This is a genomic window from Mycobacterium ostraviense, assembly GCF_002705925.1.
Lineage (GTDB): Bacteria > Actinomycetota > Actinomycetes > Mycobacteriales > Mycobacteriaceae > Mycobacterium > Mycobacterium ostraviense.
Genome location: NZ_NKRE01000001.1, coordinates 3,363,682 through 3,412,130 on the forward strand (window position 1 = coordinate 3,363,682; position 48,449 = coordinate 3,412,130).

49 protein-coding genes, 1 tRNA gene and 4 pseudogenes (1 of these 54 running past the window's edge) are annotated in these 48,449 nt (G+C 67.8%); 30 read left to right on the forward strand and 24 right to left on the reverse strand.

Annotated elements, in window-relative coordinates; all coding sequences use genetic code 11:
• Positions 1 to 754: the 5' portion of a cutinase family protein gene (locus CDN38_RS15475; protein ID WP_099319037.1), read on the reverse strand. It extends 8 nt beyond the left edge of the window; the window shows 754 of its 762 coding nt (coding positions 1-754); it begins with the start codon at positions 752 to 754; its stop codon lies beyond the left edge, outside the window.
• Positions 755 to 933: 179 nt separating this feature from the next.
• Here CDN38_RS15475 and CDN38_RS15480 point away from each other — a divergent pair, with 179 nt between their 5' ends.
• Positions 934 to 1,881: an esterase family protein gene (locus tag CDN38_RS15480; RefSeq protein ID WP_075510513.1), complete on the forward strand. Its 948-nt coding sequence runs from the start codon at positions 934 to 936 to the stop codon at positions 1,879 to 1,881.
• A gap of 5 nt (positions 1,882 to 1,886) precedes the next feature.
• Here the strand turns inward: CDN38_RS15480 and CDN38_RS15485 are convergent, their stop codons facing one another.
• Positions 1,887 to 2,489 (reverse strand): hypothetical protein, encoded by a 603-nt coding sequence (locus CDN38_RS15485; protein ID WP_233026895.1) that lies wholly within the window; start codon positions 2,487 to 2,489, stop codon positions 1,887 to 1,889.
• A gap of 158 nt (positions 2,490 to 2,647) precedes the next feature.
• Between CDN38_RS15485 and CDN38_RS15490 the strand changes: the two are divergent.
• Positions 2,648 to 3,640 (forward strand): annotated as a pseudogene (locus tag CDN38_RS15490) (acyl-CoA dehydrogenase family protein).
• A gap of 13 nt (positions 3,641 to 3,653) precedes the next feature.
• Positions 3,654 to 4,436: an endonuclease/exonuclease/phosphatase family protein gene (locus tag CDN38_RS15495; RefSeq protein WP_075510512.1), complete on the forward strand. Its 783-nt coding sequence runs from the start codon at positions 3,654 to 3,656 to the stop codon at positions 4,434 to 4,436.
• A 566-nt stretch (positions 4,437 to 5,002) separates the two neighbouring features.
• On the opposite strand, the gene CDN38_RS29490 is transcribed toward CDN38_RS15495, so the two are convergent.
• The gene (locus CDN38_RS29490) at positions 5,003 to 5,173 is read right to left on the reverse strand and encodes a hypothetical protein (protein ID WP_099319038.1); all 171 of its coding nucleotides are present in this window, start codon (positions 5,171 to 5,173) and stop codon (positions 5,003 to 5,005) included.
• Positions 5,174 to 5,239: 66 nt separating this feature from the next.
• Positions 5,240 to 5,779, reverse strand: coding sequence for a cysteine hydrolase family protein (locus CDN38_RS15505; RefSeq protein WP_036410836.1), 540 nt, complete (start codon positions 5,777 to 5,779; stop codon positions 5,240 to 5,242).
• 163 nt (positions 5,780 to 5,942) lie between these two features.
• Between CDN38_RS15505 and CDN38_RS15510 the strand changes: the two genes are divergently transcribed.
• From CDN38_RS15510 to CDN38_RS15535, 6 genes are all read left to right on the forward strand, one after another.
• Entirely contained in the window at positions 5,943 to 6,242 is a 300-nt protein-coding gene (locus CDN38_RS15510; RefSeq protein ID WP_075510511.1) for a hypothetical protein, read from the forward strand.
• Positions 6,243 to 6,404: 162 nt separating this feature from the next.
• Positions 6,405 to 6,707: a DUF4193 domain-containing protein gene (locus CDN38_RS15515; RefSeq protein ID WP_075510510.1), complete on the forward strand. Its 303-nt coding sequence runs from the start codon at positions 6,405 to 6,407 to the stop codon at positions 6,705 to 6,707.
• A 49-nt stretch (positions 6,708 to 6,756) separates the two neighbouring features.
• Positions 6,757 to 8,178 (forward strand): cytochrome P450, encoded by a 1,422-nt coding sequence (locus CDN38_RS15520; protein WP_099319039.1) that lies wholly within the window; start codon positions 6,757 to 6,759, stop codon positions 8,176 to 8,178.
• 28 nt (positions 8,179 to 8,206) lie between these two features.
• A complete protein-coding gene (locus CDN38_RS15525) occupies positions 8,207 to 8,452 on the forward strand; it encodes a hypothetical protein (protein ID WP_075510508.1) in 246 nt (81 codons plus the stop codon).
• A 241-nt stretch (positions 8,453 to 8,693) separates the two neighbouring features.
• The gene (locus CDN38_RS15530) at positions 8,694 to 10,622 is read left to right on the forward strand and encodes a PPE family protein (RefSeq protein ID WP_075510507.1); all 1,929 of its coding nucleotides are present in this window, start codon (positions 8,694 to 8,696) and stop codon (positions 10,620 to 10,622) included.
• Between the two features lie 72 nt (positions 10,623 to 10,694).
• Positions 10,695 to 11,093 (forward strand): SDR family oxidoreductase, encoded by a 399-nt coding sequence (locus tag CDN38_RS15535; protein ID WP_075510506.1) that lies wholly within the window; start codon positions 10,695 to 10,697, stop codon positions 11,091 to 11,093.
• A 14-nt stretch (positions 11,094 to 11,107) separates the two neighbouring features.
• Here CDN38_RS15535 and CDN38_RS15540 read toward each other — a convergent pair.
• The 4 genes from CDN38_RS15540 to ponA2 form a co-directional block, all read right to left on the reverse strand.
• Positions 11,108 to 11,184 (reverse strand) — tRNA-Pro (locus CDN38_RS15540).
• Between the two features lie 17 nt (positions 11,185 to 11,201).
• Positions 11,202 to 12,347 carry an L-cysteine desulfhydrase Cds1 gene (gene cds1 / locus CDN38_RS15545; RefSeq protein ID WP_075510505.1) on the reverse strand — a complete coding sequence of 382 codons (1,146 nt, stop codon included), beginning with the start codon at positions 12,345 to 12,347 and terminating at the stop codon, positions 11,202 to 11,204.
• Positions 12,344 to 13,300 carry a metallophosphoesterase gene (locus tag CDN38_RS15550; protein WP_075510504.1) on the reverse strand — a complete coding sequence of 319 codons (957 nt, stop codon included), beginning with the start codon at positions 13,298 to 13,300 and terminating at the stop codon, positions 12,344 to 12,346. Before CDN38_RS15550 ends, cds1 begins: the two co-directional genes overlap by 4 nt.
• Positions 13,301 to 13,356: 56 nt before the next feature.
• Positions 13,357 to 15,768, reverse strand: coding sequence for a transglycosylase/D,D-transpeptidase PonA2 (gene ponA2 / locus CDN38_RS15555; RefSeq protein ID WP_075510503.1), 2,412 nt, complete (start codon positions 15,766 to 15,768; stop codon positions 13,357 to 13,359).
• A 361-nt stretch (positions 15,769 to 16,129) separates the two neighbouring features.
• Here ponA2 and CDN38_RS15560 point away from each other — a divergent pair, with 361 nt between their 5' ends.
• Positions 16,130 to 16,480 carry a WhiB family transcriptional regulator gene (locus CDN38_RS15560; RefSeq protein WP_075510502.1) on the forward strand — a complete coding sequence of 117 codons (351 nt, stop codon included), beginning with the start codon at positions 16,130 to 16,132 and terminating at the stop codon, positions 16,478 to 16,480.
• 442 nt (positions 16,481 to 16,922) lie between these two features.
• Here CDN38_RS15560 and bagB read toward each other — a convergent pair whose 3' ends face one another.
• Positions 16,923 to 18,083 (reverse strand): ATPase BagB, encoded by a 1,161-nt coding sequence (bagB, locus tag CDN38_RS15565; RefSeq protein ID WP_075510501.1) that lies wholly within the window; start codon positions 18,081 to 18,083, stop codon positions 16,923 to 16,925.
• Entirely contained in the window at positions 18,080 to 19,102 is a 1,023-nt protein-coding gene (bagA, locus tag CDN38_RS15570; protein WP_408633016.1) for an ATPase BagA, read from the reverse strand. Before bagA ends, bagB begins: the two co-directional genes overlap by 4 nt.
• Before the next feature lie 79 nt (positions 19,103 to 19,181).
• Here bagA and sp36 point away from each other — a divergent pair, with 79 nt between their 5' ends.
• Genes sp36 through CDN38_RS15585 form a run of 3 tightly spaced genes read left to right on the forward strand, consistent with a single transcriptional unit; the run spans position 19,182 to position 20,589 of the window.
• Positions 19,182 to 19,343, forward strand: a complete 162-nt coding sequence (sp36, locus tag CDN38_RS15575; RefSeq protein WP_023368608.1) for a Sp36 family protein — start codon at positions 19,182 to 19,184, stop codon at positions 19,341 to 19,343.
• Positions 19,343 to 19,807, forward strand: coding sequence for a RidA family protein (locus CDN38_RS15580; protein WP_099319041.1), 465 nt, complete (start codon positions 19,343 to 19,345; stop codon positions 19,805 to 19,807). Before sp36 ends, CDN38_RS15580 begins: the two co-directional genes overlap by 1 nt.
• Positions 19,804 to 20,589, forward strand: coding sequence for an MBL fold metallo-hydrolase (locus CDN38_RS15585; RefSeq protein ID WP_075510498.1), 786 nt, complete (start codon positions 19,804 to 19,806; stop codon positions 20,587 to 20,589). The genes CDN38_RS15580 and CDN38_RS15585 overlap by 4 nt, the downstream gene beginning before the upstream one ends.
• A gap of 54 nt (positions 20,590 to 20,643) precedes the next feature.
• Here the strand turns inward: CDN38_RS15585 and crp are convergent, their stop codons facing one another.
• Both crp and CDN38_RS15595 read right to left on the reverse strand, forming a co-directional pair.
• Positions 20,644 to 21,318, reverse strand: coding sequence for a cAMP-activated global transcriptional regulator CRP (gene crp / locus CDN38_RS15590; protein WP_036362963.1), 675 nt, complete (start codon positions 21,316 to 21,318; stop codon positions 20,644 to 20,646).
• Between the two features lie 98 nt (positions 21,319 to 21,416).
• Positions 21,417 to 21,764, reverse strand: a complete 348-nt coding sequence (locus CDN38_RS15595; RefSeq protein WP_075510497.1) for a hypothetical protein — start codon at positions 21,762 to 21,764, stop codon at positions 21,417 to 21,419.
• Positions 21,765 to 21,937: 173 nt separating this feature from the next.
• On the opposite strand from CDN38_RS15595, the gene nth reads away from it, so the two are divergent.
• The 4 genes from nth to marP are packed head-to-tail and all read left to right on the forward strand — an operon-like array spanning position 21,938 to position 25,293.
• Positions 21,938 to 22,618 (forward strand): endonuclease III, encoded by a 681-nt coding sequence (nth, locus tag CDN38_RS15600; protein ID WP_142361356.1) that lies wholly within the window; start codon positions 21,938 to 21,940, stop codon positions 22,616 to 22,618.
• Positions 22,615 to 23,265, forward strand: coding sequence for a TlpA family protein disulfide reductase (locus CDN38_RS15605; protein ID WP_408633017.1), 651 nt, complete (start codon positions 22,615 to 22,617; stop codon positions 23,263 to 23,265). The genes nth and CDN38_RS15605 overlap by 4 nt, the downstream gene beginning before the upstream one ends.
• A gap of 55 nt (positions 23,266 to 23,320) precedes the next feature.
• On the forward strand, positions 23,321 to 24,085 hold the full coding sequence (locus CDN38_RS15610; protein WP_075510495.1) for an NUDIX hydrolase: 765 nt from the start codon (positions 23,321 to 23,323) through the stop codon (positions 24,083 to 24,085).
• 14 nt (positions 24,086 to 24,099) lie between these two features.
• Positions 24,100 to 25,293, forward strand: a complete 1,194-nt coding sequence (gene marP / locus CDN38_RS15615; protein WP_099319405.1) for an acid resistance serine protease MarP — start codon at positions 24,100 to 24,102, stop codon at positions 25,291 to 25,293.
• On the opposite strand, the gene CDN38_RS15620 is transcribed toward marP, so the two are convergent.
• Positions 25,286 to 26,245, reverse strand: a complete 960-nt coding sequence (locus CDN38_RS15620) for an alpha/beta fold hydrolase (RefSeq protein ID WP_075510493.1) — start codon at positions 26,243 to 26,245, stop codon at positions 25,286 to 25,288. The genes marP and CDN38_RS15620 overlap by 8 nt on opposite strands.
• Positions 26,246 to 26,767, reverse strand: coding sequence for a phage holin family protein (locus CDN38_RS15625; RefSeq protein ID WP_075510492.1), 522 nt, complete (start codon positions 26,765 to 26,767; stop codon positions 26,246 to 26,248).
• A gap of 261 nt (positions 26,768 to 27,028) precedes the next feature.
• On the opposite strand from CDN38_RS15625, the gene CDN38_RS15630 reads away from it, so the two are divergent.
• The gene (locus CDN38_RS15630; RefSeq protein ID WP_075510491.1) at positions 27,029 to 27,727 is read left to right on the forward strand and encodes a chymotrypsin family serine protease; all 699 of its coding nucleotides are present in this window, start codon (positions 27,029 to 27,031) and stop codon (positions 27,725 to 27,727) included.
• A gap of 1 nt (position 27,728) precedes the next feature.
• Here CDN38_RS15630 and acs read toward each other — a convergent pair whose 3' ends face one another.
• From acs to CDN38_RS15645, 3 genes are all read right to left on the reverse strand, one after another.
• A complete protein-coding gene (acs, locus tag CDN38_RS15635) occupies positions 27,729 to 29,675 on the reverse strand; it encodes an acetate--CoA ligase (protein WP_075510490.1) in 1,947 nt (648 codons plus the stop codon).
• Between the two features lie 62 nt (positions 29,676 to 29,737).
• Entirely contained in the window at positions 29,738 to 30,226 is a 489-nt protein-coding gene (locus tag CDN38_RS15640; protein WP_082277103.1) for a DUF4232 domain-containing protein, read from the reverse strand.
• 98 nt (positions 30,227 to 30,324) lie between these two features.
• Positions 30,325 to 30,759 (reverse strand): hypothetical protein, encoded by a 435-nt coding sequence (locus tag CDN38_RS15645; protein WP_075510488.1) that lies wholly within the window; start codon positions 30,757 to 30,759, stop codon positions 30,325 to 30,327.
• Positions 30,760 to 30,900: 141 nt separating this feature from the next.
• Between CDN38_RS15645 and CDN38_RS15650 the strand changes: the two genes are divergently transcribed.
• The 5 genes from CDN38_RS15650 to CDN38_RS15670 are packed head-to-tail and all read left to right on the forward strand — an operon-like array spanning position 30,901 to position 36,684.
• A complete protein-coding gene (locus CDN38_RS15650; RefSeq protein WP_075510487.1) occupies positions 30,901 to 32,511 on the forward strand; it encodes a peptide ABC transporter substrate-binding protein in 1,611 nt (536 codons plus the stop codon).
• Between the two features lies 1 nt (position 32,512).
• A complete protein-coding gene (locus tag CDN38_RS15655) occupies positions 32,513 to 33,439 on the forward strand; it encodes an ABC transporter permease (RefSeq protein ID WP_075510486.1) in 927 nt (308 codons plus the stop codon).
• Entirely contained in the window at positions 33,432 to 34,295 is an 864-nt protein-coding gene (locus CDN38_RS15660) for an ABC transporter permease (RefSeq protein WP_075510485.1), read from the forward strand. The genes CDN38_RS15655 and CDN38_RS15660 overlap by 8 nt, the downstream gene beginning before the upstream one ends.
• Positions 34,292 to 35,914: a dipeptide ABC transporter ATP-binding protein gene (locus tag CDN38_RS15665; RefSeq protein ID WP_075510530.1), complete on the forward strand. Its 1,623-nt coding sequence runs from the start codon at positions 34,292 to 34,294 to the stop codon at positions 35,912 to 35,914. Before CDN38_RS15660 ends, CDN38_RS15665 begins: the two co-directional genes overlap by 4 nt.
• Before the next feature lie 11 nt (positions 35,915 to 35,925).
• The gene (locus CDN38_RS15670; protein WP_075510484.1) at positions 35,926 to 36,684 is read left to right on the forward strand and encodes a Fic family protein; all 759 of its coding nucleotides are present in this window, start codon (positions 35,926 to 35,928) and stop codon (positions 36,682 to 36,684) included.
• A 475-nt stretch (positions 36,685 to 37,159) separates the two neighbouring features.
• Here CDN38_RS15670 and CDN38_RS15680 read toward each other — a convergent pair whose 3' ends face one another.
• On the reverse strand, positions 37,160 to 38,017 hold the full coding sequence (locus tag CDN38_RS15680) for an HAD-IB family hydrolase (protein ID WP_075510529.1): 858 nt from the start codon (positions 38,015 to 38,017) through the stop codon (positions 37,160 to 37,162).
• A 484-nt stretch (positions 38,018 to 38,501) separates the two neighbouring features.
• Between CDN38_RS15680 and ssd the strand changes: the two genes are divergently transcribed.
• The 7 genes from ssd (at position 38,502) to CDN38_RS15715 (ending at position 42,953) form a co-directional block, all read left to right on the forward strand.
• Positions 38,502 to 39,545 (forward strand): septum site-determining protein Ssd, encoded by a 1,044-nt coding sequence (gene ssd, locus CDN38_RS15685; RefSeq protein WP_075510483.1) that lies wholly within the window; start codon positions 38,502 to 38,504, stop codon positions 39,543 to 39,545.
• Positions 39,542 to 40,708, forward strand: a complete 1,167-nt coding sequence (locus CDN38_RS15690) for a TadA family conjugal transfer-associated ATPase (protein WP_075510482.1) — start codon at positions 39,542 to 39,544, stop codon at positions 40,706 to 40,708. The genes ssd and CDN38_RS15690 overlap by 4 nt, the downstream gene beginning before the upstream one ends.
• A complete protein-coding gene (locus tag CDN38_RS15695; RefSeq protein ID WP_075510481.1) occupies positions 40,705 to 41,502 on the forward strand; it encodes a type II secretion system F family protein in 798 nt (265 codons plus the stop codon). The genes CDN38_RS15690 and CDN38_RS15695 overlap by 4 nt, the downstream gene beginning before the upstream one ends.
• Complete coding sequence (locus CDN38_RS15700) at positions 41,499 to 42,089, forward strand: type II secretion system F family protein (protein WP_075510480.1); 591 nt, start codon at positions 41,499 to 41,501, stop codon at positions 42,087 to 42,089. The genes CDN38_RS15695 and CDN38_RS15700 overlap by 4 nt, the downstream gene beginning before the upstream one ends.
• 57 nt (positions 42,090 to 42,146) lie before the next feature.
• The gene (locus CDN38_RS15705; RefSeq protein WP_099319407.1) at positions 42,147 to 42,314 is read left to right on the forward strand and encodes a DUF4244 domain-containing protein; all 168 of its coding nucleotides are present in this window, start codon (positions 42,147 to 42,149) and stop codon (positions 42,312 to 42,314) included.
• Between the two features lie 74 nt (positions 42,315 to 42,388).
• Complete coding sequence (locus CDN38_RS28985; protein ID WP_082276989.1) at positions 42,389 to 42,637, forward strand: TadE family type IV pilus minor pilin; 249 nt, start codon at positions 42,389 to 42,391, stop codon at positions 42,635 to 42,637.
• A 31-nt stretch (positions 42,638 to 42,668) separates the two neighbouring features.
• On the forward strand, positions 42,669 to 42,953 hold the full coding sequence (locus CDN38_RS15715) for an Rv3654c family TadE-like protein (RefSeq protein WP_233027199.1): 285 nt from the start codon (positions 42,669 to 42,671) through the stop codon (positions 42,951 to 42,953).
• A 2-nt stretch (positions 42,954 to 42,955) separates the two neighbouring features.
• Here the strand turns inward: CDN38_RS15715 and CDN38_RS33025 are convergent.
• The 6 genes and pseudogenes from CDN38_RS33025 to CDN38_RS15740 all read right to left on the reverse strand — a co-directional run.
• A pseudogene (locus CDN38_RS33025) lies at positions 42,956 to 43,649 on the reverse strand (PE domain-containing protein); the annotation flags it as partial.
• Positions 43,650 to 43,822: 173 nt separating this feature from the next.
• Positions 43,823 to 44,860: a PAS domain-containing protein gene (locus tag CDN38_RS15725; protein WP_075509559.1), complete on the reverse strand. Its 1,038-nt coding sequence runs from the start codon at positions 44,858 to 44,860 to the stop codon at positions 43,823 to 43,825.
• Positions 44,861 to 44,987: 127 nt separating this feature from the next.
• Positions 44,988 to 46,307: a PE family protein gene (locus CDN38_RS15730; RefSeq protein ID WP_075509560.1), complete on the reverse strand. Its 1,320-nt coding sequence runs from the start codon at positions 46,305 to 46,307 to the stop codon at positions 44,988 to 44,990.
• 388 nt (positions 46,308 to 46,695) lie between these two features.
• Positions 46,696 to 47,163 (reverse strand): hypothetical protein, encoded by a 468-nt coding sequence (locus CDN38_RS31865; RefSeq protein ID WP_275539814.1) that lies wholly within the window; start codon positions 47,161 to 47,163, stop codon positions 46,696 to 46,698.
• Positions 47,164 to 47,345: 182 nt separating this feature from the next.
• Positions 47,346 to 47,468: pseudogene (locus CDN38_RS31870) on the reverse strand (PE domain-containing protein); the annotation flags it as partial.
• Positions 47,469 to 47,653: 185 nt separating this feature from the next.
• A pseudogene (locus CDN38_RS15740) lies at positions 47,654 to 48,449 on the reverse strand (PE family protein); the annotation flags it as partial.

Here is a 48,449-nt window from a genome sequence, read left to right on the forward strand (position 1 = left end):
CGAAGCCGCCGCCTGGTGACGCGACGGTCATGGGTCCGCCGGGACCTGCGCCCAGGCGGCTGGCGGCGAAGTCGACGCCCTTGCCGATCATGCCGCCGTCGTCGGCGTAGGTGTTGTGCGCGGCGAAGTTCATGCCGTCGGAGCACACCGGGTCTTCGGGGGCGCAGACCTTGATGGTCTTGCCCTGGTAGGCCGGGCCGATGATGACCGGCGGCTCACCGAGGAAGTTCATGGCCCGAACGTTGGGTGGTCCGAACAGCACGACGGCGGCGACGTGGTTGGCGACCTCGGGTGCCAGCGGTTTGGGCACCGTCGCCGGGTTGACCCCGTCCGGCACCGCCGGGGAGGTGACGAACCCCATCACGGCCGCGCCCTGGGAGTAACCGCTGAGCACCATTTTGGTGTTGGGGCAGGCATTGGCGGTGGAGACGACGTGCGCGCCGGCGTCGCGGATGCCGTCGACGCCGGTGTCCCACTGGTCGCTGGCGGGGTAGTTGACCGCATAGACGCCCATCGAGCGTGCGCCCAGGCGGGAGCGCAGGCCGTCGACGAACGCCTGTCCGGTGGGGCCGACACCGGGCGCTTCGCCGGTGCCGCGGGCGAACACGACCTCGACGTCGGGGCACGACTGGGCGGAGGCGGCGGGGATGGCGGTAGTTGGCAGGACAGCAGCGCTGAGGACCCATGCGGCGGCTGCCGCGGGACCGACGAGACGGACAATACGAGAGGCATTCATGCCGCAGGAAGTGCCCACCCGCCCGCATGCCCAAACCCGCGAATTTTTCGGCGGCTCGGCCCGGCCCGGCCGTCGTCATTTCCGGCGGTTGAAGCGGTGCGGCGCGGGGTACCCGCAACCCGGTTTGGTCGGTAGGGCGCGGCTTGGCCCGGCACCTGAGCGAGCGAACACCAATCCTCCGATGAAAGGAGCCGGGAATGGGCACGAATGACAACCGTTGGAAGCGTCGATTAACCGTCGCTGCAATCACGGCCGCCGCGCTGCCGTGGCTGGTGGGTGTGATCGGGGACGAACCGAAGGCGCGGGCGGCCGCGCCCGAATTTCTGCAGGTGCCGTCGGCGAGCATGGGCCACAACATCACCGTGGAGTTCCAATCCGGCGGAGCCCCGGCCGTCTATCTGCTCGATGGTCTGCGCGCCCGCGACGACCGCAGCGGCTGGGACATCGAGACCAACGCCTTCGACGAGTACGCCGGTTCCGGCATATCGGTGGTGGCGCCGGTGGGCGGGCGGTCCAGCTTCTACTCCGACTGGTACGGATCGGCCAATGGCCAGACCTACAAGTGGGAAACCTTTTTGACCAGCGAGTTGCCCGGCTACCTGGCGGGCAGGGGCGTGCGGTCGACCCGCAATGCGGTGGTCGGCGTCTCCATGTCCGGGTCGTCGGCGGTGATCTTGGCGGCCTATCACCCGCAGCAGTTCGCCTACGCCGCCTCGCTGTCGGCCTACATGACGCCCTCCAGCGGAAACGGCCCGACGCTGATCGGATTGGCGATGAACAACGAAGGCGGGTTCAACCCGCAAGATATGTGGGGACCGACGGGCGGCCCCGGGTGGCAGCGCAACGACCCCACCGTCCAGGCCGGACGGCTGGCCGCCAACAACACCCGGCTGTGGGTGTACAGCGGCAACGGCACACCCTCCGAAATCGGCCAGGGCAGCATCCCGGGACAGGTCATCGAACAGGTCGTGCTGCAAAGCAATGTCGCGTTCAAAGATGCCTATACCGCTGCCGGCGGCCACAACGCCGTGTTCAACCTCGACAACAACGGCGTGCACAGCTGGGGCTACTGGGGAGCCCAGCTGGCGGCGATGAAGCCGGACATGCAGCGGACGCTGGGCGCCAGTGGCGGCGGGCAGACGTGACGCTCTCAGCCGCGTAGGCCGAGCCGGCCGGCCAGCATCAGGAATGCGGCCGCGAAATCGTTGTCATCGGTGGCCTTCTCGAGGTGGTCCCAGTCCAGCTGTTCGCGCACCGCGCGGGCGGCCGGGATCAGGTCGGCGAAGTTGCAGTGATGTTCGGTCATGGCGCGCAACTTCTGGGTGAAGACCGTCGTGGGCGGCAATACCGGCATCGAAATGGCAAGCACCACACGCTCTTCGGCGCCATCGAGGTCCGCCTGCCCCACCGGCTCGCCGTTGACCCGGTGCAGCACGTCGACCATCCACTCGCCGTTGCGCGCCTTGAGCAGCCAGTCTTCCGGTGGGCGTTCGACGCAGAACCCGGCGTCGGCGAGCGTGGCGGCCGCGGCAGCCACGTCGGCCTCGGCGACCACGAGGTCGACGTCGTGGCTGGGTTCGGGGGCTCCGTAGGCCCACAATGCGTAGCTGCCGGCCAACGCGAAGCGCGGCCCATTCTTCTTGAGGGCTGACGCGGCATGACGCAAGGCTTCTCGTAAGCCCGGGTAGCCCGCGTCGGCCGGGCATTCATTCGCCACGGCAGTGCCCGGCACCGGGTTGAGCGGCATAGTCATCGTGGGGTACTGCATACCCTGCCGATGTCGTGGGCAACCTTAAAGCCCGTTTAGTCGCTCGTCGAAATCGGGTATCAGCAACGTATGTCACCCATAGCGCCGAGTTGCTACGCACGGGCCGCGGTGGTGACTTTCGTTCGCGACGGGTGGGTGCGCGCGTGACGGCCGGGCTGGTGGAGCATTGGCTGGAGTCGGGGCGGCTGGAGTTACCGCTGCCGGCCTCGGGGCGCACCGCCGAACGCTGGCAACGCCTGGTGCAGCTGGCCGAGGAGGACATCGCGGCGGCCCGCATCGCCGAAGCCCACGTCGACGCCGGCGCCATCCTCAACGAGTTGGGCGGCAAGCCGCCGCAAGCAGGCCAGCTGTGGGGCGTGTGGGTAGCCGAGTCCGCCGACGCGATGCTGCGGGCCAGCCGCATCGCCGGCGACGAGTATGTCCTCAACGGCATCTAGGTGTGGTGTTCGGGCGCCAGTTTTTGCACGCACGCGCTGGTTACCGCCGTGTTGGACGACGGCAAACGGGGCCTGTTCGCGGTGACCGTCACCGACCCCGTCGTCAAACCCTTGCCGAGCACCTGGTGGAACCCCGGGATGGCCGGCAGCGACACCAGATCCGTGCAGTTCAGCGACGTCCACGCGATTGCGGTGGGGGAACCCGACGCCTACCCGAACCGGCCGGGCTTCTGGCACTCCGCGATTGGGGTGGCGGCATGCTGGCTGGGCGGTGCCCGCCGGGTCGCCGACCCGCTGTACTGCTGCGCCGGAAGCGAGTCGGCCGACGCCTACGCCCTGGCGCATCTCGGCGCGGTGGACGCCGCGCTGGCCGCCGGCGAAGCGATACTGGCCAGCGCCGCGGAGCGGATCGACGGCGATCCGTTCGATCGGTGCGGCGCCGCTCAATTGCTGGCCCGTCGTGCTCGGGCAATCGTGGAACACGCGGTTGACGAGGCCATCACCCGGACCGGCCGCGCCCTGGGGCCGGGACCGCTGTGCCAGGACGGCCGCCATGCGCAGCGGGTCGCCGACCTGACCATCTACATCCGACAAAGCCACGCCGAGCGGGACCTGGCCGAACTCGGGCGCCTGGCCGGGCAACACCATTGCGGGCCGCGGCCCCGGGCAAAGCCGCCCGAGCCGCGGCCATGCCGTTAGCCGACCGGTAGTCATGCGGGTGGCGACCTTCAACATCCTGCACGGCCGCACGGTCGGCGACGGGGTGCAGGTGCAGCGGTTGTGCGACTGCGTGCGTTGGCTCGACCCCGACGTGCTGGCGTTGCAGGAAGTGGACTGCGACCAGCCGCGATCGGGCCGGGCCGATCTCACCGCGGCGGCCGCCGAAGCCATGGGCGCGGTGACGCATCGGTTTGTGGCCGCGATCTCGGGCACGCCGGGCGCGACGTGGATGGCCGCCACCGGCGATGAACAACCCGGGACCGCGGCCTACGGCATCGCCCTGCTGTCGCGCTTCCCGGCGGCCAGCTGGCAGGTGGTGCGATTGCCGCGCATCCCGGCGCGCTTCCCGATGTATCTGCCGGGGCCCAACAGAGTGATGATCGTCGACGAGGAGCCGCGGGCGGCCGTCATCGCGCGCCTGCACACCCCGTTGGGTCCGGTCACGGTGGCCAACACCCACTTGTCGTTCGTGCCCGGCTGGAACCGCTGGCAGCTGCGCCGCCTGGTTCACGACGTGCGCGGCTTCCCGGGGCCGCGGCTGCTGACCGGCGACCTCAACCTGACCCCGGCCGCGGTGCGCCGATGGTCGCGGATGCGGCCGTTGGCAACGGCCGCGACATTTCCGGCGTCCGCTCCCGACCGGCAACTCGACCACATCCTGACCGACGATGCCGGTCTTCGCGCCGGCGCGGTGGCGGCCGAGCTGATGCCGATCTCGGATCATCGGGCGCTGCTGGTGGACCTGGATCGGGCCTCGCAAACGGTGCTGATCTAGTCGCCGCGGTCAGCGGGGTCCTGGGCCCGGCAATCCATCCGTCACATGGGCCGCAGGCCTAAGTGGTGCTCAATGTGCCCACCTAGTAGCGACAACCAGGTCCGACGCCGCACCGACGTCGTCGCAGGGTTGCGCACCGGTGTGGCGAGATGGAAATCGCGTGCTGGTGCGGTTGGATCGGCGACTGACGGCGTCGAGTATGCGCTGGCGACGCCGACTGTGCCGTCAGGGCGGGCCGATCGGTGGATGTTCCCGCCTTCCATACACTCTCAAAGCCGTCATTGCACACTCGACACGGCGGCATGTCAGCTCACTCGGTGAGCACCTGAGACATTCCCCAATGCCGGTCATCACAAGGGGTTTGAGCGAAGGCGCGGTATCGGCGTGCCGAAAACAGAGCCAAGGTTTGCGCAGGCAGCCAAGGCTGCGCAACAGGCCATCGTTGACCAGCAGCATTCGTGGTCACCATGAAATACCGAGTGAGCCGGGCAGGACGAGACACCACAACCGGTGATGACTGATGTGGCTGATGAGAAAGTCGACGCCGCGTCTCCAGCGCCGACGGTTCAGTGCTCTCGACTGCGCGCATCCGCGCCGGTTTCCCCGCTGCCGAAGTCGTCGTCGGCGGAACCGCGTCCGACGTAGCTTCCTTCGTCGTCGCGACCGGCTCGCGACTTGGCGACATGCGGGTCGAACTCCACATCGGACTCGGCCTTCTCGGACTGACGTCGTGTCATCTGGCTACCTCTCGGGAATCGCTAGAGCGCCCACATTCCCCGGTTGGGCCGATCGCAAACGCACGTTCAACGCAGGCAGCGCGCCGCGGGTCGCAAGGTCGCGCTCATATTGCGTTCCATCATCTTCAGCGCGGCGGCTCCGAGCTCCTCGTCGATGTGCGCGACGGCATCGGGCGGGACGACGACGTCGTAGTGACGCAGATAGCCGTCGAGCGCGCTATAGAGGATGCACTGCTCGGTGACTTGACCGGCAAGCACGATGCGCCGGGTCTTCAGCCGGTCCAGCAGGTACTCCAGCGCGGTGGCATAGAACACGCTGTGGCGCACCTTGGTGATGATCCGGCAGCCGGCCTTCGGCACCAGCGGCTTGACCAGGTCAGGACGCTCGCCGTCCAGCGCGGCCGAAATGATGGCACGATGGTCGGCGGTGAAGTCGCCGTGGTTGTCGTTGGCATAGATCAGATCGACGCCGCGGTTGCGTTCAGCGTCGCCGACCAGCCCGACCAGCGGATCGATGATGGCCGCGACGTTGGCCGCCAGCTGTTCGGCGTCGGGATGGCGGTAGTCGTTGAACATGTCGATGACCAGCAACGCGGTATCACTCACCGACCAGTGATACCCCGGCACGTGGCCGGCCACTCGGGTTGGGCTGGGTAGCCATTGGCAGTGACCTCACAGGTATCCGGCAGAGCGGTTACTGATTGGACGATGTGAAAATAATTGCCATAGGCTATGGTATGGACCACACCGATAGGGCTGGGGAGTGAGCATGCTTGACACCGGATGTAGCGCCGTTTGTTCTCACCGCACGACGCGGCCAGCGGCCGGCGAGCGCGGCGCCAACGTCTCCGGTTTGGTGGCCGCGGGTGTCTGGGCAGTCGGCCTTGTCGCCGGCCTGGTGCTGCTGGCAACCGGGCATGAGGTGGTGGCCGCGATGATCCTGGTGGCGGCCGTCATGTCGCCCTGGTTCGGGCTGGCGGTTTCACGCAGCCGAATTCCTGCGTCCGGATCCGGGGCGCCCGAAACCATGCCCAACGGCTGGCACGGGATGGAAATCCCGGCCCGCTGAGTCGGCCTCCTTTGGAGAGTTGACTATCGATCGACGCGCCTTGGAAACGTCGGCAATTTCTTTCTGTTGACAGGTGTGGCCGATATCCGAACGGGGTATTGACTCTGCCACGGGGTGACCACAACAGGTGTAACCCGGTCACCGCGCAGGAAGGAACGCACCATGCCGACCGCTAGCGATTACGATGCACGCCGCGTGCCCGACGCCGAGACCGCGGACGGTTCGGTTTTGCGCGAACTGACACCAGCCTTGCCTAAATTGTCCACGGCCGTCGCCGATGACGATCCGAACGAGGCGCCATTGTTCGAACTGCCGGGTGCGGATCTTTCCGGTGAAGAACTGTCGGTAGCGGTGATTCCCCAGCGCGCCGACGAATTCACTTGCTCGCGTTGTTTCCTGGTGCAGCACCGCAGCCGGTTGCGCAGTTCGGCCGGCGAACTTCCGGTGTGCGCCGACTGTGTGTGACCGGCGCGGCTGGCCGGTCTTGACCTAGCCGGCGGCGCGGTGTTGTGTCGTGGGCGTGGCTGCTGATTCGGAGCCAGATTCGACCGGCTCACCGGATGTGATACGCCGGCCACCAGGCCTACCGGCTCCACGCCCGTTTCGTACGGCTTTCGCGACGGCGTATGCGGTTGCCTACCTGGTGGGTGGGGAACGCCGGATGCTGCGGCTGATCCGCCGCTACGGCCCGATTATGACGATGCCGATTCTCACTTTGGGCGACGTAGCGATCGTGTCCGACCCGGCGCTGGTGAAAGAGGTGTTCACCGCTCCAACCGACGTCCTGCTCGGCGGCGAGGGCGTGGGCCCCGCGGCGGCGATCTACGGGTCCGGGTCGATGTTCGTGCAGGAGGAGCCGGAGCATCTGCGGCGCCGCAAACTGCTGACACCGCCGTTACACGGGGCCGCCCTCAGCGGTTACGTGCCGATCATCGAAGACTCCACCCGCGCGGCGATGCGCAGTTGGCCCGTCGACCGTCCGTTCGCGCTGCTGCCGGCGGCGCGGGCGCTGATGCTGGACGTGATCGTCAAGGTGGTTTTCGGTGTGCAGGATCCCGACGAGGTGCGGCGATTGGGCCGGCCGTTCGAACGTCTGCTGAACCTCGGTGTCTCGGAGCAATTGACGGTTCGCTACGCACTTCGGCGCTTGGGCACATTGCGCGTGTGGCCGTCGCGGGCCCGGGCCTTTCGGGAGATCGACGACGTCGTCATGTCGCTGATCGCCCGACGGCGCAACGACCCGGGCTTGACCGAGCAACGCGACATCCTGGCATTGCTCATGTGCGCGCGCGGCGACGATGGTGAACGGTTGTCCGACAACGAGATTCGCGATGATCTGATCACCTTGATGCTGGCCGGCCACGAAACCACCGCGACCACGCTGGCCTGGGTATTCGATCTCTTGCTGCACCATCCCGAGGCGCTGCGGCGCGTGCGGGCCGAAGCCGTCGGCGGTGCGGAAGCGTTCACCACGGCGGTGATCAACGAGACGTTGCGGGTACGGCCGCCCGCGCCCGTCACGGCACGCGTTGCCGCGCAACCATTTCGCATCGGCGACTACCTTGTGGACGCCGGGACCCGCATCGTCGTCCACATCATCGCCATCAACCGCAATCCCGATGTCTATGACCATCCCAACGAGTTCCGGCCCGACCGATTCCTCGGGGTGCACCCACAAACCTACGCCTGGGTGCCGTTCGGTGGGGGCGTGAAACGTTGTCTGGGCGCGGCTTTTTCGATGCGAGAACTGGTCACCGTGTTGCACGTACTGTTGCGTGAGGGCGACTTCAGTGCCGTCGATGACCTGCCCGAGCGCATCGTGCGCCGCTCCATCATGCTGGCGCCCCGCCATGGCACCAGGGTGCGGTTCCGGCCACGGCTCCAAGAATCCGTTGAGAATCTTCCAAGCACCAGCTCGGAAACTCGTCGCCAGTGACACGCAGCGATGAAGGGATGGAGCCGAGATGACGACCACCCGCCCACTGTCGGTTGCCGGCGCCGCGCCAGAGCGTGCCACCAACGGCTATGCGTCGGCGGCGTTCGCGTTCAGCGTCGTAGGGGCGCTGGTGTTGAGCGTCGTTTGCGCCGTCACCGCATTGGTTCAGATCAAGAATCCCGACGAAGGCCGGGGACTGGCGATCGCCGGTCTGGCGATCTCCGCGGGCTGGGTCGCGCTATTGTTCGCGCTGGCCCACGCGCACGTCGTCTAGACCGCAATCTCCAGTGGTGGCGCCGGCAACCTCAGCAAAGCTCCGATATTTCTGTCGCGGTCGACGTAAAATTCCTGGCTATCCGTTGTCTGGTGAGCGCCGGATGACCAGCGGGAGTTGGGAGGCGCTACACGATGATTATTCGTGCGCCGCAATGCAATCGCTACCGATATGTCTGCCCCGTGGCTCATCGTGTTGACGGGCGCGGGCGAGCAGCCTGCGCGGACCGAGGAGGAACGCGATGAATTTCGCTGTGTTGCCGCCTGAGACCAATTCGTTGCGGATGTTCACCGGCGCCGGTTCGGGGCCGATGCTGGCGGCCGCGGTGGCCTGGGATGGATTGGCGCTGGAGTTGGAGTCGGCGGCCGACTCGTTCGGCGCCGTGACCTCGGGACTGGTTGGTCAATTCTGGCAGGGTCCGGCATCGGCGGCGATGACGGCCACGGCTGCGCCGTATGCGGGGTGGTTGACCGCGGCCGCGGCGCGGGCCGCCGGGGCCGCGGCCCAGTCGAGAGCGGTGGCCAGCGCGTTTGACGCCGCACGGGCGGCGACGATCCATCCGTTGCTGGTGGCGGCCAATCGCAAGGCCTTCGTGCAACTGGTGCTGTCGAATCTGTTCGGGCAGAACGCGCCGTCGATTGCTGCTGCTGAGGCGCAATACGAGCAGATGTGGGCCGCCGACGTGGTTGCGATGCTGGGCTATCACGGCGGGGCTTCGGCAGCCGCCGCGCAGTTGCAGTCGTGGCAGGCAGGGCTGCAGCGGATGGTGTCGGGACTGCTCGGCCTGCCCGAGCAGTCGGCCGGCGCGCCGACGGCCAATGCAGCGGCGGCAATCGGAAATACCGGGAATTTGCAGCCGGGCAGCGGAAACCAAGGTGATTCCAACCTGGGCAGCGGAAACAAGGGGAATGCCAACCTGGGCAGCGGAAACGTCGGCAACGCCAACCTGGGCGGCGGGAACGTCGGCAACGCCAACCTGGGCAGCGGAAACATCGGCAGTCTTAACATCGGCAACGGAAACGTCGGTTCGGCAAACTTCGGGGACGGAAACACCGGCAACCGGAACTTTGGCGCCGGAAACAACGGCACCGGCAACGTCGGCGCCGGAAACAGCGGAATCGGCAACGTCGGCGCGGGAAACATCGGCAACGGAAACGTGGGCGGCGGAAACATCGGCCCGGCAAACTTCGGTGGCGGAAACAACGGCAGCACAAATATTGGCAGTGGAAACCTCGGGAACTTCAACCTCGGTAGCGGCAACCTGGGCAGCAACAACGTCGGCTTCGGGAACCTCGGCAACAACAACGTGGGCTTTGGGCTGACCGGCAACAATCAGGTGGGCATCGGTGCGCTGAACTCAGGCAGCAACAATATCGGCTTCGGGAACTCGGGCAACAACAACATTGGCTTTTTCAACTCCGGTAATAACAACGTAGGCTTCTTCAATTCCGGCAACGGAAACTTCGGCTTCGAGAACTCGGGGGCCACCAACTCGGGCTTTTGGAACGCGGGGGGCGCCAATACCGGTTTCGGGAATGCGGGCTTCACCAACACTGGTTTCGGGAATGCGGGCAACACCAATACGGGCTACGGGAACTCGGGCCGTTTCAACACGGGCTATGGAAATGCGGGCGTCTTGAACGCGGGCTTCGGAAACGCCGGCAATGTCAACGCGGGCTGGGGGAATGCTGGCATCCAAAACACCGGCTGGGAGAATTCGGGCGCCGGCAATACTGGTTTCGGGAACGCCGGTTCGACCAACACCGGCTGGGGGAACTCAGGAAATGTCAACACGGGCTTTTTCAACTCGATAAACCTGAGCACGGGTGTCGGAAATCTGGGCACGGTGGGCCCGAACTCAGGCTTCGGACACACCGGCACGAACAACTCGGGCTTTTTCAACACCAGCACCGGCGGCCTCAACTCGGGCTTCTTCAACTCGGGTGTCGGCGGCTTCAATACAGGCATCAATAACTCGGGTGCCTCCAATGTGGGCATCGGTAATTCCGGCTTTGCCAACATCGGTCTCGCCAATACCGGCGACCGCAACGCCGGCGTCGGGAACTCGGCCGCCAATATCGTCGTCGGCGGCTCGGGTGTGGGAAACTCGGCCACGCTCAGCTCCGGAGCCTTCAATACGGGAACTATGCAGTCGGGCTTCTTCCGCTAACTTGTAGACGGGTATGCACGCGGCCCCGGCAGGTATCCGGCGTCCCGGCGGAAATTGGGAGAGGGGGAAGCCATGCAGGCCGTGGTGATCGGTGGCACGGGCAGGGTGGCGGCGGCGTCGCCCAGCACCGGCGTCAACACGCTGACCGGGGCAGGTTTCGACAACGCTCTGAGCGGGGCCGACGTCGTTGTCGACGTGTCGAACTCACCCTCCTTCGGCGACGAAGCGCGCGTCCCGGACGCGCTGCTCCAGCCCATCGCCGCCGCCGACCTCGCGACGGAGGTGGCCGGGATGGCGGAAGGCAAACCGTTGGGTGGCATCGCCAATGTCGGCGGGCCGGAGAAGATCTCGTTCGAGCAGATGGCCCGCGACGTCCTGGCGCGCCGAGGCCAAGCCAAGACCGTCGTCGTCGATCCCGATGTCGGCTACTTCGGAACACCGCTCGCCACGAACAGCCTGGTTACCGCATAGGCGCCGGAACGCCCTGGTCGGGGTGGCGGGATTTGAACCCACGGCCTCTTCGTCCCGAACGAAGCGCGCTACCAAGCTGCGCCACACCCCGCTTGAAGCCACGACAGCCTATCGCACCCGCCCGTCGACTCGCCAAACCGCCGGCTCAGGGTCCCAGGTGCAGGAGCGTTCGAACTCGACCAAGGCCCGGGCCGGACCGCTTGGATCGAGCCCCTGCGCGCCGACCCAGTCGTCGTCGAAGTAGGTGTCGGCGTAGCGGTCGCCGCTGTCGGCGAGCAAGGTGACCACCGAGCCGCTGCGGCCGTCGGCGACCATCTCGGCGAGCAAGCCGAACGCTCCCCACAGGTTGGTGCCCGTGGACGGCCCCACCCGGCGTCCCAGCACGGTACTGACGTGGCGGGCGGCCGCGATCGACGCGGCGTCGGGAACCGACACCATGCGGTCGACCACGCTGGGCAGAAACGACGGCTCGACCCGCGGCCGGCCGATGCCCTCGATCCGCGACGACGCGGACATCACGACGTCGGACCGACCTTGGGCGTAGGCGGGGAAGAACGCCGAATTCTCCGGGTCCACGACGCACAACCGCGTCGCGTGCCGCCGATAGCGGATGTAGCGCCCGATCGTCGCGCACGTCCCGCCGGTCCCGGCGCCGACTACGATCCAGTCCGGGACGGGGTGCTTCTCCTCGAGCATCTGCGCGTAGATCGACTCGGCGATGTTGTTGTTGCCGCGCCAGTCGGTGGCGCGCTCGGCGTTGGTGAACTGGTCCAGGTAATGACCGCCGGTTTCGGCTGCGACGCGTTCCGCCTCGGCGTAGACCTGACTGGAATTCTCCACGAAATGGCAACGGCCGCCTTGCGATTCGATGAGCGCCACCTTGGCGGCGCTGGTCGCCGCCGGCATCACCGCGACGAACGGCAGGCCCAGCAGGGACGCGAAGTAGGCCTCCGATACCGCTGTCGAACCCGACGACGCCTCGACCACCGTCGTGTTCTCCCCGATCCAGCCGTTGCACAGCGCATACAGGAACAACGACCGCGCCAGCCGGTGTTTGAGGCTGCCGGTGATGTGGGTGGTCTCGTCCTTGAGGTACAGCGCGACGTCAGCGTCGGCGCACCAGGCCGACGGCAGGGGGTAACGCAGCAGGTGGGTGTCGGCGCTGCGCCGGGCGTCCGCCTCGATCAGCCGGATCGCATTGTCTGTCCAATCGCGGGACAGGCTGCGGACGGCGATGCGGGTCGGGTCGTTCAACGCACCGAGACGCTGGGCTGCGAACGGCCCAGATTCCTGTTCGAATCCCGGCCGCCCATGGGGCTGGCGATCAACGTCAACAGGGTCGCTTCGGGCCGGCAGCAGAACCGCGCCGGCGCAAACGGTGAGGTCCCGATGCCGGCGGAGACATGCAGCCGCATGTTCGCGCCCCACTGTGATGCACCTCTGGCCCGCGCCCGGTCCAGCCCGCAGTTGGTGACCAGCGCGCCGTAGAACGGCAGGCACAGCTGCCCACCATGGGTGTGGCCGGCCATCACCAGCTGGTAGCCGTCGGCGGCGAAGCGGTCCAGCACCCGAGGCTCCGGCGAATGCGTCAGTCCCAGCCGCAGGTTCGCGACCGGGCTTGCCGGGCCTGCGATCGTGTCATAGCGATCCCGATCGATGTGGGGGTCGTCCACGCCGGCTGCGGCGATGTGCAGCCCCGCCACCTCGAACTCACGACGGGTATGGGTGAGGTCGAGCCAGCCGCGCTCGGTGAACGCCGCCCGCAGATCCTGCCAGGGCAACGGCTCGCCGTGGACGCGGTGCCCCGGGTTGATCAGGTAATTGGCCGGGTTCTTCAGGCGCGGCCCGAAGTAGTCGTTGCTGCCGAAGACGAAGACGCCCGGCCGGTGCATCAGGTCGCCCAGGGCCTGCACCACCGCCGGCACCGCCTTGGGATGGGCCAGATTGTCGCCGGTGTTGACCACCAGGTCGGGCTCCCAGCTGGACAGCTCGCGCAACCAGGCCTGTTTACGGCGCTGGCCGGGCAGCATATGCAGGTCGCTGATATGCAGGACCCGCAGCGGGGTGGAGCCCGGACTCAGCACGGGCATGGTGATCTCGCGCAGTACGAACGCGTTGCGTTCGATGAGCGCGGCGTAACCGATCCCGGCGACGATCGAGCCGAGCGCGACGGCACCGGTGCGTAACAGGACGGGCGAAACAGCCATGCAGGCAGCCTACTGCCGGTCGGCAACTGATCGCTTGTGTCTAGCGCAACACGACCCTACGGAGGCGGCGGCGGAGCCAGCAGTGGAATGGTGATCGGCGGCAGCCCGGGGATCTCGATGACCTGCGAACCGATCGGGACCGGCGGCCCGTCCTCCGGCGGCGGCGGTGGCGGCGGGATGCCGTTACTGATTTGGATCGTGATGATCGAACCCGGAATGGTCTGGCCGCTGGGCGATGTTCCGACCACTTCGCCGTACTTGGCGCTGCTGTTGACGGCGTTGGGCTGGTCGGCGACTTGGAAACCGGCGTCCCGCAGACGCTGGCGCGCCTGGTCCACATCCAGCCCGGCCACGCTCGGCACCCGGGAGGCCGCCGAGCCTTCGACGTACCGCGGATCGGTGGGCGGCAAGTGCACCTCGCCGAAATTGTTGGCGATCGGCTTCATCGCGGTGAACCAGGTCCGGGCCGGCTCGTTCCCGCCGTAGAGGTCACCATTGCTGCAGTGGCGCAGCGGGCCGGAACACAGATCGGTCGGTGACGTCGAGTCGTCGTAGATGTAGTTCGCCGCCGCATAGCGATTGGTGAAGCCGACGAATCCGGAGGACCGGTGTGCTTCGGTGGTGCCGGTCTTTCCCGACATCGGCAGGTCCCAGCCGGCGGCGCCGGCCGAGCCGGCTGCGGTGCCGCTACCCACGGCGTCCTTGCTCATCGCGTTGGCAAGGGTGTTGGCCAGCCCTTCGGGCACCACTTGTTCGCAGGTCTCAGTAGTGACGGAAACCTGGTTGCCGTTGCGGTCGATCAGCTTGTCGATCGGGTTCGGCGGGCACCACACGCCGCCGGAAGCCAGCGTGGCGGCGACGTTGGACAGTTCCAGCGCGTTCACCTCGATCGGACCCAGGGTGAACGACCCGATGTTCTGGCGTTTGACGAAGTCGGCCAGGCTCTCGTTGCTGTCGGGGTTGTAGTCGCGCGCGGTGCCGGGATTGGCATAGGACCGCAGACCGAGCTTGATGGCCATGTCGACCGCGCGGCTCACTCCGACCTGCGAGATCAGCTTGGCGAAGGCGGTGTTGGGGGAGGTGGCCAGCGCGTCGGTCACGTTCATCGATCCGCGGTAATTGCCGGCGTTGATCACGCACCAGGTGTCCTTGGGGCAGCCTTTGGCTCCGCCGCTGCCCAGGCCTTTGGCCTGGAATCGGGGTGGCACGTCGAGTTGGGCGTTGATGCCCATACCCATGTCGAGCGCGGCGGCCGTGGTGAAGATCTTGAAAATGGATCCCGCGCCGTCGCCGACGAGTGAGAACGGCTGGGGCCGCATGGTTTCACCGGCCTCGGTGTCCAGGCCGTACTTGCGGTTGCTGGCCATCGCCAGCACCTTGTGTGAGTCCTTGCCCGGTGCGATGACGCTCATCACGCTGGAGATGCCGGCCAGGCTCGGGGGAGCGAATTTGTCGACCGCCGCCTTGACCGGGACCTGGACGTCGGGGTCCAGCGTGGTGCGGATCAGGTAGCCGCCCTTGGCCAGCTGGTCTTTGCTGATCCCCGCGTGGGACAGGTACTCCTGGACGTAGTCGCAGAAGAAGGCGCGGTCGCCGGCGGCGATGCAGCCGCGGGGCAATTCGTTGGGTTGCGGCAACACTCCCAGCGGCTGCGCCTTGGCGGCACGCAGTGCGTCGGCCTCTTGCGGGATGTTCTCGATCATGGTGTCGAGGACCAGGTTGCGCCGGGCCAGCGCGCCCTCGGGGTTGGTGTAGGGGTTCAGCGCGCTGGTTGACTGCACCATGCCCGCCAGCAGGGCCGCCTGCTGCCAGTTCAAATCCGAGGCGTTGATGCCGAAGTAGGTCTGCGCCGCGTCCTGCACGCCGAACGAGTTGTTGCCGAAGGACACCAGGTTCAGGTAGCGGGTCAGGATCTCGGGTTTGGAGAAGGTCTTGTCCAGGGTGAGCGCCATCCGGATCTCGCGCAGCTTGCGCGCCGGAGTGGTCTCGACGGCTGCCCGCTTCTCGGCGTCGGTTTGGGCGGTGACCAGCAGTTGGTAGTTCTTGACGTACTGCTGCTCGATAGTCGAACCGCCGCGAGTGTCGAGGTCGCCGGAGGCGTAGCCGGCCAGCCCGGTGAGGGTGCCCTGCCAGTCGACGCCGTTGTGCTCGGCGAAGCGCTTGTCCTCGATGGAGACGATCGCCAGCTTCATGGTGTTGGCGATCTTGTCGGAGGGCACCTCGAACCGGCGCTGCGAGTACAGCCACGCGATGGTGTTGCCCTTGGCGTCGACCATCGTTGACACGGCCGGAACCTCCCCCTGAAGGAGTTGAGCCGAGCCGTTCGCCACTACCTCGGAAGCGCGATTGGACATCAGCCCGAGTCCGCCTGCGAAGGGGAACATCAGTGCCGTGGCCACGACGCTGGCCAGCACACAGCAGCCCGCGAGCTTCAGCAGGGTAAGCGCCACCGGGGGGCGATCGGACATGCGTACTACAGTAGCGGCCCCTTGTCACGCCCCCGCGCCGCGAGACTGAAAAAAATTCTTAGGAAAGCGGTGACGGCGGTGCCGTCGGCGCCCCGGCGCTTATTTTGCGCGTGCGTCACAGGTCAGGGACCTAATCGGGGACCGAGGGGGTGCTTTTCCGCCGGCCGATCGGCAGAAGTCGGGACGCGCGTCCCAAAAAAAGCGTTATCGGACTGTTGCGCAATTGCCACCTGACCACCTAACTTATAAGCGCAGTGAGATTCAGGTAACACCGATGTGCACAGTGTGTCTTAGGTCGCAACATCGGCTGGTACCCGAGGAGGGCGGTCGCGATCCGCGGCCGGGAGGAAGGGATCAGCTCGTGTCAGGAACACGTCCGGCCGCTCGAAGGACAAACCTCACGTCGGCGCAAAACCTTCTCCGCAGTACCGATGCGGAGGAACGGATCAACTGGGTATCAAAAGCGCTGTGCCGGGCGACGGACCCGGACGAACTGTTCGTCCGTGGGGCCGCGCAGCGCAAAGCCGCGGTGATCTGCCGTCACTGTCCGGTAATGCAGGAATGCGCAGCCGACGCACTCGACAACAAGGTCGAGTTCGGGGTGTGGGGCGGCATGACCGAGCGTCAGCGCCGGGCGCTGCTCAAGCAGCATCCTGAGGTGGTCTCGTGGTCGGACTACCTCGAGAAGCGCAAGCGTCGCAGCGTCGGTTAAGGCTCTCGGATCGGGGTGCAGGCGAGCCGGTCGGCTCGTCGTTCCTCATTACGATTTTGTTACGGTGGCTGGCCGTCGGCTCTAATTGCCTTGTGTCCAACAGGAACTGGCGTATGCGCAATGGCGCGGTTTTCTCACTGTATCGGTGTTCGTCGCGGTGGGGGCCGGTTTCGCGAATGTTCTGTGAGTCGTGGGCGCCGAGTGTGATTCGACGGCGTTCCAGCGGGTGGCCGGGGTGTTCGCGCGTGCGCTTTCGACGTTGAGTGTGAGTCGTGGGCGTCGAGTGTGTGACTGGGGCGGAAAATTCCGGCGTGGCCGCGCCCTGGCTTCACAGTCGACGCCCTCAGTGCACGCTCGATACCGCCACGCCGGCCTCCCAGCTAGTTGGCGACCCCCAGCGCGGGCCGCTTCGTCGCCGACGGGGGCCTGGTTGGTCGGCTTCTCAGCGGCCCGCAGCGCGGGCCGCTTCGTCGCCGACGGGGGCGATCTGGTCGGCGAGCGCGCGCAGCGCATCCAGGTCGGAGACGTCGAACGGCAGCGACGGGACCCCGACGACAGGCACGTGTGGGTTGGCTCCGGTGAACCGGGACAACAGCCGGATTTCTCGCTTGGCCGTCTGCCCGCGGTCGGCATGGATCCGCAGCACCGCTGCCGCCAGCGACGCCGCCTCCGACTCGCTGTGCTCCTCTTCCAACGTTTCGGTCGCGTCGATTGCACGTTCGACGGGTAACGCGCACAGCATCGGGTGGGTGCGGTTCAACACCAGCCCCGCCAGCGGCATGCCTTCTTCGGTCAGCCGGTCGACGAAGAACGACGCCTCACGCAGCGCATCGGGCTCGGCTGCCGACACCACCAGGAACTGGGTACCGCGCCGTTTCAGCAACGCATAAGTTCGGTCAGCCTTCTCGCGGAAACCTCCGAATGTGGCGTCCAGCGATTGCACGAATGCGGCGGCATCGCTCAGCATCTTCGAACCGAGCACCGTAGACAGCGCCTTCATGGCCAAACCCATAACACCGGTTACCAACCGGCCGATACCTCTGCCCGGAGCAAGCAGCAGCCGCCACAACCGGCTATCCATGAAGCTGCCCAATCGTTTTGGCGCGTCCAGAAAGTCCAGCGCGTTGCGTGATGGGGGGGTGTCCACCACGACCAGATCCCAGCGGTCCTGCGCCAGGAGCTGCCCCAGCTTCTCCATGGCCATGTACTCCTGGGTGCCGGCAAGCGATGTGGCGACGGTCTGGTAGAACTGGTTGTCCAGAATCGATTGTGCCCGTTCGGATCCGGAGTATTGGACCACCATTTCGTCGAACGTGCGCCGCATGTCGAGCATCATCCCGTGCAGCTCACCGGGCACCTCCGGGGCCAGTGGCACCCGTTGCGGGGTGTTACCCAGGTCGTCGATACCCAGCGCCTGAGCCAGCCGCTTGGCCGGGTCGATCGTCAGGACGACGACGGTGCGGCCATATTCGGCGGCGCGCAAGGCAATTGCCGCCGCAGTGGTGGTCTTGCCCACACCACCGGCCCCGCAGCATACGATAACCCGGTTGGACGTGTCGGCCAGGATCGAGGCCATGTCGAGAGGTTTCGGTACGGTGCTCATCGAACCCCCTGCTGTGCAAGCGATTCCGAAAGCTCGTACAAGCTGCCCAAGTCGACACCATCGGAAATCGTGGGTAATTCCAGCCGTGGAACATGCAATGCGTCAAGTTGTTGCGCGGTCTCGGCGCGTGCGCTGATTCGGCTGGCGTGCTGGATCGTCTCGGTCAGCAGACCAGCGAAATCCGTTGTCGCCAGCTCGATTCCGGCCAGTGCCAAACCGGACCGTACCGAGTCGGCATCGACATCGCCCTCGGCGGCCTTCGCTAGGTCCTCGGCGCTCAAGTAGGTCGGAATATTGCGGTTGACGATGACGCTGCCGATCGGCAACTGCATGTCGGCGAGCTCCTCGATCGCTTCCAGGGTTTCCTGCACGGGCAGCGCTTCCAGCAGCGTCACCAGATGGATCGCGGTCTGATCGGAGTGCAGCAACCTCACCACCCCTTCGGCCTGCGAATGCACCGGCCCGCCCTTGGCCAGATCGGAGACCGCCTTGGTGACGTCCAGGAAGCGTGCGATGCGGCCCGTCGGCGGTGCGTCGACCACGATCGCGTCATATACCGGGCTCTTGGTCCCCTTGTTGAGGCGGACCACCGTTTCCTTGATCTTGCCGGTGAGCAGCACATCGCGAAGGCCGGGCGCAATCGTCGTCGCGAACTCGATCGCACCGACGCGCCGCATTGCCCGGCCCGCGATACCCAGGTTGTAGAACATGTCGAGGTATTCCAGGAACGCGGCTTCGATATCGATTGCCAGCGCGTTCACCTGCCCGCCGCGCTCGGCGGTCGCGATCTTGACCTCCTGATAGGGCAGCGGCGGCACATCGAAGAGTTGCGCAATCCCTTGGCGCCCTTCGACTTCGATGATGAGGACCTTGCGGCCTCCGGCTGCCAGAGTCAGCGCCAGCGCGGCCGCGATGGTGGATTTCCCGGTGCCGCCTTTGCCGGTCACAAAGTGCAAGCGGGCCTTCGACAGGCGCGACGGCCAGCCGACGGAAGGACCGTCGTTAGGTGTGTTCGCCACCATCGCATGCTAGCCCTACCGCTTCGCCCGGCCGCCGGGCTGGCCGGAGCTTGTCAACGGCGGCGGATAAGCTGCCGTCATGACCCAACCCTCCGCATGGGAGTACGCGACGGTTCCGCTGCTCACGCACGCCACCAAACAGATCCTCGACCAGTGGGGAGCCGACGGCTGGGAGCTGGTCGCGGTGTTGCCGGGGCCAACCGGCGAGCAGCACGTCGCCTACCTGAAGCGCCCGAAGTAATGGACGCAAAATCCCGGCTCGCGCAACTGGGCATCACGCTTCCGCAGATGGTGGCGCCGCTGGCGGCCTACGTGCCGGCGGTGCGCACCGGCAACCTCGTCTACACCTCGGGGCAATTGCCCTTCGAGGCCGGGAAGCTGGCCTGCACGGGCAAGGTGGGCGCAGACATCACGCCGGAGGAAGCCAAGGCCGCGGCGCGCATGTGTGCGCTCAACGCGCTGGCGGCGGTGGATTCGCTGGTGGGCCTGGACTCGGTGACCCGGGTGGTCAAGGTGGTCGGGTTCGTCGCCTCCGCACCGGGCTTTCACGGTCAGCCCAGCATCATCAACGGAGCCTCGGACCTGCTTGCCGAGGTGTTCGGCGACAACGGCGCGCATGCGCGTTCGGCCGTCGGCGTATCCGAGTTACCGCTGGGCGCACCCGTCGAAGTCGAGCTGATCGTGGAGGTCGGCCAGCGGCCGTGACCGAGCCGCTGACCCATCCCGCCTACGGCCGGCTGCGGCCGGTCACCGACACGGCATCGGTGCTGGTGGCCGACAATCCCGGCCTGATGACGCTGGAGGGCACCAACACCTGGGTGCTGTGCGGACCGGGCAGCGACGAGCTGGTCATCGTCGATCCGGGGCCGGGCGACGACGAGCACCTCGCCCGGGTCGCTGCGCTGGGCCGCATCGCGCTGGTGCTGATCAGCCATCGGCACGGCGACCACACCGACGGCATCGACAAGCTGGTCGAGCTGACCGGGGCACCGGTACGCGCCGCGGACCCGCAATTTCTGCGCGGCGACCAGGTGGTGCTGGGCGATCGGGAAGTGATCGAGGCTGCCGGCCTGGAGATCACGGTACTGACCACCCCGGGGCACACCGCCGACTCGCTGTCGTTCCTCCTCGACGATGCCGTGCTGACGGCCGACAGCGTGCTGGGCCGCGGCACCACCGTTCTCGACAAGGACGACGGCAGCCTGACCGACTACCTGGAATCGCTGCGTCGGCTGCGCGGATTGGGTCAGCGGACCGTCCTGCCCGGGCACGGGCCGGAATTGACTGACGTCGCGGCCGTCGCGCAGGGGTACCTGGCGCACCGGCAGGAGCGGCTGGAGCAGGTGCGCTCGGCACTGCGGGACCTCGGCGATGAAGCCACCACCCGTCAGGTCGTCGAACATGTCTATGTCGACGTCGACGAGAAGCTCTGGGATGCGGCCGAATGGTCGGTGCAGGTGCAGCTGGACTATCTGCGCCGAGACTGAAAATTTGCAGCCAAAGCGCGAGTAGAGGCCTGCAGAATTACAGGCTCGGCGAAGTTAGCGAGCCCGGCGCGCCAGGCGTTCGGAGTCGGAGATCAGCACGCTCTTGCCCTCCAACCGGATCCAGCCGCGGTGCGCGAAGTCGGCCAGCGCCTTGTTCACCGTCTCCCGGGAAGCGCCGACCAGCTGGGCGATCTCCTCCTGAGTGAGGTCGTGGGTGACCCGCATCGCGCCGCCCTCCTGGGTGCCGAAACGCTGGGCGAGCTGCAGCAGCTGCTTGGCCACCCGGCCGGGCACGTCGGTGAAGATGAGGTCGGCCAGGTTGTTGTTGGTGCGCCGCAACCGGCGGGCCAGGACGCGCAGCAGTTGCTCGGCGATTTCCGGACGATCGGCGATCCACGCCCGCAGCGCGTCGCGGTCCATCGATACCGCCCGCACCTCGGTGATGGTGGTCGCGCTGGACGTCCGCGGCCCGGGGTCGAAGATCGACAGCTCGCCGAACATGTCGGACGGCCCCATGATGGTTAGCAGGTTCTCCCGGCCGTCGGGCGAGCGGCGCCCGATCTTCACCTTGCCGGCGACGATGATGTACAGCCGATCGCCCGGCTCACCTTCAGCGAAAACCGTGTGTCCGCGGGGGAAGTCAACGGGCTGCAGCTGCTTGGTCAGTGCCGCGACCGCGCTGGGTTCAACCCCTTGGAAGATTCCTGCCCTTGCCAGGATCTCGTCCACGTTGCCTCTTCAGCTTTCCAACGAAGTGATACGGGCAGGCCGTCCCTCTCGACCAGCGCCGGTGTACAGGTTAGGCCAATCGGTACGACGTGCCAACGCTACACACGATTGACGTGTCGAGTCGCCTTAACCCGGGAATGGCTGTGTCGGGGGGCAGCACGGTACGGATCGGCGTGATGCTTGCCGGTGAGGGTCCTGGTGGCGGGGCCTTCGGTCAGGGCCGGCGCCTGGCGTCGATGCAGATAAGCCAGCGCCTCCGGCATGCCATCACGGGCCAGCCGGTGCACATCGACGGCCTGAGCCTGCTCGAGAAACTCGGCGACATCCGAGGCGGTCACGGTATCGCAGGAAAGCGTCTGTTCCAGCCGACCAAGGCCGAGGGTGGTCAGCATCAGCAACGGCGGAACGCACGCCACCAGCAACCACGACACATGGAGAGTAAACATGGCCTTGAATCAACACGAGGTCTCGATCAGATCACGAAATCAGTACTCTGTCGTAGGTGACTGCGGCAAAGTCGTCCGGGCCGACCCGGCCCAAACCAGCCACGCCCGCCACCGACGTCGCCAAGCGCTGGTCCGGCGAAACCCGCACCGCCTTGGTGCGCCGCGCCCGGCGGATGAATCGTCAACTGGCACAAGCGTTTCCGCGCGTGTACTGCGAATTGGACTTCACCAATCCGCTCGAGCTGGCGGTGGCGACCATCCTCTCGGCGCAAAGCACCGACAAACGGGTGAACCTGACGACGCCGGCGTTGTTCGCGAAATATCGGACGGCGCTCGACTATGCCAAAGCGGACCGCACCGAGCTGGAAAACCTCATTCGTCCCACCGGTTTCTTCCGTAACAAGGCGAACGCGTTGATCGGCCTCGGGCAAGCTCTGGTCGAGCGGTTCGATGGCGAGGTGCCCGCCACCATGGCCGAACTGGTGACGCTGCCGGGAATCGGGCGCAAGACCGCCAACGTCATCCTCGGGAACGCCTTCGGCATCCCTGGGATCACCGTCGACACCCATTTCGGGCGGTTGGTGCGGCGCTGGCGCTGGACCGCCGAAACCGACCCGGTGAAGGTCGAACACGCGGTCGGCGAACTGATCGAACGCAAGGAGTGGACCGTGCTCAGCCACCGGGTGATCTTTCACGGGCGCCGGGTGTGCCATGCCCGCAAGCCCGCGTGCGGTGTCTGCGTGCTCGCCAACGACTGCCCTTCCTTCGGCCTCGGCCCCACCGAACCGCTGCTGGCCGCACCCCTTGTCCAGGGCCCCGAAACCGAGCATCTGCTGGCCCTTGCCGGCCTGTGACATCGCGACTGACCTCGAGATCCCGCTGGACCATCGCGGTCCTGGCGGTGGTCGCCACCCTCATCGTGGCGCTGGTCGCCCAACTGCGCGACGACTCCCCAAGCACCGCGACCCAACAGGCGCCGGCGGCGCGAGATCACCGGGATGCCGACACCGCCGCGGCGCTGGCCGGGCCGCGGCGGCACGCCAACCTGCCGCCCTGCCCGGCCGCCGGTGACGGTCCGGGCTCACCGGCACTCAGCGGCGTGGTGGTGGAATGCGCGGCCGACGGTTCGGCCGTCGACGTGGCCCGGGCGCTGGCCGGACGACGGGTGCTGCTCAATCTATGGGCGTACTGGTGCGCGGAGTGCATAGCCGAACTGCCCGCGATGGCCGAATATCAACAACGGGTCGGGCCCGACGTCATGGTGGTGACGGTGCATCAGGACGAGAACGAGACGGCCGCGTTACTGCGGTTGGCCGATCTGGGTGTTCGGTTGCCGACCCTGCAGGACGGCCGCCGTAGGGTGGCGGCAGCATTGCGGGTGGCGAATGTGATGCCCGCGACGGTGCTGTTGCGGCCGGACGGTAGCGTGGCCCAGACCCTGCCGCGCGCTTTCGCCAGCGCCGAGGAGATAGCGGCCGCGGTCGGAGACAAGGCGTGGTGAGCGGTTGGAGAGAAGGCGGGCAGGTGCACCCGACCAGCCCGACAAGGAGGCGCCGGTGAACGCTGGGGTTGCCCTGACGCCCGAGGTCGGCCCGCCCTGGCTGCGCCCGCTGGTTGACAACGTGGACCGGGTACCCGACGCGGTCCGGCGGCGGCTGCCGGCCGACATGCTGGCCATGGTGACGGCGGCCCGGGCGACCGCATCCCTGCGTCGCAACGAACGCGAAGCGGCCGTTCTGGTGCTGTTCTCCGGTCCCGAGTCCGGGCGGGCCGACGGCGGCGTTCCCGACGACGCCGACCTGCTGCTGACGGTGCGGGCGTCGACCTTGCGTCACCATGCTGGTCAGGCGGCCTTCCCCGGCGGCGCATCCGATCCCGGAGACCAGGGTCCGGTGGCCACCGCCTTCCGGGAAGCCCATGAGGAGACCGGGCTCGACCCGACCAGGCTGCACCCACTGGCCACCATGGAACGCACCTTCATCGCCCCGTCGCGATTCCACGTCGTCCCGGTGCTGGCGTATTCCCCCGATCCCGGACCGGTGCACGTCGTCAACGAGGCGGAAACGGCCATGGTGACCCGGGTTCCGGTGCGCGCCTTCGTCAATCCGGAAAACCGGCTGATGGTGTACCGGCGCGGCCTCAGCCGCCGCTGGGCCGGACCGGGGTTTCTGCTGAACCACATGTTGGTGTGGGGGTTCACCGGCCAGGTGATCTCGGCGGTGCTTGACGTTGCGGGGTGGGCCAGGCCCTGGGACACCCATGATGTCTGGGAACTGGATGACGCGATGGCGCTGGTCGGTGAGCAGGGTGGACTGCGATGAATTCGATGAATGCCATGACTCCGTCCCAGTGGCTGGATATCGCGGTGTTGGCGGTCGCCTTCATCGCGGCGGTCTCGGGTTGGCGCTCCGGTGCGCTGGGCTCGATGCTGTCGTTTGCCGGTGTGCTGCTGGGCGCGATCGCCGGTGTGCTGCTGGCGCCCCACATCGTCGCCCACATCGCTGCCCCCCGGGCCAAGCTGTTCACCGCGCTGTTTCTGATTCTGGGACTGGTCGTGGTCGGCGAAGTCGCGGGTGTGGTGCTGGGACGGGCCGTGCGCGGCGCGATCCGCAACCGGCCGGTCCGGGTGGTCGACTCGGTCATCGGGGTGGCGGTGCAGCTGGTCGTGGTGCTGACCGCGGCGTGGCTGCTGGCGACGCCGCTGACCCAGTCGAAGGATCAGCCGGAGCTGGCGGCGGCGGTTCGCGGGTCGCGGGTGCTCGCCGAGGTCAACGAGGTGGCACCCACCTGGCTCAAGACGGTGCCCAAGCGGCTTTCGGCGCTGCTGAACACCTCGGGCCTGCCGCAGGTGCTGGAGCCGTTCAGCCGCACTCCGGTCATTCCGGTCGCCTCGCCGGATCCCGCGCTGGCCGACAACCCGGTGGTGACGGCCACCGCGCCGAGCGTGCTCAAGATCCGTAGCCTGGCGCCCAGCTGCCAGAAGGTGCTGGAGGGCACCGGCTTCGTGGTTGCACCCGAGCGCGTGATGACCAACGCGCACGTGGTCGCCGGGTCCAACAGTGTGCAGGTGTACGCGAGCGGCAAGCCCCTGGACGCGACCGTGGTGTCCTACGACCCTTCGGTCGACATCGCGATCCTGGCCGTCCCGCATCTGTCGCCGCCGCCGCTGGTGTTCGCCCAAGAAGAAGCCAGAACGGGCACCAGCGTCGTGGTGCTGGGCTACCCGGGCGGCGGCAACTTCACCGCGACGCCGGCCCGGATCCGCGAGGCCATCAAACTCAGTGGTCCCGACATCTACCGCAACCCGCAGCCGGTCACCCGCGACGTCTACACCATCAGGGCCAACGTGGAACAGGGAGACTCGGGCGGGCCGTTGATCGACCTCAACGGTCAGGTGCTCGGCGTGGTCTTCGGCGCGGCCGTCGACGACCCGGACACCGGGTTCGTGCTCACCGCCGGTGAGGTGGCCAGTCAGCTGGAGAAGCTCGGGGCCACCCAGCGCGTCGCCACCGGGGCGTGCGTCAGCTGAGCCGGTGCACCTGATCGAGGAACCGCGCCAGCTGCCGGTTGACCTCTTCGGGCGCTTCTTCGTGGCTGAAATGTCCAGCGCCGGAGACGGATACGTAGCGTCCGTGCGGTGCGTAACGCTGGGTGCGCTCGACCGGATCGGCCAGCACGTAGGGATCGGCGTCGCCGCGCAGGTGCAGCAACGGCACGCCGAGTTGCCGGCGCATCGACTTCATGAAGCGCCGGCCTTCGCCGCGCAGCTGACTGCGCACCGCCCAACGCTGATACTCCAGCGCGGAGTGCGCGGCCGCCGGAATCCGGATGGCTTGCCGCAGATAGCCGATGGTCTGCGAAAAGTCTTCGGAGGCAACCCATTTGGCGCTGCTGCGAATGCGCACCAGGCGCTCGATTTCGGCCGCGTCATGTCGGGTCAATAGGCGCTCGGGCCACAGCGGCACTTGGTAGCGCAGCAATGTCGGCAACAGCGCGCGGCCCTGGTCTCGCCTGGTCAGGGTGGACCGTCGCAGCGCGGCCGGGTGCGGTGAGCTGATCAGCGCGATGGAGCGCACCAGCCGGGAGTGCAGCAGCGCGGTGGTCCAGCAGGCGAGCCCGCCGTCGGCGTGACCGACCAGCGTCGCCGAGGAGTGTCCCAGCGCGCGGATCAATCCGGCCGTGTCACCGGCCAGGGTCCAGCCGTCGTAGCCGCGGGGCGGTTTGTCGCTGCCGCCATAGCCGCGCAGGTCGACCGCGACCACCCGGGCACTTGTGAGCCCGCGCAGTTGGTGACGCCACGACCACCAGAACGAACCGAACCCGTGCAACAGCATCACCAAGGGCCGTGCCATGGCCGGCTCCGTTGCGTCCGGGTCGGCCGGGATGGCCTCGACGACATGGAACCGGATGCCGTTGGCGTGCACGTCCAGATGACGCCAGGGCCCGTCGATGCGGGTCATCGACGGATCTGGTGCCGGCACTTACCAACCCGACGTATCGGTGGGCGTCTTGCCCTCGGGCGCCGCCGCGGGGCGGGTCACGGCCGGGGTCTTGTCGTGGCCCGGCAGGAGCGCGGTGCGGGTCTCCTTGACCGACTCGATGGTCTGCTGCGGTCCCCGGATCCGGCGGACCTTGAGGAAACCCAACAGGGCGAGCACGACGGTGGTCACCACCATGAGGGCGAACACGATCAGGAACGCCACCCAGCGCCACAGCCAGGAGTCGAGCAGCTCGGCGAGGAAGAAGAACAGGAAGAAGGTCGAGTAGAACAGCACCACCAGCGCGGCGATGAACAACACGCTGCCGGTCAGACCCTTCTTGACGTCGCGAGTGATCTCGGCGCGGGCCAGTTCGACCTCGGCCCGCACCAGCGTCGACATCTGGGTTGTCGCGTCTTTGATCAGGTCGCCGATCGACGGCTCACCGGGCCGGGCGTGCGGATCGGCCAACGGAATCGTGGTCAGCGTGCTGGGCACACCGGTCTGGCGATCAGGTTTGCTCACAGACGATCCTCTCGCGTTGACGGGCCACGGTTTCGCGGTAGCCGCGGTTTATGTTGCCATGCGCTCCGGGTGCCGGACGAGGCCAGCCGAAGACCGTGAGGTACCGGGCGGTTTCAACCTATTAAATTGACGGTCCGCGGCCACACCTAACCGCATCGGACGTAATCTGACGATCATCTACACTGGCGCATCTGGCCCTCGATGTTCCCTTGATGTCCGGTGATGTCCGGAAGATGTCCAACCACCGACGGGAGTACCACTTTGCAGACGGCGCACCGCCGCTTCCCCGCGGCGACCGTGGCCGTGTTCCTGGCTGTTGGGTTTCTTCCCGCGGGCACCGCGGCTGCTGACGACAAGGTTCCGTTGGGTGGCGGCGCGGGCATCGTCGTCAACGGCGGGACGTTGTGCACGTTGACGACCATCGGCCACGACAAGAACGGCGACCTCATCGGATTCAGCTCCGCGCACTGCGGCGGTCCGGGCGCGCCCGTCGCCGCCGAGGGCGCCGAGGCCAAAGGCATCGTGGGCACCATGGTCGCCGGCAACGACACCCTCGACTACGCGGTGATCAAGTTCGATCCGGCCAAGGTGACGCCGGTGGCCGACTTCAACGGCTTTGCGATCAACGGCATCGGTCCCGATCCGACGTTCGGCCAGATCGCCTGCAAACAAGGCCGATCCACGGGCAACTCGTGCGGGGTGACCTGGGGTCCGGGCCAGGACCCGGGCACCATCGTGATGCAGGTCTGCGGCGGCCCCGGGGACTCGGGCGCGCCGGTGACGGTCGACAACCTGCTGGTCGGGATGCTGCACGGCGCCTTCAGCGAGAATCTGCCCGGCTGCGTCACCAAATACGTTCCGCTGCATACCCCGGCGGTGGTGATGTCGATCAACGCGGACCTGGCCGACATCAACGCCAAGAACCGGCCGGGCTCGGACTTCGTCCCCATCGGGGGCTGAGCTATTTCGCGGCCCGGATCGCGTCGAAAACGCCGGGATCCAACAGCGTCGACGTGTCACCGAGCTCCCGGTTTTCGGCGACATCGCGCAGCAGCCGGCGCATGATTTTGCCGCTGCGGGTCTTGGGTAGTTCCGGCACCACGTGGACCTCACGGGGCCGGGCGATCGGCGAGATCTCCCGGGCCACTTCGGAGCGCAATTCTTCGGCGGTCCCGTCGTGCGGTTCGTAGTTGGCCCGGAGCACGACGAACGCGCAGATGGCCTGGGTAGTGGTCTCGTCGGTAACCCCGACCACGGCCGCCTCGGCCACCCCGGAATGGCCGACGAGCGCCGATTCCACCTCGGCGGTGGAGATGCGGTGCCCGGACACGTTCATCACGTCGTCGATGCGGCCCAGAATCCAGATCGCGCCGTCGGGATCGATGCGCGCGCCGTCCCCGGCGAAGTAATAGCCCTTGTCGGCGAATTTCGACCAGTAGGCGTAGTGGTAGCGCGCCGGATCACCCCAGATGCCGCGCAGCATCGACGGCCACGGCTGGTCCACAACGAGATAACCGGTCACGTGCTCGTCGCCATCGGTGTCCGGTTGCAGCGGATCGCCGTGGTCGTCGACGATCTTGGCCGAGATGCCGGGCAGCGGCGTCATCGCCGACCCGGGCTTGGCCGCGGCGACACCGGGAAGCGGCGAGATCATCGCCGAGCCGGTCTCGGTCTGCCACCAGGTGTCCACCACCGGTGTGCGTCCGGCGCCGATGACGTCGCGGTACCAGCGCCACGCCTCGGGGTTGATCGGTTCGCCGACCGAGCCGAGCAGCCGCAGGCTGGACAGGTCGTGGACGTCGGGGATTTCGCGACCCCATTTCATGAACGTCCGGATCAGTGTCGGCGCGGTGTAATAGATTGTGACACCGTATCTTTCGATGATCTGGAAGTGCCGGTGCTCGTCGGGGGTATTCGGTGTGCCCTCGTAGAGGACCTCGGTGATACCGGCGGACAGCGGTCCGTAGACGCCGTAGGTGTGGCCGGTGACCCAGCCGATGTCGGCGGTGCACCAGAACACGTCGGTGTCCGGCTTGACGTCGAAAATGGTGTGCATCGTGTAGCAGCTCTGGGTCAGATAGCCGCCGGTGGTATGCAGGATGCCCTTGGGCTTGCCGGTGGTGCCCGACGTGTAGAGCAGGAACAGCGGGTGCTCGGAGTCGAACGCTTCCGGCGTGTGTTCGGCTGCAGCGGGGTCGACGACGTCGTGCCACCACAGGTCGCGATCGTCGTTCCAGGCCACGTCAATTCCGGTGCGCCGCACCACCACAACGTGTTCGACCGGGCTGTCAGGGTCGTTGACCGCCTCGTCGGCGGCGTCTTTCAGCGGCATCGGCTTGCCGCGCCGGTACTGCCCGTCGGTGGTGATCAGCACCTTGGCCTGGGCATCGGCGATCCGGGCGCGCAGTGCGTGCGCGGTGAAACCGCCGAAGACGACGGTGTGCATGATGCCCAGCCGAGCGCACGCCAGCATGGCGATCACGGCCTCGGGGACCAACGGCATGTAGATGGCCACGCGGTCGCCGGCGACCAGGCCGAGGCCGGTGAGCGCGTTGGCCGCCTTGCCCACCTGGGTCAGCAGCTCCGAATACGTCAGGGTGCGGCGGTGATCGGTGGGCTCGCCCTCCCAGTGGATGGCGACCCGGTCGCCGTGGCCGGCTTCGACGTGGCGGTCCAGGCAGTTGTAGGCGACGTTGAGTTTGCCGCCGACGAACCATTTGGCGAACGGGGCATCGGACCAGTCCAGGACCTCGGTGAACGGCGTCGCCCAGGACAGCCGGTCGGCCTGCTTGGCCCAAAACCCAAGGCGGTCTTCCTCGGCCGCGCGGTACAGCTCCTCGCGGGCGTTCGCCTGGTCGACGAAGTGTTGCGGCGGTGGGTAGGCGGACGGGACTTCAGTCTCGGTCACTCTGTCGAGCCTAGCGCTGTGCGGTGGCCGGCCCGGTCGAGGCTGTCCGGCTAAAGCTCTGGCTAAGCCGACTCACCGGGTTGCGGTGCTGCCTCGGTGATGGGGTGCACCTGCAATTGGCAGGCACCGATGGTGGCCGGCACGGTGAGCACCACCGGGGTGTCGGGAGGGTTGACGAGCAGGTCGGTGTAGGTGGGGCATTGGCTCCCGGCGGCGTCGACGGCGATACTCTCCACGATGCTCTGCGCCTGTTGCGACAGCGACACGGTGACGGTGGGCGGCACCGTGACACCGGCCGGCAAGCCGCCCATGTACCCGCGCAGCGAGGGCTTGGCATGAATGAGGGGCCCGCCGGCGCCCGAGTCGACGCCGGGGTAGCCGGTCAGCGTGCACGGCACCGCGCCGCCGGCAAGGCTGAATATCAGGTTCAGCGCGCGGTGGCCTACGGCGGCCTGGCCCGGGGAGGCGGTCACGGCGATGCGCTCCGCCCGGCACGGCGTCGGTTCGTCGTTGCTGTCAACCGGCGCGGCCCATGCGGCGGGGCCCGGCATGGTCCCGGCCCAACTTGTTGCGGCCATCGCGAAGGCGGCGATTACTCGGCGGGCACATCGCCGCGGCGGGCGCCCCTGGGGTGCATGCACGACGGTGATTATCCGGGAAAGACACCCCGATTACCTCGAATCACAAGATTCGGTGGCCAGCCCGCCCGCCGTGTCGCGTGCCGACCACCGTCAGTGGCTGGCTCGTCGGCCATCGGGGAGGTGAGAAGCCCGGTGCCCGAATCCAATTCCGCACCGCGGGATCCCTCGGACGGCCTCGGACCGGCACTGGCCAGGCGTCCGAAGATCGCCAGCACACCCAACGTCAGGAGCACCGTGCCGATGACGATCAGCGTGGTGCCCGGCGATCTGCCCCGGTTCGGCGGTTGGGGTGGCCGTCGAACATCGCGTCGCGGACGACCGCGCGAGCGTTGCTTCAACCCGACGATCAGCAAGATCCATCCCACCGTGGGAACGACGAGCGCCACCGTCAAATACGCCGCCTGAAAGACGCCCCCGTGTGCGGCGAGAGATGTGACGGTCATCCGCGGGATTCTAGGATGTCGGGGCTCGTCCCGGCGCGCATTGGACGTCAAACCCGAAGAGGCGGCAGCCCTTGGCGCAAACCAGCCCCAGCGTCCGGGCCCCGCATGATTGGCGGGGCCGCACGCTTTAGGGTCGCTGTCATGTTGCGCGCCGTGCTGGCCTGGCTGGCCACAGTTGCCTCCGTGCTACTGGTGGCCGCCGGTGTGACGGCGTGCGGCGGCGGCCTGCTGAGCCCCGATGTGGTGTTGGTCAACGGTGGGGAGCCGCCCAACCCGCTGATCCCGACCGGCACCAACGACAGCAACGGCGGGCGCATCCTCGATCGGCTGTTCGCCGGCCTGATGTCCTACGACGCCACCGGCAAGCCCGCACCGGAGGTCGCCCGGTCCATCGAAACCACCGACAACGTCAACTACCGAATCGTCCTCAAACCGGGTTGGAAGTTCACCGACGGCTCACCGGTGACGGCCCACTCGTTCGTCGACGCCTGGAATTACGGCGCCTTGGCCGCCAACGCCCAACTGCAGCAGCAGTTTTTCAGCCCGATCGAGGGATACGACGAGGTGGCCGCCGGCGACGCGAAGCGGACCACCATGTCCGGGTTGCGGGTGGTCAACGACCTCGAGTTCAGCGTGCGGCTCAAGGCGCCGACCGTCGACTTCGTGTTGCGACTGGGCCACAGCTCGTTCTATCCACTGCCCGACACGGCATTTCGTGACATGGCGGCGTTCGGCCGCAATCCGATCGGCAACGGCCCCTACAAGTTGGCTGACGGCGACTCGTGGGAACACAACGTCAAGATTGATCTGGTGCCCAACCCCGACTATCACGGCAACCGGCAACCTCGAAACAAGGGTCTGCGGTTCGAGTTCTACGCCAACCTCGACACCGCCTATTCGGACCTGCTGTCCGGCAATCTCGATGTGCTGGACACGATTCCGTCGAGCGCATTGACGATCTACAAGCGTGACCTGGGGGACCATGCCACCAGCGGGCCGGCTGCGGTCAACCAGTCCCTGGACACGCCGCTGCGGCTGCCGCACTTCGGCGGCGAGGAGGGCCGGCTGCGCCGGTTGGCCGTGTCGGCGGCCATCAACCGCCCACAGATCTGCCAGAACATCTTCAACGGAACCCGCAGCCCGGCCCGCGATTTCACCGCCCGCTCGCTGCCGGGATTCGACCCGAACATCCCGGGTAACGAGGTGTTGGATTTCAATCCCGGACGGGCCCGCCAACTTTGGGCCCAAGCCGATGCGATTTCGCCGTGGAGCGGCCGATACGCCATCGCCTACAACGCCGACAGCGGCCACCAGGAGTGGGTCGACGCGGTGGCCAACAGCATCAAGAATGTGCTGGGCATCGACGCCGTGGGCGCGCCACAGCCAACCTTCGCGGGTTTTCGCACCCAGATCACCAACCGCAGCATCAACACGGCATTCCGCACCGGCTGGCAAGGCGACTATCCCTCGATGATCGAGTTTCTCGCGCCGCTGTACACCACCGGCGCCGGCTCCAACGACGTCGGCTACTCCAGCGGCGAATTCGACGCGGCGCTGGCCAGAGCCGAAGCCGCGCCCACCCTGCGCGAGGCTGACCTGCTGGTCAACGACGCACAGCGAATCCTGTTCCACGACATGCCCGTCGTCCCGTTGTGGGACAACATCGCCGTCGTGGGGTGGTCGACCGAGGTCAGCAATGTGCACGTCACCTGGAACGGTCTGCCCGACTACGAGAACATCGTCAAGGCCTGACATGGGTTGGTACCTGGTGCGGCGGATCGCGGCGATGGTGCCGGTGTTTCTCGGCGCGACGCTGCTGATCTACGCCATGGTGTTCCTGCTGCCGGGTGACCCGCTGGCCGCGATGGCCGGTGACCGGCCGCTGACTCCCGCCGTGGCCGCGCAGCTGCGCGCCCGCTATCATCTCGATGACCCGTTCCTGGTGCAGTACCTGCGCTACCTGGGCGGTGTGCTGCATGGCGATTTGGGCCGCGCCTATTCCGGTCTGCCGGTCAGTTCCGTTCTGGCGCATGCGTTTCCAGTCACCATCAGACTGGCGTTGATCGCGCTGGTGGTGGAGGCGGTGCTGGGTATCGGCTTCGGCGTGATCGCCGGCCTGCGGCGGGGCGGATTGTTCGACGCCTCGGTGCTGATCGCCGGGCTCATCATCATCGCGGTCCCGATATTCGTGCTCGGCTTTCTCGCGCAGTTCCTGTTCGGCGTCAAGCTGGGGCTGGCGCCGGTGACGGTGGGGGGGCGGGCGACGTTCGGCCGGCTGTTGTTGCCCGGGATCGTGTTGGGTGCGGTGTCTTTCGCCTATGTGGTGCGGCTGACTCGTTCGGCGGTGGCCGCCAACGCCGACGCGGATTACGTTCGCACCGCCACCGCCAAGGGGTTGTCGCGGCAACGGGTGGTGGCGGTGCACATCCTGCGCAACTCGTTGATCCCGGTGGTGACGTTCCTCGGCGCGGATTTGGGTGCGCTGATGGGCGGAGCCATTGTGACCGAGGGCATCTTCAACATCCACGGCGTCGGCGGCGTGCTGTATCAGGCGGTCACCAGACAGGAAGCACCGACGGTGGTGTCGATCGTGACGGTGCTGGTGGTCATCTACCTGATCACCAATCTGGTGGTCGACCTGCTGTATGCCGCCCTGGACCCGCGGATCCGATATGGCTGAGCCCGGCCGCTTTTGGCTCGACAGCTGGCGCCGGCTGCGCCGGCGGCCGAAGTTCGTCGCCGCCGCCGCCCTGATCCTGCTCATTCTCGTCGTCGCGGCGTTTCCGGGTTGGTTCACCGCGGCCGACCCGACCTACGCCGATCCCGGCCAGAGCATGCTTTCGCCCTCGGCGGCGCACTGGTTCGGCACCGATCTGCAAGGCCACGACATCTACGCGCGCACCGTCTACGGAGCGCGGGCATCGGTCCTGGTGGGACTGGGCGCCACCTTCGCGGTATTCGCCGTGGGCACCGCGCTGGGTGCGCTGGCCGGCTTCTACGGCGGCTGGCTGGACGCGGTGATATCGCGGATCACCGACGTGTTCTTCGGATTACCGTTGCTGCTGGCCGCGATCGTGCTCATGCAGGTCATGCATCACCGCACGGTGTGGACGGTGATCGCCATCCTGGCGCTGTTCGGTTGGCCCCAAATCGCCAGAGTGGCCCGCGGTTCGGTGCTCGAGGTACGCGGCAGCGACTACGTGCTCGCAGCTAAGGCACTGGGGCTGAGTCGGTTTCAGACCCTGTTGCGGCACGCGCTGCCGAACGCGATCGGTCCGGTGATCGCGGTGGCCACCGTCGCGCTGGGCATCTTCATTGTCACCGAGGCCACGCTGTCCTACCTTGGGGTCGGACTGCCCACGTCGGTGGTGTCGTGGGGCGGCGACATCAATGTCGCGCAGATGCGGCTGCGGGCGGGCTCGCCGATCTTGTTCTATCCGGCCGGCGCACTGGGGATTACGGTGCTGGCTTTCATGATGATGGGCGACGCGTTGCGGGACGCCCTGGATCCGGCCTCGCGGGCGTGGCGGGCATGAACGTGGGTGGACCGCCGTTGTTGTCGGTCGAGGGTTTGGAAGTCAGGTTCGGCGCGGACGAGCCGGTGCTGCGCGGCATCGACTTGACCGTCGTTGCCGGACAAACCGTTGCGGTGGTGGGCGAATCGGGATCGGGCAAGTCCACTCTGGCCGCCGCGATCCTGGGACTGCTGGCGCCCGGCGGCCGAATCACTTCCGGCCGCGTCCTTTTCGACGGGCACGACATCATGTCGTCGGACCGGCGGGTCATGCGGACCATCCGGGGTCGGGAGATCGGCTACGTCCCCCAGGACCCGATGACCAACCTCAATCCGGTGTGGCGGGTCGGCTTTCAGATTCGGGAGTCGTTGCGGGCCAACACCGGCGGCCGCGATGCCCGGCGGCGGGCGGTGGAGCTGCTCGGCGAGGCCGGGATGCCGGATCCGGGCAGGCAAGCCAAGCATTATCCACACCAGTTGTCCGGCGGCATGTGTCAGCGGGCCTTGATCGCCATCGGGTTGGCGGGGCGGCCGCGGCTGCTGATCGCCGACGAGCCGACGTCGGCGCTCGACGTGACCGTGCAGCGTCAGGTCCTCGACCATCTGCAGCACCTCACCGACAAACTGGGCACCGCGCTGCTGCTGATCACTCACGATCTGGCGCTGGCGGCCGAGCGGGCCGAGTCCGTGGTGGTCGTCAACCGCGGAGTGGTGGCGGAATCCGGTGCAGCACGAGATATTCTGCGGGACCCGCAGCACGAGTACACCCGGCGGCTGGTGGCCGCCGCTCCGTCCTTGACGGCGCGACGGCCGGCACCGAACCGGCCGCAGCCGCCCGGGCAAGCCGATGACATCGTCGTCGTCTCGGAGCTGACCAAAACCTACCCCCAGGTGCGGGGGGTGCCCTGGCGGCGAGCGGAGTTCCGTGCCGTCGACTCGGTGTCGTTTCGGCTGCGGCGGGGAAGCACGTTGGCCGTCGTCGGCGAATCCGGATCGGGGAAGTCCACCCTGGCGCGCATGGTGCTCGGTCTGCTGCAGCCGACATCGGGCACGGTGGTCTTCGATGGCGAGGAGATCGACGGGCTGGACCGGGACCAGGCTCGCGCATTTCGCCGTCGGGTGCAGCCGGTGTTCCAGAACCCCTACAGCAGCCTGGATCCCCGGTATTCGGTGTTTCGCTGCATCGAGGAACCGTTGCGTATCCATCGGGTCGGGGACCGCGGCGGGCGCCGGCAGGCGGTGCGCGAGTTGCTCGACCAGGTGGCGTTGCCGTCGTCGGTACTGGACCGGCTGCCACGTGAGCTGTCGGGTGGTCAGCGCCAACGGGTCGCGATCGCCCGGGCGTTGGCGTTGCGGCCCGAGGTGCTGGTGTGCGACGAGGCCGTCTCGGCGCTCGACGTGCTGGTACAGGCCCAGATCCTGGATCTGCTGGCCGAGCTGCAAGCGGGCCTGGGCTTGACCTACCTGTTCATCAGCCACGATCTGGCCGTCATCCGGCAGATCTCCGACGACGTGCTGGTGATGCGCGCCGGCCGGGTGGTCGAACACGCCAGCACCGAGGAGGTCTTCGCCCGGCCACGCCACGAATACACCCGGCAGTTGCTGGAGGCCATTCCCGGGGCCGGGGCGGCGTCCCGTTAGGTTGGGAACCTGTGACCGCTGACCCGCTGGCTGCGTTGATGGAGTTGCCCGGCGTTGCCGACGCCAGCGACCGCGCCCGTGCGGCGCTGGGTCGCGCCCACCGGCACCGTGCCAACCTGCGGGGGTGGCCGGTGACCGCCGCCGAGGCGGCGCTGCGGGCGGCGCGGGCTTCGTCGGTGCTCGACGGGGGTCCGGCCCGGCTGGACGACCTGGCCGAGGCTGGTGCGGTCGGCGATCCCGTGTTCGGGGGAGCGCTGCGGGTGGCGCAGGCGCTGGAGGGCGGCGGGGGCCAGCTGGTCGGTGTGTGGCAGAAGGCGCCGCTGCAGGCACTGGCCCGCTTGCACACGTTGGCGGCCGCCGGCCTGGTCGACGACGACAGGTTGGGCCGTCCCCGGGCCGACGCCGCGGTCGGGCGTCGCCTGGAGTTGCTCGCAGCGGTGATGACTCGTCCCACGCGGGCGTCGGCGCCGGTGGTCGCCTCGGTCGCGCACGGAGAACTGTTGACGCTCAAGCCCTTCGGCCATGCCGATGGCGTGGTGGCCCGCGCGGTGTCGCGGCTGGTGACGATCGCCACGGGACTGGACCCGCACGGCCTCGGGGTGCCGGAGGTGAGTTGGATGCGGCAACCCGCGAGCTACCGTGACACCGCGAGCAGATTCGCCGAGGGCACGCCCGTCGGCGTGGCTGCCTGGCTGGTGCTGTGTTGCAAGGCGCTGACCGCCGGGGCGCACGAGGCACTATCAATCGCCGAGGCATTGCCGCGCAGATAGCTGGCGAGACGACAAAAGCAAATTGTTCGCAGAAATGCGAAGCGGGCGGCGACCGAAGGATTCGAATCGCCGCCCGCCAACACGGTTCTCGGTTACCAAGCGTGCATTTCGGGGCTGCGTGGGTTGGCCTCGGCGCTTTTGCGACGCTTCCGGCTGCAGTCCCACCCAAAGGACCGTCGCCACCGTGTGCACTTCGCAATTACGCAGGCCCGCAACACTTCTGCCATTATCGCGGCTATGACTCCGCGTGGGTGCCGGGAACCGTGCTGGGTGCCCGGGTCGGGAGAACGAACCTTCTCTTCCGGATCGACCTTGGCCTCACCGGGCTTCCGTGACTCCCTTTCTACTACTAGACCCTGACCACAGCAAGGCCTAATTGCGTGAAAATTCTGTGACAACTTTTGATTGTGGCGCAAGGTGTTTGCTACCGAGACGATTGGTGAAACTGGGACACCAGTGCCGCATCGTCGCGGGGTCAAAAAGCGAAGCGGCGCAGCAGCGCATAGCTGACAGCTCCGGCGGCCAGCGCACTGACTCCCACCGCGGCAGTGGTGGCGATCGCCGCGCCCGACGGTGCCGGGATACGGTCGCGCAGGGAGACCGGCCGGGAAAATGACAACACCTGCCAACCGCGTTCGATGGCTAGTTTTCGCAATCCGCGATCGGGGTTGACCACCGAGGGGTGGCCCACGGCCTCGAGCATCGGCAGGTCGGTGATCGAGTCGGAGTAGGCGTAGCAGTGTTCTAGCGGGTAGCCCTCGCGGGCGGCCAACTCGCGGATCGCCTGCACCTTGCCCTCGCCGTAGCAGTAGAACGCGATCTCACCGGTGTACTTACCGTCTTCCACGACCATCCGGGTGGCCATCGCATGAGTGGCACCCAGAGCGCGGGCGATCGGTGCCACGATCTCCTCACCCGAGGCGGAGACCACCACGACGTCACGGCCGCACAGCTTGTGGGCGGCGATGAGGTCGGCGGCTTCGGCGAAGACCAGCGGAGTGACGATGTCGTGCAGCGTCTCGTTGACAATCGACTTCACCTGTTCCACGTCCCAACCGGTGCACATGTTGGTCATGTGGATACGCATCCGGTCCATCTGGTCGTGGTCGGCGCCGGAGAGCAGGAAGATGAACTGCGCATAGCTGGACTTGAGCACGGCGCGGCGGTTCAGCAGCCCCTGCGCGAAGAAGGGTTTGCTGAAGGCCAGTGTGCTGGACTTGGCGATGATGGTCTTGTCCAGGTCGAAGAAAGCGGCGGTGCGCAGCTGTCGAGGCGGCGCGTCGGCTGACTGGGGTGAGGTTTGCTGCGGGGCGGCCGGGTCGGGGACGGTCACCAATCCAGCATAGGTTGGCGACCGGGACGCCGTGATCTTGTGTCCGAAGGGCTCAATGACGACAACGGATGTCGCCTTGGCCGCCACGTTTACACGGCTCAGGCCGTATTTTTTCGCTTGTGCAATTACTTGCGTGAATGCCATCTGGCATGTGTATAGTAAGCATTACTCGGCCCTGAGCCGAGGGTGCATCAGCCCGACCCCCCGGGGCTGAAGCACGACGACCTCCGCCTCCTCCCCCCCTGGCGGGGGTCGTCCCTTTTCTGGGGCAAAATCTGCGTGACGCAGCGCTGAGCCCGGCTCGCTACACGTTGCGGAGATCTTCGCGTTGCCTCGCCGTCCGGGTCCGAGGTAAGCCGGCGGCCAGCGTAATTGTGCACAGCTGCGTCTCTATCCACAGATTGCACTTTGGGACTGGTGTCCAACGCCGGCGGCCCCGCAGGGTAGGGGGGTGACCCAATCCCTTGGTCCTGGAGTGTTGGCGATGTTGACCTCCGGTGAACTGCGCGACGAGCTGGACCGGATCGCCGCAGCCGTGGGTGTGCGGGTCGTTCACAGCGGTTCGGTGACCAGAAAGACGTGGTCCGCGGCGGCCGCAGTGGTACTCGACCAAGCCGCGGCCGAGCGTTGCGGCCGGATTGCCCTGCCGCGGCGTGCCCACGTCTCGATGCTGGCCGGCGGCGAACCTGTCACGGCGACCTGGGCGGCGGCCATCGCCGTCGGCGCCGAGCGGGTGCTGCGGATGCCCGAGCAAGAACACGAACTGATCCGCGAACTCGCCGACGCCGCCGCATCGGCGCGCGACGAAGGCATCCGCGGGAAAGTCGTCGCCGTCATCGGAGGCTGTGGGGGTGCCGGGGCCTCGCTGTTCGCGTTCGCCTTGGCCCACAGCGCCGCCCAGGCACTGCTGGTGGACCTCGATCCGTGGGGAGGCGGCATCGATCTGCTGCTCGGCGGCGAATCAGCACCCGGTGTGCGCTGGCCCGACCTGGCTTTACAGGGTGGCCGGCTGCATTGGTCGGCGGTATATGATGCCTTGCCGCGACATCGGGGGATCAGCATGCTCTCGGGCACCCGCCGCGGTTGTGAGTTGGATGCCGCACCGGTGGAAGCGGTCGTTGACGCCGGCCGGCGCGGCGGAGTCACCGTGGTCTGCGACCTGCCCCGTCGGATGACCGACGCCAGCCACGCCGCGTTGGACTCCGCCGACCTCGTCGTCCTCGTCTGCCCCAGCGACGTCCGGGCTTGCGCGGCCACCGCCGCGATCGTTCCGGTGCTGACCGGGATCAACCCCAACCTGGGGCTGGTCGTGCGCGGGCCGTCACCCGGTGGATTGCGAGCAGCGGAGGTCGCTGACATCGCCGGCGTCCCGCTGCTGGCGTCGATGCGAGCCCAGCCGCGCCTCGCCGGGCAATTGGAGCACGGTGGCCTTCGATTGGGACGGCGATCGGCGCTGACCGTGGCGGCCCGGCGGGTCCTGGTGGCGTTGGGGCATCCGCAGGGCGGGCTGAATGGCAGGGCCGCGTGACCGGATCGCTGATCGAACGGGTCCGCGAGCGGCTGGCCACCGAGTCGGCGCCACTGCGTCCGCACGTGGTCGCCGCGGCCATCCGCGCCGAATCCGGCGGGATGCTCGGTGACACCGAGGTGCTCGCCAACCTTCGAGTGCTGCAGACCGAACTGACCGGCGCCGGCATTCTCGAGCCTCTGCTGTGTGCCGACGGCACCACCGACGTCCTGGTCACGGCGCCCGACGCGGTGTGGGTTGACGATGGAAACAGTCTGCGGCGCAGTGAGATTCGGTTTGCCGACGAGGCGGCGGTGCGGCGATTGGCGCAACGGCTGGCACTGGCCGCGGGTCGTCGGCTCGACGACGCGCAACCATGGGTGGACGGGCAGCTGAGCGGGATCGGCGCCGCCGGGTTGACGGTACGCCTGCATGCGGTGTTGCCGCCGGTGGCGGCCGAGGGCACCTGCTTGTCACTGCGGGTGCTGCGGCCCACCACGCAAGATTTGACGGCGCTGGCCGCCGCGGGCGCGATCGCGCCGCAGGCCGCCGACCTGGTCGCCGACATCATCGCCGCACGCCTGGCGTTCCTGGTGTCCGGGGGCACCGGCGCCGGAAAAACGACCCTGCTGGCTGCCATGCTGGGCGCCGTCTCCGGCGCCGAGCGGATCGTCTGTGTCGAAGACGCCGCCGAGCTGGCTCCCCGGCACCCGCACCTGGTCAAGCTCGTCGCCCGATGCGCGAACGTCGAAGGGGCCGGTGAGGTCACGATGCGCCAACTGGTTCGGCAGGCACTTCGGATGCGGCCCGACCGCATCGTCGTCGGGGAGGTCAGGGGAGCCGAGGTGGTGGACCTGCTGGCCGCCTTGAACACCGGCCACGACGGAGGCGCAGGCACCGTGCACGCCAACAACCCCGGCGAGGTTCCCGCCCGGTTGGAGGCGTTGGGCGCGCTCGGCGGCCTGGACCGTGCGGCGTTGCATAGCCAGCTGGCCGCGGCGGTCCAGGTGCTGCTGCACGTCACGCGCGATCAGGCGGGTCGACGCCGGCTCAGTGAGATCGCCATTCTGCGCCGCACCGACAGCGGCCTGGTCCAGGCGGTGCCGGCGTGGCAGGCCGAATGCGGAATGGCCGACGGTGCAGCCGATTTGCGCAGCATCCTGCAAAACCGGATGGCAGCATGAACGGCCTCGCGGTGGTGTCGCTGACGTTGGCTTCGGCGCTTGTGGTCGCGCCGTCGTCCCCGCAACGGTGGCAGGTCGTTCGCCCCCATCGTCGACAAGATCCGCTGCCAGCACGGTGGGTTCTCTGGGTCGGCGGCGGTGTCCTGGTGGGCGCCGTCGTGGTGTTGCCGTTGACGACCGTCCTGGTTGTCGCGGTGGTGGGCGCCACGGCGACGCTGCGTTACCGTCGTCACCGTCGCGGTCGGCGCGGCGCCAGGGAAGCGAAGTCGCTGGAAGCAGCACTGGATGTGCTGGTCGGCGAATTGCGGGTGGGCATCCATCCGGTGCGGGCGTTCGGCACCGCCGCCGACGAAACCGAGGGTGCGGTTGCGGCATCCATGCGCGCCGTGGCGGCACGCGCTCGACTGGGCGCCGACGTCACCGGCGGTTTGCGCGCGGCGGCCCGGATGTCGGCTCTGCCGACACACTGGGAGCGACTCGCCGTGTACTGGCAGCTGGCCAGCGATCATGGCCTGGCTATCGCCACCTTGATGCGCGCCGCTCGACGCGACATTGTTGAGCGGCAACGTTTTTCGGAAAGCGTGGCATCGGAGTTAGCCGGCGCACGCGCCACCGCGAATATTCTTTCGGTCCTGCCGCTGCTCGGGGTGTTGCTCGGTCAGCTGATTGGGGCGCGACCGGTGAGCTTCATGCTGAACGGGCATGCGGGCGGATGGCTGTTGGTGGTTGGTGTCGGGCTGGTCTGCGCGGGACTGTTGTGGTCGGACCGGATTACGGATCGAGTGGCGCCATGAGTACCGCGGCAGTGTTGCTGGCCGCGGCGTTGTTGACCGGAGTCGGCCCGACGGTCGTTCGGGCACGCGCGGGGATGCCGTCTCGCACGCGTCGGATGCGGCCGCGACCGGCGCACGATCGGGATCCGCTGGCCTTCTCGTCCAGCCTGGACGTGCTGGCGGTGTGCCTGGCCGCGGGCATGGCGGTGTCGGCCGCCGCAGCGGCGACGGCCCCCTCGGCGCCGCCGCGACTGGCGCAGTTGTTGTCCCGCGCCGCCGACTTGTTGACGTTAGGGGCCGACCCGTCGGTCGCTTGGTCGCTACCGCCGGACTCGCCGCCCGGCTCCGCCGACGCGCATCTGGATGGGCTGCTGCGGCTGGCGCGGCGGTCGGCATCCTCGGGTGCCGCGCTGGCCGACGGCGTCGTCGAACTGGCCGCGCAGTCTCGCCACGACGCCGCGCATGCGGCTGCCGCCGCCGCCCAACGCGCCGGGGTGCTGATCGCCGGTCCGCTGGGTCTGTGCTTTCTGCCGGCCTTCGTGTGTCTGGGCCTTGTCCCAGTGGTGGCCGGGTTGGCCGGAAAAGTACTTGACTCGGGTCTGATGTGACGTCGCAACGAAAGGAATGCATTGGTGGCCAACATATTTCATGTGATCGCGGCACGCATGGCACTGCTGGTGAGCGACGAGTCCGGCATGTCCACCGTCGAGTACGCCATCGGGACCATCGCCGCGGCGGCATTCGGCGCGATCCTCTACACCGTCGTCACCGGCGACTCGGTGGTGTCGGCGCTGAACCACATCATCGGGCGCGCGCTGAGCACCAAGGCTTAGCGTCGAGTGACGGGTCGAGCACTGTCGAAGCAGCCCTGGCAATCGCCACCTTGGTCGTGGTGCTGGTGCTGTGCATGGCGGGTCTCACGGCGGTGTCCATGCAGTTGCGCTGTATCGACGCCGCCCGCGAGGCCGCTCGACTGGCCGCGCGCGGGGACCAACGGACGGCTGTCGACGTTGCTCGGCGGATCGCTCCGCCGGCGGCGCAGATCGAGGTGCGCCGGGACGGAGTATTCGTTGTCGCTTCGGTTATCGCTCGGTCAAAGCTGTTGCCTACCTTGGATATTGCGGCTCGGGCGGTGGCGGCTGCGGAGCCGCGATGACGGTGGCTCGGCCACCGTGCTCGCGGTGGCGATGGTGGGCGTGTTGCTGTGGGTCACCGGGGCGGGTGCCTATCTGGGCTCGGCGGCGGTGGCTCGGCATCGTGCGCAGGCGGCCGCCGATCTGGCCGCGTTGGCGGCGGCCGCGCACCTGCCGGAGGGCGGTCCGGCGGCCTGCGCGCGGGCAACGGCCGTGACACAGGCGATGGGGGTGGGCGACGCCGCCTGTGCGATACGGGACCTCGATGTGGTGATCACCGTCGAGATTCCGGTCGCTTTCGGCGGCGTGGCGCGGGCCGCCGCGAGGGCCGGGCCGTAACGCACACCCCCTTGACCGCCCGCCCCACCGGACGCACCATTGGTGTCCTCGGTCCTGCCGTCCCCGCCAAACCCGCTGTCGCCGAAGAGCCCGCCGGCCCCACCCGCACCGCCGACAGCATCGCCTATGCCGAGCAACCCACCGGTACCGCCGGTCCCGCCGGCTCCGCCCGCCCCTCGATTGCCACCCGGCAGCCCGAAGCCGCCGACGCCACCGGCGCCGAACAGCCCGGCGGGCCGCCGTCACCGCCGTTTTGGCCGGGCGCGCCGGAACCACCGGAGCCGCCGTTGCCGATCAACAACCCGCCGGGCCCGCCGTCTTGACCGGTACCGGCCCCGTTGATCCCGTTGCCGAACAGCGGGCGCCCCAACAAGACCTGGGCAGGCGAGTTGACGATATTCAGTAGAGCCTTGACCGGCATCGGCTTCCGCGCCGGCATATGACGCCGCAGCGGCCGCCAAGGTTTGGGTGAACTGGGTAGGGAACTTCGCCGCTTGTGCGCTCAGCACCTGATAGGTGTCGCCGTGCGATCCGACAACGCGGCGACGGCAGCCGACACTCATCCTCGGCTGCGGCCAGCAACCCAGTGATCCGGACCGCTGCAGCGGCGTTCGCGGCGCGCAGCGACGAACCAAAGTGCGACATCTCGGCCGCAGCGGCCGCGAGCATCTCCGGAGCTGCAATCACAAACGACATTCCCTGCCTCCCGCAAGGATCCGAAACATACGGTATCGGGCAGGGGTTGCGGGCGGATCGTCTCGACGTTCAGAACGAAACACATTCTGCCGCTTGGCGATAGAACTACACTGCTCACATTACCGCCGAATGTGGTGGTCCGATGCTTTTGCAAGCAGGATCGTTTGTGTCGGTCAGGTTGAGTCGCGTGCGGCCGTCGGCAGTCCGGCGGCGGCGAGTTCGGCGGCGGTGGGCAACCGCAATGAGATCAATCCTGCGAAGGTCTCCGGCTCCAGTTCTATCCGGTTGACAGTGACGTGCACCGGCACCCAATCGGTGTCGTCGCCGGGAAGCCGCAGCACGCCGCTGGTGGCTCCGTTAGCGAATTCCTTTGTCATCGCGGCGATGAGCTCCTGGTCGTCGGGATGCACGCGGGGCTTGTCGGGCTCGTTGGCCCGCCAGTCGTAGAAGGGGCACGGCTCGTCGAGCCACTTCAACAAGGTCCAGGTGTTCAAGTCGACAAGTGCCCGGTGGACCCCGGCCTGCGCGAGTCCGTCGAGAATCTTCTGTGCCAGGTCGTCGACCGGCACCAGCGGGCCTTTGAATTCGGCCCGCCAGTTGATCGCTCGCGCGACCAAGTGGTCGCGGCCGTCCGGTCCCGGCTCCAAGGCGCTGCGCGCGGTGAAACCCAACCTAATCGGGTTTCCCTGCCAATCGGTGAGATCCCAAGTGCTGCACAAGGTTTGGCCAGGCCCAGGCTTGACCACCATGGCCAGCACCCGGGTTTCGTTCGGACTGAGCTCGCGCGACGGCAAGTCCTCAGCGAAAGCCCTGCCGTAGGTGACCTCGACGTCGGGATTCTTGCCACTGTTGAGCAGCGACTCGCGGGTGTCGGTGGCCACCCCCAGGGTCAGGTCCCACTTCAGCGGCCCCGGGATAGGCCGCTCCGGCGGTTCCGCATCGGCGGGACCGATCCACACCTGCACACCGTGGACCCGGCCGTCCGACATCACAACGGGTTCGGTGCAGATGACACGGTCGCTCTTGGGCGTAATGCTGCTGAGGCTCTGACCGGTCTGCAGCGACTCGGCGATCGCCGTGCGGACGGCCGAGAGATGGGGACTGCGGCGCAGGAACGTGGTGATCGGAACCAGATTCTTGAGCTGACGCCCCTGGGCGACGACGGCCGGTTCGTCCCCCAGCGTTTCCACGAGCAGCCAGTCGTGGGTCATAGGCGCAGTCTACTGGCCGCGCATCCAAATACCGCGGCGGGTAGCCGATGATCGCCGGAATGTTGTTGCGGCGACGGCAGATACGTGCGCGCCAACGATGGGTGTTGGCTGGGCGCCCAGGCGCCGTTCAGGGCAGTCCGTTCAGTCCGTCTAGGCCGATCCATCGTCCGCCGGTGCCGGCCTTGCCGCCGGTGCCGTTATTGCCAACCCCTACACTGGCGCCGCCATTGCCGCCATTGCCGCCGTTTCCGATCAGTTGGGCACCGCCGCCGTTGCCGCCGTTGCCGCCGTCGAACTCGCTGTCGGCGCCTGCCCCGCCGTTGCCGCCGTTGCCGACCAGGCCGGCGTTGCCGCCATTGCCGCCGTTACCGCCGTTGCCGGTGGCGCTGACGCTGCCGTTGCCGCCGTCGCCGCCGCTGCCGTAGAACATGCCGCCGTTGCCGCCGTTGCCGCCGTTCGCGCCGACGGTGCCGCCGATGGTCCCACCGGCGTCGCCGCCCGCCCCGCCGTTGCCGGCGAACATGCCCGCGTTACCGCCGGCACCTCCGTTCCCGCCGTTGGCGATGTCCGGGGTGGTGCCGCCGCTGCCGCCGGCTCCGCCGTTGCCGACCACCAGGGCGGTGCCGCCGGCGCCACCGGTCCCGCCGTTGGGGCCGCCGCCGCCGGTGCCGCCGGCCCCGCCGGAAGCGAACAGCCCGCCGGTTCCCCCGACGCCACCGGTACCGCCGGTGTCGCCCAACCCGCCGGTGCCGCCGGCCCCGCCGTTACCGAGCAGCAATCCGCCCTGCCCGCCCATACCACCGGTACCCGCGCCGAAGCCGCCCGCACCACCGGCGCCGCCGGTACCGAAAAGCAGCCCGCCGGACCCGCCGGTACCGCCGGTGCCGCCGTCAACGTTGGTTGGTGAATATCCGCCGGCGCCGCCGGCGCCGCCGGTGCCGAACAGCAACCCGCCGGCTCCACCGTTGCCGCCGGGTAACCCGGTACCGCTGCCGGTCATGCCACCGGAGCCGCCGGCTCCGCCGTTGCCGATCAGCCACCCGGCGTCACCGCCGTTTTGGCCTGTGCCCGGGGCTCCGTTGGCTCCGTTGCCGATCAGCGGGCGTCCGGTGAGGTTCTGCACCGGCGCGTTGATCGCGTTGAGCAGTTGCTGCAGCGGCGACGTGTTGGCGGCCTCGGCGCCCGCATAGGACGCCGCACCCATGGTGAGGGCCTGGACAAATTGCTGGTGAAAAGCCTGCGCTTGGGCGCTGAGGGTTTGATAGGCCCGCGCGTGGGCGCCAAAGAATGCTGCGACGGCCGCCGACACCTCGTCCTCCGCGGCGGCCAACAGGTTGGTGGTCGGCGCGGCGGCGGCCGCGTTGGCCGCGCCGATCGTCGAACCGATGGTGGCCAGATCCGATGCCGCCGACGCAACCGTGTCCGGCGCCGCGATCACAGATGACATCAGAAGTCCTTCCGGTCATGACCGCCCTGGTCGCTGGGCGACGTCAGACGTGAAGGCATCGTATGCCGTTCCCCGACGCCGACACGGCGTATTGATCGGGTTGCTAGGGCTTTCTGGTGTACCGCGGTGCGGCGGTGTTGGTGCCGTGCCGTTGTCGCGATTCCGGCGCGACTCGGTGTGGCTCATGATTTGCACACCTTGCTCACATGCGGGTAGTTTCAGCTGCACGTCCGCACTGCCAGGACGGGACCGGAGTGGGTTTTGCCCAGCCGCTCGCAGGCGTGTAGTGCCACTCTTGGCACATCTTCGGCCGCGAGGAAGTGCAGATCGGTGGAGGTCGACCGTCGAGGGGTCGGTCGCCATCCGCCGGATTTCCCACCGCAATTTTTCACGTAGGCGCGACGCCGTTGCGCGCGAATCCCGTTGGGATTCCTCTACGGCAATCCGCTGATCCTGCTTGTGCCCAGCAAGATCCCGCCGAGGCCGCCGGTTCCGCCAGCCGCGGGCGTCGGGATGGTGCTGCCGTTGCCGCCGTTGCCGATAAGCACCGGGTTGCCGCTGGCTCCACCGGCGCCGGCGGCGATCGCGCCGTCGCCGCCGGTACCCCGTCGCCGAGTAGCTCGCCGGCTTTTCCGCCGTTCCCTCCAGTGCCGCCGTTACCGGTGGCGCCCAATGCCGGGCCGCCGGCGCCACCGGTCCCGCCAAAGCCGACCAGCCCCACATCGCCCCCGGTCCCGCCGGCGCCGCCGTCAGCTTCGAAGCTGTACCCGCCGGCTCCGCCGTCGCCGCCCGCGGCGTTGAGCCCGCCGAATCCGCCGAATCCGCCGATCCCGCCAGCCCCGCCGTTGCCGAGCAACCACCCCCCCTGGGACTTGCCGGCTTCCCCTGTGTCCCTGGAGCGCCGTTGGCGCCGTTGCCGATCAGCAAGCGCCCGGTCGGTGTGTTGATTGCGTCGAACAGGCTCTGCAACGGCGAAGCGTTGGCGGCTTCCGCGCTGGCATACGACCCCGCGCCCGCGGTCAACGCCTGCACAAACTGAGCGTGAAACGCCGCCTGCACGCTGACGGGCTGACAGGCCTGGCTGTGCCCGCAAAACAGTGCCGCAATCGCCGCCGACACCTTTTTAAGCCGCGGCCAGCATCCCGTCGTTTGAGCCGCCACGGCGGCATTGGCGGGGCGTCAAAGCCAGGCTGGTCAAATCCGTTGCCGCCGTGCCCACAGCTGCCGGCAGCGCGACCAACGACATCTCCAGACCTCCCGACAATTACCCACACCCCGGCTGCGCGCTTCTCGCCGGCTGTCGTATCCGTCGCACACCTCGGAGCGCCTGCTTGTGCAGCCACGGACTACGGCAAGCCGTTGATCCCGTTCAGGCCCAACAGCAGACCACCGGCTCCACCGTTCCCACGCTTACCCCCGGTGGCCGGTGTTGGGCCGATTCCGCCGTTGCCGCCGTTGCCGCCGTTGCCGATCAGAGTGGTGTCGCCACCGTTTCCGCCGTTACCGCCCGTCACGTCACCTTGACCGCCAGCGCCTCCGGCACCGCCGATGCCGACAAGCATGCCGCCCTTGCCGCCGGCTCCGCCGGCCCCGCCGGTGCCGCCCGTTGCGAAGAAGTTGCCGTAACCGCCGGCTCCGCCGATCCCGCCGCACCCCAGGAGGCCGGCGTTGCCGCCGGCACCGCCGGATCCGCCAATGCGGCCGAATCCGCCGTCGCCGCCGGACCCGCCGCTGGAGAACAGCAGTCCGGCGTCGCCCCCGGCGCCGCCGGCGCCGCCGGTGGCGGCGCCGGCGGCGCCACCAGTCCCGCCAACCCCGCCGCTGCCGAACAACAGGCCGGCTTTGCCGCCAGCACCGCCGACACCGCCGGTGGTGCCGCCGATGCCGCCGCTTCCGCCAGCACCGCCTGGGCCGCCAAGCAAGCCGCCGCTGCCACCGGCGCCGCCGGCGCCACCGATGTCACCGAAGACACCGTCACCGCCGCGTCCGCCGCCAGCCCCGACCAGCCCCGCCAGCGGTCCGCCTGCCCCACCGTTGCCGCCCGCGCCGCTTGTGCCTCCGGCGGCCGCGGTGAGTCCGCCCGCTCCGCCGCCGCCTCCCCCGCCGAACAGGCCGCCGGCCGCACCGCCGCTGCCGAACAGC

What these genes read in the sequence shown, in the direction of transcription:
- ssd (WP_075510483.1), top strand. Translation starts at nt 38,502, where the DNA reads ATGTTGACCTCCGGTGAACTGCGCGACGAGCTGGACCGGATCGCCGCA.
- CDN38_RS15655 (WP_075510486.1), top strand. Translation starts at nt 32,513, where the DNA reads ATGGGTTGGTACCTGGTGCGGCGGATCGCGGCGATGGTGCCGGTGTTT.
- nth (WP_142361356.1), top strand. Translation starts at nt 21,938, where the DNA reads ATGAATCGTCAACTGGCACAAGCGTTTCCGCGCGTGTACTGCGAATTG.
- CDN38_RS15580 (WP_099319041.1), top strand. Translation starts at nt 19,343, where the DNA reads ATGGACGCAAAATCCCGGCTCGCGCAACTGGGCATCACGCTTCCGCAG.
- CDN38_RS15730 (WP_075509560.1), bottom strand. Translation starts at nt 46,307, where the DNA reads ATGTCATCTGTGATCGCGGCGCCGGACACGGTTGCGTCGGCGGCATCG.
- CDN38_RS15495 (WP_075510512.1), top strand. Translation starts at nt 3,654, where the DNA reads ATGCGGGTGGCGACCTTCAACATCCTGCACGGCCGCACGGTCGGCGAC.
- CDN38_RS29490 (WP_099319038.1), bottom strand. Translation starts at nt 5,173, where the DNA reads ATGACACGACGTCAGTCCGAGAAGGCCGAGTCCGATGTGGAGTTCGAC.
- marP (WP_099319405.1), top strand. Translation starts at nt 24,100, where the DNA reads ATGACTCCGTCCCAGTGGCTGGATATCGCGGTGTTGGCGGTCGCCTTC.
- CDN38_RS15480 (WP_075510513.1), top strand. Translation starts at nt 934, where the DNA reads ATGGGCACGAATGACAACCGTTGGAAGCGTCGATTAACCGTCGCTGCA.
- CDN38_RS15485 (WP_233026895.1), bottom strand. Translation starts at nt 2,489, where the DNA reads ATGACTATGCCGCTCAACCCGGTGCCGGGCACTGCCGTGGCGAATGAA.
- CDN38_RS15510 (WP_075510511.1), top strand. Translation starts at nt 5,943, where the DNA reads ATGCTTGACACCGGATGTAGCGCCGTTTGTTCTCACCGCACGACGCGG.
- ponA2 (WP_075510503.1), bottom strand. Translation starts at nt 15,768, where the DNA reads ATGTCCGATCGCCCCCCGGTGGCGCTTACCCTGCTGAAGCTCGCGGGC.
- CDN38_RS15660 (WP_075510485.1), top strand. Translation starts at nt 33,432, where the DNA reads ATGGCTGAGCCCGGCCGCTTTTGGCTCGACAGCTGGCGCCGGCTGCGC.
- CDN38_RS15595 (WP_075510497.1), bottom strand. Translation starts at nt 21,764, where the DNA reads ATGTTTACTCTCCATGTGTCGTGGTTGCTGGTGGCGTGCGTTCCGCCG.
- CDN38_RS15725 (WP_075509559.1), bottom strand. Translation starts at nt 44,860, where the DNA reads ATGACCCACGACTGGCTGCTCGTGGAAACGCTGGGGGACGAACCGGCC.
- CDN38_RS15650 (WP_075510487.1), top strand. Translation starts at nt 30,901, where the DNA reads ATGTTGCGCGCCGTGCTGGCCTGGCTGGCCACAGTTGCCTCCGTGCTA.
- CDN38_RS28985 (WP_082276989.1), top strand. Translation starts at nt 42,389, where the DNA reads ATGGCGGGTCTCACGGCGGTGTCCATGCAGTTGCGCTGTATCGACGCC.
- CDN38_RS15530 (WP_075510507.1), top strand. Translation starts at nt 8,694, where the DNA reads ATGAATTTCGCTGTGTTGCCGCCTGAGACCAATTCGTTGCGGATGTTC.
- bagB (WP_075510501.1), bottom strand. Translation starts at nt 18,083, where the DNA reads ATGAGCACCGTACCGAAACCTCTCGACATGGCCTCGATCCTGGCCGAC.
- CDN38_RS15700 (WP_075510480.1), top strand. Translation starts at nt 41,499, where the DNA reads ATGAGTACCGCGGCAGTGTTGCTGGCCGCGGCGTTGTTGACCGGAGTC.
- CDN38_RS15645 (WP_075510488.1), bottom strand. Translation starts at nt 30,759, where the DNA reads ATGACCGTCACATCTCTCGCCGCACACGGGGGCGTCTTTCAGGCGGCG.
- CDN38_RS15550 (WP_075510504.1), bottom strand. Translation starts at nt 13,300, where the DNA reads ATGGCTGTTTCGCCCGTCCTGTTACGCACCGGTGCCGTCGCGCTCGGC.
- CDN38_RS15535 (WP_075510506.1), top strand. Translation starts at nt 10,695, where the DNA reads ATGCAGGCCGTGGTGATCGGTGGCACGGGCAGGGTGGCGGCGGCGTCG.
- CDN38_RS15705 (WP_099319407.1), top strand. Translation starts at nt 42,147, where the DNA reads ATGGCACTGCTGGTGAGCGACGAGTCCGGCATGTCCACCGTCGAGTAC.
- CDN38_RS15640 (WP_082277103.1), bottom strand. Translation starts at nt 30,226, where the DNA reads ATGCCGGGCCCCGCCGCATGGGCCGCGCCGGTTGACAGCAACGACGAA.
- CDN38_RS15695 (WP_075510481.1), top strand. Translation starts at nt 40,705, where the DNA reads ATGAACGGCCTCGCGGTGGTGTCGCTGACGTTGGCTTCGGCGCTTGTG.
- CDN38_RS15515 (WP_075510510.1), top strand. Translation starts at nt 6,405, where the DNA reads ATGCCGACCGCTAGCGATTACGATGCACGCCGCGTGCCCGACGCCGAG.
- sp36 (WP_023368608.1), top strand. Translation starts at nt 19,182, where the DNA reads ATGACCCAACCCTCCGCATGGGAGTACGCGACGGTTCCGCTGCTCACG.
- CDN38_RS15715 (WP_233027199.1), top strand. Translation starts at nt 42,669, where the DNA reads ATGGTGGGCGTGTTGCTGTGGGTCACCGGGGCGGGTGCCTATCTGGGC.
- CDN38_RS15525 (WP_075510508.1), top strand. Translation starts at nt 8,207, where the DNA reads ATGACGACCACCCGCCCACTGTCGGTTGCCGGCGCCGCGCCAGAGCGT.
- CDN38_RS15665 (WP_075510530.1), top strand. Translation starts at nt 34,292, where the DNA reads ATGAACGTGGGTGGACCGCCGTTGTTGTCGGTCGAGGGTTTGGAAGTC.